This window comes from Paenibacillus sp. 3LSP (genome assembly GCF_032465655.1).
Lineage (GTDB): Bacteria > Bacillota > Bacilli > Paenibacillales > Paenibacillaceae > Fontibacillus > Fontibacillus barengoltzii.
Genome location: NZ_JAWDJI010000107.1, coordinates 1 through 40724, shown reverse-complemented (window position 1 = coordinate 40724; position 40724 = coordinate 1). Strand labels below are relative to the sequence as shown.

The following is a 40724-nucleotide window of genomic DNA, read 5'->3' as shown; positions in this document are numbered from 1 at the left end:
GCAGCGTGCCGACCGTCGCTCGCATTTTTGCTCTCGCGCCACGTGCTCAGGCAGATTTAAAACCGAGGGCTTGACAAAAACGTTCATAGCAACGGACACCAGGGGCGTTATTTATTAGCTTAGCCCATTTCCCTGATTCTTACGGACAGAGAAGACCTTATTTCAGACCAAACCAGTGTAATCCTCGCCAAAAGAGCCCAATAAGAGCCCTGTAGTCCGTTACAACGGGAAATATCCGGGAAATGAACAAATAACGTCGTTACGGTCCGTTACATCACGAGCACGTTAAGATCACATACAGATCGCTTGCACATCGAATGCAGATCGCACGTAGATCACATGCAGATCGCTTGCACATCGAATGCAGATCACACGTAGATCGCATGCAGATCACACGTAGATCGCATGCAGATCACACGCATATCACATGCAGACCACGTCCAGATCACATTTGCACGCAGACCATGTCCAGGTCACGTTCACTCCACATCCAGACCACGACGCGAACGATTCACGTTCCCCCGCCTCCGCGCATTTTCCCCGGTTCAATCGGGCAAATTAACACCGGGCAAGTCACATATTTCAAGGAGGGAAACTACGTGCCATCCATTACACTCGACCTGCGTCAAGCGATTATGCACAAAATTCACGGCAAAGACGAGCAAGGGCTGCGGGAGATGATCGAGGGATCGATCGACGCTCAGGAAGCCGCACTGCCGGGTCTTGGCGTCGTCTTCGAAACGATCTGGAAGCATATCGATACGTCCAAACAGAATGAACTGGTATCCGTGCTCAAGCAGCAAGTGGATCAGGCTAGCCTCAAACCATTGAAATAGAACTGCCCGCTACAACCCAAAAAGACCGCCCTATCCCAGGGCGGTCTTTCCTCTGTCCGAAAGGCGGCGAACCTTCACATCTTAAGGTGCGGTCTCCAGGAACTTCGCATCCGGATTTTTCTCCATCGCCGTCCGCATCGCGTATTCATTTTCGAACAGCGCGACATAGTTGCCTTTCTTATCCTTCACCAGCGTGGAATTGATCCGGAACTTGGAAGGGTCGATTTTGTCGCCCACAATCCAGCGTGCGAACTGATACGGCATCCGTTGCAGTTGAACTTCCACACCATATTCATTTTTCATCCGGTACTCGAACACTTCGAACTGCAGCTGCCCAACCACGCCGAGCAGTGTATCTTCGAATCCAACCGTGGTGAATACCTGAATGGTGCCCTCCTCGGTCAGTTGGTCAATCCCCTTCTGGTATTGCTTATGCTTCAGCGCGTTCTTGACCGTCACCTTGGCGAAAATCTCCGGCGAGAACGTCGGCAGCTCGTCAAATACGATTTCGCTGCCTTGGCTTAGCGAATCCCCAATCCGGAAAATCCCCGGGTCAAACAACCCAACAATATCCCCAGGGTACGCTTCGCTGACGATATCCCGATCTTGAGCCAGGAATTGCTGCGGTTGAGACAGCTTGATCTCCTTGCCCGCCCGCACATGCTTCACGGTCATGCCGCGTTCGAACTTGCCTGAAACAATACGCAGGAAGGCGATCCGGTCGCGGTGCGCCGGGTTCATGTTCGCCTGAATTTTGAACACGTACCCCGAGAACTTCTCGTTCGTAGGTTCAACTAGACCTTCGGTACTGCGCCGCGGCGTTGGCTTAGGAGCCAGCTGCAGGAAGTTCTCCAGGAACGTCTGCACGCCAAAATTATTAACCGCACTGCCAAAAAACACTGGCGTTAATTCACCGTTGCGAACCTTCTCATAATCAAACGGGTCCCCGGCGACGTCCAACAGCTCCAGGTCCTGGCACAGCTGGTCATGGAGATATTCACCAGCGATTTCGCGGATCACCGGATCCGTATACCCCTCCACCTTCTTCACCTGAATCGTGGAGTGGTCGTCTCCTTGGAACAGCTCCACTTGATTCTTCATCCGGTCATAGACCCCTGACAGTTCGCGGCCCATCCCAATCGGCCAGTTCATCGGCACGGAGCGGATGCCCAGCACCTGCTCGATTTCCTCCATCAATTCAAACGGGTTCCGACCTTCCCGGTCGAGCTTGTTAATGAAGGTGAATATCGGAATCCCCCGTTTCGCGCAGACCTGGAACAGCTTGATCGTCTGTGCCTCCACGCCCTTCGCCACGTCGATCAACATGACGGCGCTGTCTGCAGCAGTCAGCGTCCGGTACGTATCCTCCGAGAAGTCTTGGTGGCCCGGTGTATCCAAAATGTTCACTCGATGCCCGTTATAATCAAACTGCATGACGGAAGAAGTAACGGAAATCCCCCGCTGCTTCTCGATTTCCATCCAGTCACTTGTCGCGTGTTTGCTCGCTTTGCGCGCCTTGACCGATCCGGCGAGGCGAATTGCGCCGCCGAACAGCAGCAGTTTTTCGGTCAGCGTCGTCTTCCCGGCGTCCGGGTGGGAAATGATTGCAAACGTACGCCGTTTGTCCACTTCCTGCTGCAGCACTTGGTCCAATGCTTTGCTCATGCTCACTTTCCTCTCGTCCACAAATTCACGTTCTCTATTGTAACATATTTTGTCCTTCCGTTAAGCAAAAACACCTTACGCCCTGACAGGACATGAAGGTGTTTCCAGGTCAACCTATTCTATTCGCCCATAGGCCGGATCGTTCACGGTCAACACAGCATTAATTCGGGTTGATCCAAATGACATTGTCTTCCTCTTGGCCGTTCACCGGCCACCAGTGGAAGCCGTCTTTCGCCAGCAGCTCGTCCGCTTCCTTCGGCCCCCAAGAGCCGGCAGGATACGTACTGATGTCGGACGGATTTTGCTGCCAAGCCGCAGCAATTCGATCCACAAAGGCCCACGCCGCCGCTACTTCGTCCCAACGGGTGAAATACGTCGAATCCCCTTGAGCTGCATCGTAGATCAAGCGCTCGTAAGCTTCCGGCGAGTTGATCCCCACCAGACAGCTTTGGCAAAAGTCCATCGCAAGCGGCTGGATTTGCGATTCCGAACCCGGCTTCTTGGCATTAATCTTGATGTAAATGCCCTCCATCGGATTGACGCGAATCACGAGCAGGTTCGGCTCCAGCGTGTGCTTTTGACCGAGGTAGACATTCGTTGGCATCGCCTTAAATTCCACCACGACTTCCGTCGTTTTGACTGGAAGCCGCTTCCCGGTGCGAATATAGAACGGTACGCCGGCCCAACGGAAGTTGTCGACGAACACTTTGGCTGCAAAATACGTCTCGGTATTGGAGTTCGGATCAACCTTGTCCTCCTCACGATAACCCGGCAGCTTCTTGCCTCTCGCTTCCCCAGCGATATATTGCCCGCGTACCACGTTCTCCTTCACTTCTTGCACCGACTCATACGGACGCAACGAGCGCAGCACCTTCACCTTCTCGTCGCGGATATCCTCCGCATACAAGCGGCTAGGCGGCTCCATGGCGATCATCGTGAGCATTTGCAGCATATGGTTCTGCCCCATGTCACGCAATGCACCGGCATGATCGTAATATCCGCCGCGTTCTTCCACGCCAACCGTCTCGCTGAGCGTAATTTGCACATTGGCAATGTGCTTGTTGTTCCAGAGCGGTTCGAAGAACGCATTCGCAAAGCGAATCACTTCAATGTTCTGCACCATTTCCTTGCCGAGATAGTGATCGATCCGGTAAATTTCCTCTTCTTTAAACACCTGGCTCAGCTCTTCATTCAGCTTCTGAGCAGACTGCAGATCATAGCCAAACGGCTTCTCGATTACCAACCGGTGCCAGCCGCTCGTATCTAACATGCCGCCCTTCTGCAGGTTAAAAGAAACGCTGCCGAACAGCTCCGGTGCCAATGCCAAGTAGAACAGACGGTTTCCGGGAATCCCAAACCGTGCTTCCACAGACTCGGTCAGTTCTCTCAGCTCGTGATAACCGTCAACGTTATTGATGTCGAGCGATTTATAGGAGAAATGCTGCGCGAAGCGCCCCCAATGCTCCTGGTCGTCGATCTTGTACCGGCAAAATTCCTCAATTGACCGATACAGATCCTCCTTAAATTCTTCGTCCGTACGCGGACGACGGGCTACACCGATGACGGCGAAATCCTCGGCCAGTTTCCCTTCACGATACAAGGAATAGATAGCCGGGAAGAGCTTACGGCGCGCTAAATCTCCGGTAGCTCCGAAAATAAAAAATACCGCCCCTGGGGGCTGAACTGTGGGTTGTGAGAAATTGTCAGCCATAGCTCCTCATTCTTTCTATGTAAGATTGGTAATTTTTAAACTTCATTCCCGATCAATGACATCTCTTTACAAGGCATCACGGGATGTGATGCCATTTTAGCACATTCGCCAGACGGATTCCATCATCTATCTATAATGAGACAGGGTCATAAATGATATACCCCGCTGGAGGCTCGACCTCTACAAATCCGGCCATGCCGTGGGCTTGATACTGGATCGGCTTACGGCTGCCCGCGAGCAGCATATTCCGGGGTTCGTGAGGCTCCGTTGCCGGCAGCGTAAACACCCGGACATCCTCCATCACTTCTCGTAACGTGGCAGTAAGCGCCGCAATCCAAGCGTCCTCAGCCCCGCGTCCGAATAGATTGAGCAGCAGGATCCCTTCCTCATCCAGTCTTTCCGCCGCCAGCTGAAAAAAACCAAGCGACGTCAAATGGCTCGGCGTTCCCTGTTCGGAGAACGCATCCACGATAATGCCGTCGAGGGATTTGGGCTTCTCTTGTTCAAGCAAAGTCCGCCCGTCCCCGATGCGCACCGAATCCCCCGTATAGCCGAAAAAGCGGCGGCTAATTTCCGCCACCAGCGGATCAATCTCCGCTATAATCACGTCGCAACCGCTCAAATGGCTGGCGATCGTTCCTGTGCCTTGACCGATGATGAACACCCGTCCGGGATCGGAAACATGGCGCTGAAGCAAATACAACATCGCCCGCGGATATTCTAGTATGATCCGTTCGGGTCGGATCATATCCATCGCGCCTTGTACCGCCTCGCTGGCAAACTGAAGGACGCGAAACGTCCCTCGTTCGCCATATAGCTCGTCCGTTTCATAGACGAAGATTTCCGAGCAGCTTTGCTGATGCAGCAACAGACGTTGCACGAATCTCCGTTCCTCCTTTACGATCTCTCTAATATTCTACGGTGAGCAGCGGCATACCGATCGTAATCTCATCCATCCCGGTGTCGCTGTTACGATGGACCGCCATTTGCAATGCCACTTGATGCTCGCCGCTGAGGACGGTGATCGGCAAGGCATCCACCCGATACGTGCGGCTGGCCGTTCCTTCGTCCCCAAACGTTTCCACTTGCTTCAACTTCAGTTTGGCGGAACGCTCAACTTGCGATTCCAAGCGGTCAAGCGTCGCGGCGAGCACAGTTTCACCGGAGCTCTCCCCCTCCTCTGTCACAGATGAAGGCCAGGCCATCCCCTGTATCGCTGCATTCCATCTTGGATCGACGCCTTCATCCGCCAGTGATTCCCCTGCCATCCGTTGGGCTTCCTGCAGTTGCTTCCATAGTGCCGAATCCTCGCCGGCTGCTTCAAGTCGAAGTATTGCGTAATGCTTACCCTCTTCCAGTGTAACTAGTTCCAGCTCAGCGTGAATCCCCTCGATCTGACCTTGAGATTCATAAACGGTCCGCCCTTGGACGACTCCTCTCTCCGGATGGGACAACCCCAGCCGGCTGGCTAGCACCCCAGCCGCTTCCTCTGAGGAGAGCAACGAGTCCCAATCCCCTTGCCATTTTAAGGTGATTCGAAACGGATCCGAAGTTACGGCCTTTCCTATCGCAACCAGCGCGTCCAACTGCTGCTCCGCTTCTTTCAGTGGATCTGAGACGTCCGCTTCTTGCTCGGTCATCTCGGTCATCTCGGTCATCTCGCTCGTCTCGATCGTTTGGATCCGTTGCAAGCCGACCAGCAGCATCGCGCAAACGAGGATCAACAACCCGATACTCCAAAACTTGCGGTTTTGCATGACACGCGCCTCCTCTGCGAATAATAACTCAATGAGTTGAGCCAGAATCTATCAGGATGGGAGAAGCTTCTGATCCGCTCGCTGATAGCTACAAATTTGCAGGCTATCATAACGTTAATGCTGGCCATCGGAATCACGAACCATGTCTTCATCATACCGGCCTTGCTGCAAATCGCCAAACGGAATGCCTGGTTTTCGTGATACTGTCCGCCGTACCATTTGCACTTGTGGTCTGCCTTATTCACTTCGCTTCGTCCCGGATTGGAACCCAACCTCTCCCCGAATGGATTCGCCATCAACTGGGCCGAATTCCTGCTTTTGGATTTCTATGGGTGATTCGGGCCAAAGTAAAGTGTTAAAAACAATAAAAAACGGTTTGGCGAGATGTTTACTCTGCCAAACCACTTTCATAATTCTGCATCATCTTCATTGTTTATTCCTTAATTTCTCCTTCTCATAAGCGATTTGGGTCTGATTCACAAGTTTCTCGAAGGTCTGGTCCGCCGATTGTTTTCCGTCAATGGCAAGTTGAAGCTCCTTCTCTAAGGTTCCATAAAATTCACCGATAAATGAAGACGATAAAACACTTGGCAATATCCCGGGATTGATATCCAGATTCTGTTGCCAGAATTCCTCCAAGCTCACTCCACTATATTGATTCATATGACTTTTGAGTGTCGACACACTTCTTGGAAATGAATTATATTCATCAGCTACTTGCTCATCCATCAGCATTTTTAATATTTGCCATGCCAATTCCTTATCTGCTGATTTTTCTGGAATAGATAATACTTGATCAAAAAAAACACTTCTACTTTCATCTCTTTTCTTGGAATTCACCGGCTCGGGTACAAATCCCCAAGAAAAATTAGCGTTACGATGTAATTCATCGATGAATTGAACACTTCCCTCTAATAATAGAGCTGCCTTTCCTTGAATAAACTGGTTATCTTTATTACTAAGAACTGTTTCCGTCTGATATAACTCAATGATTCTTTGAATAGCAGTGGTCCATTCTTCCTTTTGAAATGAGATACTGTCGCTTTTCGGATCAATGAAGTACGATTTATTCGTACTTGTTATCTTCATTAACCAACTAGACGCTGAGAATGTGCTTTCAATACCTATGGTGCTCCCCTCAAATCGCGAGGCGATATTTAATAACTCGTACCAATCCATCCCGCTAACTGGGTAATCAATATGGAGCTGATCAAACAGATCCTTGTTATAGAAAATTCCAAATATATTTACCCGAGGTGCAAGGCCATACAGTGAGCCCATTTCCGTACTCAATGCGTCTATCATACTGTCCGCATATTTGTCCAAATCGAGCTTGTCCTTTTCAACATAAGGGGCTAGGTCCATGAAATAGGATTGTTCGCTGAGCCTTTGGTATTCGTCAGTGTATAAGAACATCAAGTCCGGTGTAATTGTCTGGTGTTCATCAATCTTTGTTGCCCCACTCGAATTATCGGAAGGCATCATTAAATTGATCTCTATCCCTGGAAAATGATCAAGAATAAGGTTTCCGTAATTTTTATAAAATTGTTGCTCATTATTGAATGAAGTATAAATATTAATTATTGTATTGGAATAATCTTTTGGCTCCTTCTTTTGCAGTTGTACCCCGCATCCAAATAAGAAAATAGAAACAGACAATATGAGGACGAACACCTTAAATATTTTCATAAGTCACCTTTCATTTTATTCTTGGTATTTAAGGATGATGTTAGGAATCTCGGTATCCCAACTTTTCACGGTTTCATCAATGGATAGATCGCCAGATACGATTTTCTTAATATCCTGATCCAAATAACGTTTTACCTCAACCATTGCTTTATTAGGTAGCGATGTATCTTTGGAAATCTCAGGCTTCACTTGATAAAATGCCTGAACATTTTTTTGATCATCCTTAACAATTCCCTCAAAGACAGGTACAGTGAAGCGGAAATAACTCGTATAGAATCTTTTTTGCGCCATAGTACGACTATTTAGGTAAAGCCAAACCTCTTTAGCACTTGATATATCTTTCGCCTCTTGATTGATACCATTTAGATAATCAAAAGTTATCGCTGTACTCTTGTTCGGATCATAATGAGTCACGGGAGCTGTGACTAGATTCCAATCAAGATCTGGGTTGGATTGTTTAATGTTATCTTTCAATCTGTATGTATCTATTGCCATCGCTATATGTCCATCCTCGAAAGAACCTAATTCTTTATCTGAATTGACTTCCGACTTGTACTTATCAACAATAAGCGCTAATGCGGATTTCCATTCCTCGCTGGCAAAAAGGGCACGTTGATGTATCGGGTCATACCAGGTTAAGCCTTTTGACTTCCCTATCTGCAGAAACAACTCTACATTATCGTAATTTGCAGTTTGCAGCCCGACAATTCCATCTGAGCTCCCTATCTTTGAAATGGAGTTCCCCAGCTTCAGAACATCTTCCCAGTTCATTAAACTAACCGGTTCCGTCATTTCATACTTTTGAAATAGTTGCTTATTATAATACAAAGCTTGGGTTGCAATTAAATTCGAAATCGCATACAACTTCCCATCCCCCATTTCTCTAACCGTATCCAGTATTAAGGGATCGATACGTTGTATTTCAGGCTCATAACTAAAAGAGGAGATATCATACAGGATTCCCTCCTCCCGCAATCGAGAAAATAATAATCTAGGAAAGAAAATAATATCAGGTTTATCTTTCTTAATTAGGTTGATAAATGCATCTGCGTTCCAATCATCTCCTGACTGTGGAACTAACTCGAAATTGTCCCACATCCCCTTCCCTAATACGGACTCATACTCCACAACTTCAATTTCTATATTATTAAAATGTTGCTTCAAGCCATCAAAATCTCTTTCGAAATCAGGGATGGATTTATATAGAATAGTGACATGTTTTTTCGTTTCATTTGACGGAGATATCGAACAACCATTAACGATCATGATGCAAAATGAAATCGTACAAAATAATAGGAGTATATTTCTCGTGATCTTGGAAATCATTTAATCTATCGCTCCCTGCGAATAAGATCATAGAAAAGCATGATAATACATATATTACCATAAAAGCAGTTGGATTTCCTGTGAAAATGAGTGACAAGTAGTATAAGTCGCTTTATAAACACAAAACGGGTGGCAGAGATTTACTCCGCCAACCCGTTTTTGTATGCATAAATCGCCGCCTGCGTGCGGTCCTCGACGCCAAGCTTCGCTAAAATATTGGTGACGTGGAACTTCACTGTCTTGATCCCGATGATCAGCTCATCGGCGATATCTTGATTGGATTTCCCTTGAGCCAGCAAACGCAAAACGTCCATTTCACGCTCGGTCAGCTCTTCATGAGCTGGTGCCTCCACCTTCGGCTGGCGGAACCGGTTCATCATCTTGGAAGCGACCTGTGACTCCAATACCGATTGGCCGCGGGCCGCAGCGCGAATTGCCTCAGCGATCTCGGACGCGCGTGACGTTTTCAGTAAATAGCTGAACGCCCCGGCTTCGATCACAGGATACATCTTCTCGTCATCAAGATAGCTGGTGAGCACGATGACTTTACAGTCCGGATGCAACGCAAGCAGCTGACGAGTCGTTTCGATGCCGTCCATGCCTTCCATCACCAAGTCCATCAGCACAACATCGGGCCGGTACTCCTGCGCCAGGCGAATTCCTTCCTCGCCGCTGCTGGCCTCGCCAACGACCTCGATTCCTTCTTCCGTGCCCAGCACCGCCGCCAGACCAATTCTGACCATCTCATGATCATCCACAAGCAGTACTTTAATCTCCTTGTCTTCCATCTCCATGACTGCCCTCATCCCCGCTTTCTTCATGAATTAGTGGAACGGATATCTCAATGCGCGTCCCTTTGCCGGGCGCAGTGATAAACTGAATCGATCCGCCGATCTCGTGAATGCGTTCCTGCATCGTTGACAAGCCGTAGGATGCTTGCTTCTTGTCATCCAACTCGAAGCCGATCCCGTTGTCGCGCAGCGTCACCTTGACCGCCTCGCCTCGGCGGTGAATTCGTATCTCCATCTTGTCCGCCTTGGCGTGGCGCAGCGTATTGGACATCGCTTCCTGAATGATACGGAACAGATGGTTTTCAATTCCTTTGCCTAAATTCAAATCCTCGTCGATTTCCAAGGTTAAATCCATCGGCACCTTCGTCTTCAGCTCTTTAACCAAATCGCTTAAGCCCTGCGACAATTCCTTGCCTTCGAGATAGACCGGACGCAAATGCAACAGCAGCGCGCGCATTTCGGACTGTGCCACCGAAGCCATCTCCTCAATGAGCTCGACCTGGCGCTGTGCCTTATCAAAATCCTTCTCCAGCGTACGCCCCACAGCCGTAGCCGTCATCGAGATAGCGAACAGTTGCTGGGATACGGCGTCATGCAATTCCCGAGCCAGCCGCTGCCGCTCCTCCACAATCGCCGATACCCGGGCCTGCTCGGCCAACTGGGCGTTGTGCGTGGACAACCGCTGGAGCGAGGACACCTGCTCCTCCCAGCGTTTGCCGATCCGTTCCAGCTGCTCTGCCAGTCGGCCCAGTTCGTCTTCGCCAAGCTTAGGTACGCTCCCGGTCTGATTGCCCTTTTCCCATTGCAGCAAAGCTTCACGCAAACCGTCAATCTGTCGTTTGGGGCGATACCCTAGAAAGAACCCGTGAGCTGCGCCGATGATAAGAAGCAGTGAGAGCAGCATCGTGCCGGCTTTTATGGCCGTCGCCCAGGACGGTTGAGGCTGAAAATACCCATATGTATACATCACATAAATGGTGGCTGCCATCGTAATAATAGACAGGAGAATCCCTCCGCGCATGCTGCGGGAGACCATGTTGCTTGGCTTTTTCGATTTCATGCGGGACGTTTCCTCCTGTCTTAAAGTAATCGTATATCGACATCTCCTACAAGATAGGAAATGATGATTTTCACTTTTTGGTCACGGGTCTCGTAATTCGGCGACTTCCAATACAGCCGATTGAGCATGCCCGTCTCTTTATCGTGGCTGAAATCGATTTGCCCGAACAGGACGAACGCTTCGATCTCCACGCCGTAATCTTCCGGAATCACTAAATCCACGTCCCCGACAATCCCTTGAAACATGAGGACGTTTTGCCCGCCTTCCATCATCGCCAGCGATAAATCGATGTCAAGCTCGCCAAGCACATGCCACATGCTTGTGTTCCGCAAGTTCCACGGATCGCGATCCCAACGGACGCTGGAGGTGATGTTTTGCTTCTGCACGTAATTGCCTTGCGGTTGGGTTTTGCGAACTTTCGCGTAGTAGTACCCCAACGAGATCATCAGAATCGCCAGGATCAGCATGAAATGATCGAGCAGAATGAGTCCGCCGCCGATCGCCATTAAGATATAGCCGGTCTTGACCTGTTCGCCCTGCCGAATTTTATATATACCGAACCCGAGCAAAAAGAGGGCGACAATGGTAAAGAAACTCAGCCACTTCCCGAAAATCAACAGTAAGCCAAATCCGATTAAGCCGATGGCTAAGAACCTTTTCCTTGTATCCATGTGCCGCACCTCCCAGCAGGTTCATAGAGTTGTAAAAAGCCATAACGGCATGGCCTCCCATACCGTATGGCTTCACCAGTATTTAGAATATCACAATGTCCAGCGGACGTGTAGCTATTCCTTGTCTTCTTCGCGAGCTGCGGACGGGTTCAATTTTGCTTTCAGCGCTTCAAGCTGCGCATCCACTTTCAACTGCTTCTCGGCATCAGCCGGGCTGATGTAAGGGGAAGACGAGGATCCACGATAAACCATGCCCGCAACTTCGGCTTCTGCTTCCAGTTGCATGATCTTCTCTTCCATCCGGTGGAATCCGAGCGAAGCGTTGCCGCTTTCGATCGTATGCAGCGTGCTGATTTGCGACATTTGCTTTCTGGCTTTCGCCATTTGCGCACGGCTTACCAGCTCGTTCCGTTTGTTGCGCAGTTTATAGAACTCGTCTTTCATATCGTGCAGCTGCTGTTTGAGTTCGGCAGCATGTGCTTCAGCTTGCGCGTGCAGCTCGGCGAATTCCGTTTGCTTTTGGTCGTAATGGATTTTCTCCTCCAGCATTTTGCGGGCAACTTCCTCCTGCCCATTACGGAGTGCCAGCTCAGCTTGAGCCTCCCGTTGTGCAGCGATACGGATCGCTTCATCCAGACGTTGCTTCATCCGGCGCTCGTTGGCCATTTGCTTCGCAACAGTCACTTCGGCGTCGCGAATTTCAGCCTCCATATCGCGCAGGTATTGGTTCAGCATGACAATCGGGTCTTCCACCTTATCCAGCAAATCATTTACAGACGCTTTCGTAATATCTTTAATTCTTTTGAATACTCCCATCGTTTACACTTCTCCCTTCTCGTATTCGGAGAGCTTCTTGCGCAGCTCTTCCAACTCTTTTTTCAAGGCTTTCTTCTCAATATCTTCCATCATGGAATCCAGACTCGATGCACCCGGAGCGGACTGGAAGCCGGCTCCCGAAGCACCTGCGCCGTATTGCGGCGGCTGGGTTCCGTAAGTATTACCGGTTGGATTACCGTACGGTGGACGGGGACCAAAGCGTTGATCCTCGTAGAAGTCCCGGCGTTTACCGCCGTAACCCGGATGCGGGCCGCTGCCCGGCCATCCGCCATGATAGTACGGATCGTGGGGCTGATAGGGCTCCTTGGATATTACCAGGGTAGCGATGAAGTAGATGAAGATCGTTGTCCCGCCGGTAAAAAATATGCTGAGAAAAGCGATCAACCGGAGCACACCGACGTTAATTCCGAAATATTCTCCGAGCCCTCCGATCAAACCGCTGATCCAGCGATCTCGTCTGGATCGGTATAAGGGTCTTCCCATCGATTCTTACTCCTCTCGCTGGTTATTTAGCTTCTGCTTCAAGCGGGAGAGCTCCTGTTCCAGAGTTGATTGAACGGCGGAGCCGGCTTGGTTCAAGAAATCCGAACCCGCTCTCCGCAATTCGCGCAGGCTGCGGGCTTCCCATTCCATATCGGATACCCGGTCCTCCAAGCGATGGAACATCTTCGGCACATCCTGCATGCCGTAACCGTTCATCCGCTGGTTCATCCGCTGCTGTAAACGAAGCGTCTCCATTCTTGCGTAGTAGTACTGCCGTTTGTTGTATACGACTTGATATTCGGTCTTCAATTCGTTGAGTTGAGCTTCAAGCTCCTGCAGCGATTCCATGCTTTGCGTGTACAGCTCGGTGTATTGCTCAACCTTTTCCTCGTACAGCATCTTCTCCTGCAGGGCCAGCTTCGCCAAGTGCTCCTCGCCTGCTTTCAAAGCAAGCAGCGCTTGTTCCTCACGTTTGTCGCGCATCACCTTGGCTTGATCGACCTGCTGCTTCAATTGCTTCGCATGTCCGCTGTATTGATAATGAAGCTTCTCGGCTTCCGCAATTTCCTGACGCGTTTCTATCAGAAATTGGTCGATCAAGCGAACCGGATCCTGCGATTGTTCCAACTTCTCATTTAGAGTAGCTACCGTAATATCTCGTACTCGACGAAATACACTCATGACATCCTTCCCTCCTAACCTTTCGGTTCACATTCAAGTTCATCTGCATGTATTTAATCAATCAGTAACTCCGTTTGCCTCTTAAGGAAGAGATACCGTAAACGATTAATCCAATACCTAAGAGCGGAACGATCAGCCAGGCCAGCTTGGAGATCAAGGAAATGACCCCAAAAATCAACACCAGCCATCCGAAGAAGGCGTTCCCCCGTCGAATCCCGTAATAGCCGAGACCGATCATGACAATCGCAATCACCAGTCCGAACAGGCTGCCCAGGAAAGGAGTTAATTTGCCCAGCAGAATCAGTGCTCCGAGGGCAATCAGTACAAAAGCGAATACATTCGGTCGATTGGTTCTCATTGAAAATTTCACCGCCTCTCATTTGATCAACCTTATGTCTCTATTCTAGGATGATTACAGGTTATCCAAAACGGACTGGGGACGGTTTTTCAACCTAGACCTAAGTCGAGGATACGCTCAGCCTGAGGGTTTACAGGGGAAGGGAGAGTTTCTCTGCAAGTGCTTTACAATCCAAACAAGTCAGTCTATAATGAACTCAGCATGACTAAACAATAGAAAATGGAAGTTATCGGAGGAGCCTGTCAAATGACGGGCTCTTTTTGCCTTTTTTTGACCGATAATGGTACAATTCCACCCCTGCGCGCCAAGCTATCATGCCCTCAGGGACATCTAACTTGGAGAGGAGAGTTCATATGGAGCAACAAGCAATTTGGGCCATCGTCATTTTTCTACTAACTTATGCACTCATCATTTCGGAGAAAATCCATCGGACGCTGCTGGCTATGGTCGGTGCCGTTCTGATGATCATCCTCGGCATCGTGGATCAGGAGTCTGCGATTCATCACATCGATTTTAATACGCTAGGTCTCTTGATCGGTATGATGATCATCGTGAACACCACGGCAGAAACAGGGTTATTCAAATATATCGGGATCTGGACGGCTCGGATCGCCAAAGGGAACCCCGTAACCATCCTATGGCTCCTGGCGTTAATTACAGCGGTTGCTTCCGCATTTTTGGACAATGTAACCACAATTATTCTGATGGTACCGGTCGCCTTTAGCATTACCCGGCAGTTGAAGATCAAGGCATTTCCTTTCATCTTCTCGATGGTCATAGCCTCAAATATCGGAGGAACGGCCACATTAATCGGGGATCCACCTAATATTATGATCGGCAGCGCTGTCAAGGAATTGACCTTCATTGCTTTCCTGCAGCACTTGGCGCCCATCGTGATCGTGATCCTGGCCGCTACCCTGCCGCTTCTTGTGCTGATCTTCCGGAAGCAAATCCAGTCCACGCCGGAGAATCAGAAGAACATCATGAACATCAGCTTGGACGGCTTGATCACGGACAAGAAGCTGCTGATTAAATGTCTGATCATTTTGGGCTTGACGCTGCTTGGCTTCTTCCTGCATCAGACATTCCATCTGGAATCGGCGACCGTGGCGCTCGCTGGAGCCTTCCTGTTGTTGCTGCTCACAGGCGAGCACGTGATGGAGAGAGCGTTCCGTTCCGTCGAATGGCCAACCATCTTCTTCTTTATTGGATTGTTCGTCCTGGTCGGCGGTTTGATTGACACCGGTACGATCAAGCGGTTAGCGGAATGGTCCATCGACTTAACCGGAGGAGACCCGCTCACAACTTCCATGTTGATTCTCTGGCTAAGCGCGATCGCCTCTTCCTTCCTGGATAATATTCCGTTCGTCGCTACGATGATTCCAATGATTCAGGACATGGGCGCGATGGGAATCAGCAACTTGCAGCCGCTGTGGTGGAGTCTGGCCCTGGGTGCATGTCTTGGCGGCAACGGGACCCTGATCGGAGCCAGCGCCAATTTGATTGCTGCAGGCATGTCTGCCAAGGAAGGGGAGCCGATTACGTTTGTCCGCTACTTGAAATATGGCTTCCTGCTGATGATTCTGTCGATCATCTTCGCAAGCGCGTATATTCTGATTCGGTATTTCCTAATCTAATAGAGGTCCATCCAAGTCAACTCTTTCTTTGGAAAGAATGACGTCGATATGCTATCCTTAATAGTAAGTAAATAGATGTCGAGGGGAGGGATGACGCATGACAACGCAACAACTAAGGCTTCGTTGGTTAGCTGTGGTGGTATTGACGTTGGTCCTGGCGTTGTCCCTCCCTTCCTTTATTTCATCCCCCGTTCATGCAGAGTCTCGTGGGGAAGAGACGCTTGAGACCGATTATGGCCATGTGCAGAACAAGGTATCACTTCGCCTCAATAGTACACCGTCTTACGGCAAGCTGTTTATCGACAGAACCCCGCATCAACTGGATGCCGTCTCGGCCTTGATCAGCTTTATGCTGCTGGCGCCATGGGCGTGTTTCCGACCGTTATTCTGCCTGCTGTTAAAGCGGCGTCTGCTTATGCCCATCAAATTTACGAGCATGTTCGTGGCTTAACCGAAGTTGTATCGTTTTTTTGATCCAGTCTCCTGCAGGACTTTCACGTTTTTTCAAACGAAATCGCATGAGGCTTATTTTGTTATTACCCAAAATGGAAAAATGACTTTAAAAACTGGAGGCTTGACTCAAATGAATCTCAAAGAAACAGATCTGCCAGGAATCGGTAAACAATTCGTGGTCCAGGCCCGCAGCGGCGACAAACTCTCGATCGTTATTCATAATAATGGACGGCGCGAATTATCACATTTCGATGAAGACGATCCGGACAACAGCGTTTCCATGGTCACTTTGGATGACGATGAGGCGAGATATATCTCTGCCATTATTAGCGGTGCGACATATAAGCCAACAGCAATGGAGAACATTGAAGTGGCTTTAGGCGATCTGATCATTGAGTGGTATAAATTAGATTCAAACTATAAAGCGATTGGCAAAACCATCGGCGAGTTGAAAATTCGTCAGCGTTCTGGAGCGACGATCATCGCCGTAATCGAGAAGAACCACAAGAAACACATCAATCCCGGACCTGATCTGATGCTGACCTCCGAGGCGACGGTGGTCGTGCTTGGCGAACGTCTCCATCAACAACAAATCAGACAGATCCTATTGAGCGGAAAATAATTCATTGGATCATCTCATGCTGAAGGCGGTTTGTCCTTCACCCGGATCGCGGCGAGCAGATAGTCTACTGTCCGCGATCTATCCGTTGCTTGGTATAAGAACCGCCTGCCCTTGATGATGGGTTTATCCAGTTAGGAGGGGTCGGTTTGAAACACCAGTTAAGAATTCATTCCTCCCGGAAGACCCGCAGCGGCTTCAAGACACTAATTCCGACGTTTGGCCATGCTGCCGGCGTCATCGCTGGCGCATTGCTTGCATCGGTCGGCTTAGAGCTGTTCCTGATGCCCCACAGCATTGTCGTTGGAGGAATGACCGGATTATCCGCATTGCTGGCGTTAAAGACGGAAATGCGGCTTGGATTGTTCTTGTTCTTGTTGAATCTGCCCTTGCTCTTTCTATATCGTAAAAATATCCACTGGTCCTACGGGATCTTCACAGTGCTGGGCGTATTGGTATTTTCATTGGGGACGCTTGTGCTCCATCCTTATCCTTCCCTGATTGACGAACCGCTCCTGGCGGCGTTGATCGGGGGATTATCCTTGGGAATTGGACTGGGTTTAGCCCTGCGTTTTGGAGGGGCATTGGATATTGCGGAGAAAGCCGTGAACCAGCTCCAATATGGCAGATTGTCCCCCGAGCGGATTTTGCTGATGCTGAACTGCCTAATCCTGATTGGTGCGGGCTTTCATTTTGGCTTTCTCCAGGCCCTCTATTCGGTGATTGCCTACCTGTCCGCCTTTGAAGCCGTCAAGCTTCTGGTCCAAGGCGGGATCTTCACCCAAACGGTGCGAATTAAGAGCCGCCATTGTGCTGCGATCCAGAGGGAACTGTTGCGATATCTGAACCGTTCGGCCGTTTATCGGCTGGATCCCGAAGTAACTGGGGACGAGGAAGGGATGGGCATTTTGGAAATCCACTGCCATCGGCTGGAGCGGTCCCGCTTGATTTCCATCGTTCATCAATGTGACCGCGAGAGTGAAATTACGTTTCTTCCAAGGAAATAAACGAAATGAGCCGCAGGAATGTACTCCTGCGGCTCTTTATTTTCTATCGTGGGGCCCAATTTAAAATTCTTCGTAAACGGCAGGATCCTGGTTTCGAATCCGCCCGTCTGGACGGGACAAGCCGTTGATCTGCTTCATTTCTTCCTCGTCTAGCGCAAAGTCGAAGATCGAGAGGTTCTCGATTTGCCGAGCCGCAGAGGCCGATTTCGGGATGGATACAGCGCCCAGCTGGTGATGCCAACGCAAAATAATTTGAGACACCGACTTGTCATGCCGCTGCGCGATTTGCTGTAGTGTCTCATGCTGCAGCACCTCATTGCCATGGGCCAACGGACTCCAGGATTCCGTGACGATTCCATGCGCTTCATGATACTTACGCTGCTCGGCCTGATTATAGAACGGATGCAGCTCAATCTGGTTAACGCTTGGCGTCACGCCCGTTTGCTCGATGAGGCGGTCCAGATGGTCCGGCAAGAAATTGCTGACACCGATAGAACGGATCAGCCCCCATTTTTTAGCGTCGATGAGAGCTTGCCACGCTTCCACATAATGCCCTTGCTTTGGATTAGGCCAATGAATCAGATACAGATCGTAGTAGTCGAGCTGTGCCCGGTACAGCGATTCTTGAATCGCTTTGACCGCTTTATCGTAGGTGTGGTAACGCCCGGGCAGCTTGGATGTGATGATCAGCTCTTCCCTCGGCACGGCAGAACGCCTTACCGCCTCACCTACCGTTCCCTCGTTCTCATAGTTATACGCGGAGTCTAGCAAACGATAGCCGGAGCGGATCGCGTGTACAATCGACTGCACGCCTTCGCTGCCGCGGAGCGTGTAGGTTCCGAGCCCGACTACCGGCAGTTTCAAACCGTCATTTAGCGTAATTTCTGGAATGATATGACCCAAGCTGAACACTCCTTTCGGATAAGTACTCTCTCAGAATATCATAATTCAATTGATATGAAAAAACGAACAGAAATCGCCAAATGCGGCGATTTCTGCGGAATGTGTATGAAATTTCATATCAATTCAGATCTTACGCCCGATCCCATCCACGATCCTTCAATAGCTTGATGAACAAGCCGCCAACTACCGTCCGATGCTGGAAGCCGATCTGCCGCGCCGTCTTCGTGTCGTACCAATCCGTGAACGGTACGCGGTCCCGCGTCTCGTTCAGGAATACCCAGAGCGGCTCAACGATCCGCTGGAACTCTTCGCGCGTCTCCGCGAGCGTCCCAGCCCAGACGAGCCAATCGGCCTTCGTATAGGCTGCCCGATTATCCAGCGGTGTGCCATACCGTTCCTGTTTCTTCTGATACCATGCCACTTCACGGCGGATGATTTCCTGATTGAACAAGCCAGTTCCGAAGATGCCGTCCCAGACGAGGTTATATTTTAGACTCCAGGTCCCCGGCTGACCAAAGGCGAGCAGTGTATGGTTCTCATCGCTCGGATCGGCGGCGAGCACTTTCCACTGGCGCGCCATTTCGGCAGAGGCTTTGCGGTAACGCTCCGCTTGTTCCTGATCGCCCAGCAGTTCGCATAACAGCCCATAGCTGGCAACGCCCATCACGGCTTTCGCTGACAGGTTCGCATTGCGTGCCAGATGCCCTGCGAAATCGTCGGTACACAATTGATGCTCCGGATCCAACCCATGCTTCAACAAATAGTTGGCCCATTGGGCGAGCAACTCCCGATGTTCCTCGACGAAGCTCGTATTCCCGTCAGCCAGCGTAACTGCGGCTGCCATGACCAACATATTGCCGCACTCTTCCACCGGCATTTGCCCTTCGAGCTTGTTCTCGCCGTATACCTGACCGTTGGCCAGCGGATATTGACCTACGTCATGCGGGGCAAATTCAAATGTCCAGGCGTCGCTGGCAGCGTATTTGAAGATTGGGCGCATCATGCCGCGAACCAGCTCGGGCTGGTACAGCAAGAACAGTGGAATCGAAGGATAGCTCACGTCCACCGTCGCTATACAGCCGTTACTGAAGCATTCCTTCGACATGAACAGCACCTGTCCGTCAGGATCCAGAACCAGTTTGTGTGCTGCAATCGCCTGTCGGTAGGATAAGGACAGGATATCGGCATATTTCTCCCCGCCGGCACGGATTGCGTCCTCGCGAAGCTTGGCATCAAAAGAATCGCAGCGGGCAAGAACATCCGAATAATCCCGGAACGCTTCGTGGAGCAAAGTCGGGAAGGTTTTTCCGTCTTTTCTCCAATACGCCTCCAAAGGCTGACCAAAATACTCAATCGCATACACGTCATCATAAGCAAGAACGAGGAGATGCGTCTTCTCATCCGTTCCGCTGACTTCACCGGCATTCCATACCGAAGCCATCACAAGCTCAGCCTCGCGAACGGGCTGTGGTTGGGATAGCGGAGCCGCACCTTCCTGAAGGCGAACTTCACCTTCCCGAACGAATTGCTTGCGGATCTGTGCCCGATCCAGATAGGTTTCAACATCCGATGCCTGCTTGACGGCCAGCATGAAGGTGCCCCAATCGATGCGCTGGTCATCACCCGAGCGATGAAGCGGGTTCTGCTCAACATGGCGAACCTGCAGTACGTTGAGATCGCCTTGCACCTCTTGTTGCCAAGTAATCGCCTGATCGGTTTCATTCACGCACCATTCGCCGGTGACGTCGACATAGATCCGCACTTGGTGAGGCTTCCCATCGAGGGAACGCACGCGGAACGCGACATAGGAAGCCGGCCGCGACAGCAGCTCGAGGTCGTCCGGCAGCAGCGGACTCGTAAAAGTCACGTCCAGCCCAACGCCTCCGGCCTCGAACTGATAGCGGGTGGAGAGCGGTGTGACTTCAAGTCCAGTTTGGTTCATCGCCTCCGGCTCTGTATAATACCGTTCCGGGTTAGATTCAACGCGTCCGGCAAACCGCCAGGCTACGCCGTCGATATAAGCCAAGCCGGTGAACGCTTGCCGACGCCCGGTCCAATGGCGGGTGAAATCGTCGGTTAATGAATCCGCCATCGACCAGACGCTGAAAAAGGGATCAATGGTAACCAAAGGTACTGCCGGTGGACGCAATTTTGTACTCATTCGAAATCTGCCTCCTATCTGGATCATGCGATTTGTCCAATCGTTTTTATCTGTTCCATTTCGTTTCCTATTTTGTCACGGTGATGCGGGTTCCTCCATCTCCGTGCTCGTAATGAAGGAGCAGCGTGTGTGACTTCGCGTCCCATTCGAACGGCAGAGTGACGTTTGACGCCGAAGCCGAGCCGTCTTCCTGCTGCAGTCCCAACACATCTGCCGTCACCGCCGTTGGTTTCGCTTCACAGCGAATCCGCGCCACAGCTTGCAGCGGACGAGGCCCCTTAGCCGTAAACGTAATGGCATTCTCCTCCTCGCGATAATCCTCAATCCGGGAGGATGCGGCAATCACTCTAAAGCCAGGTTCAGAGTCGGGGCTGTGGCTGCCCGGCCCGGTGTAGGCTAAATCATAAAGCAAGGCCTGATGTCCGGGCTGTACGGAAACCCGTTCCAGAACAGGCAAACTGGGTTCAAGCAAGTCTACGAAAAGTCCTTCCAGCTCCAGCGGCTCATCGCTGACCGATTCGGTCATCACGGACGCGATAACATATGGACCGCGGCGAAGATGGAAATAGTTCACCGGCTCCCAGCGGAGCGCGTCCGCTGACGTTGGAACCAACACTCCTTCTGCGGAACCTCCAGCCACTGTCTGCGCTGCAGATGAATCCCCTGACGCGCCTGACGCCGCAGACGCTTCTCCGCGGCCGAGCAGCTCCATCGCTTCCCGTACGGCGGTACGATACCGTTCCGCTGCCTCCGCACTTTCCGCGATCCTGTTTGGGCGCAGCGGCAAATAACTGACCAGGCCGGCGCCAACTCGGGTGACACCTTCTGTCGCTGCTCCAGCTGCGCTTGGCAAGCCGAGACATTCGAACAGGTGGGCCCGGGGGGAATCGTAGCGCCGCCGTCCCTGATTCCACCATTCCCGCACCTGATGATACGGATCACTGTCATCGCCAACATATATCAGCGCTCCGCCTTCCCGCACCCATTGTGCCAAAGCGTTATGCAAATCCGGGTACTCCGGCTTCATAAATTCATAGCTTAGGACTAACACGCGGTAGTCATCCAAATATCCCGGGAACCGCCGAACGTTATCCAACTGCACTGGCCGTACCGGCAGTCCATGCTTTACGAGCGGCAGCGTCAGCCCGTAAAAAGGCGAGAAATTCAGCAGCTCCACCGCCGATTCATCGCTCAGCTCCACCTCGTTCGTCCCGTCGTATTTCTGCATAAAGCCGGACGTTTGCGTCCCAATTCGCTTCCGCTGGAACATGGCTGAATCGGCCAAAAGCACGCCGGTGACAGCGGTGTTGCCGTACACCTGGACATCTTCCTGATCCATATTGCCAAGCGTATGCATCACGTTCAGCAGCACGGTGGCGTAGTCGGTTGGAATCCCCTCTTTGCCGTTGCCATCAGCGGAAGGATATTGCCCCTTAAAGATCCGGCGGGGCCAAGGGGCGACCTCATAGCGGGAAACCGCCGGATGTAACAGCGAAGCGATCAACGTCTTCGTGTAGTTCTCGCGGTAATCGATCCACGTTCGCGTCGGATCATCCTCGATCGGATCGTGCAGGAACCACATGCGGCGGTGCGTCCCGCGCACCAGTTCCTGCATGATGCCATATTCCAGGAACGCCGTCTCGAATGTCCGCTCCGCCCGTTTCCCTTCGTATACGTTCGCCGTGCGGGACGTTCCCGTCCAAATTTGGGCGATATAACCGTCAATCGCCGGTAAATCGAGCAGCCGGGATTCCGGACTGACGATCCGCCATTGGGTATAGTTAATCAAGCTGTGGGTGGGTACAAAAAAACGCAGCGGTCGATTATACCGGACCAGCGAATATTCCTTCAACGCCGAACAGATGCGGTCCAGACAACGCGTGTACAGATAAGCCTTCAGCTTGGACGCGCGGTATTGCGCGTCCTCCGAAGTGTGGGGCGGTTGCCAAGGCTCGTTATAGTAATTACGCCATTCGCGTTTGAACGCCTCAGAGTATCCGCCTTCCACCCAGAATTCCGGTTCCTCCAGGTGAATGGCCTCCACACCGGCATCCACTGCCGGCCGAATTCGCTCGATGAGAAAATTCGCATAACTGATGGTTGGTACCATATAGGGAACATCCACCGAGGTTCCATGGATGATCGTCTCGCCATCTTGATACTTCTGGGCTTCATCCCAATGGGAGCGGTCGTCAACATGGCCGTTTAGATAGTCCTGGTAACCGCCCCAGGACACTCCGGTCATGAGATGCACATGGTAGCCCCGCTCCGCCCATTCGCGAATACGTTGGGGCATCGTTTCCCCAATGCCATACACCATCACAAAATCCGTCTGCAAATCGTAGGCCGCATGATAAGCACCGCTTTCCTGAAATCCGGTCCGTTCTTCCGCCCTTGCTCTTCCCGTCACTCCTAAGCCCTCCCTTTGTAACTTAGAGTTCGTTCACAGCCAACCTCATTCACAGCTATCTTAAAAACCTCTGCTGCACTCAATCCGTCATTAAGCTAACTGAATGCGAATCGATTTGATCTCAAACGGCGTAAATTGCAAGCGAATCCGATCCGTATTTTCGGCCATCAGCCCCATCGGCTCCTCCAGCAGATTTACTTCTTCAATGGTCCGGCAAGCCGGTCCAAAGCTTAGCTCGCCATCCGCTCCAGCTCCTGCCGTTTCGTACAGACGAACGATCAGATGATCGCTGTCCTCGGCCTTCTTCACCGCTTCAATCATCACGTTAGGATGATCAATCGCAAGGAAGGGCTTCCCGTGCAAGGAACTGCTGCGAGGCGTCCCGCCGCCTTGAGGCGGCACCGGGATGGCCGCAGCGGATGCAATCGGAACGTTCAGCTCATAACCTTTGCGGTATACGCCGGCTTGGATAAAGTCACCCGCATGCGGATACAGCGCATAAGTGAAGCGATGTTCCGCCCGATCGGCCTGCGGATCTGGATATCCCGGGCTGCGCAGCAAGTTCAAATCCAGCACGTTGCCTTCTGCACTATGCCCGTATTTGCAGTCATTCAGCAGCGCCACGCCGTAATCCGGCTGCGACAGATCGAGGTAATGGTGAGCGCAAATTTCATCGCGGGCAAATTCGATCGCATTATTGCGCGTTGTTGCCCGTTTTAACACCCCAAACTGAATTTCGCAGTTTACCTGATCGCTGACAACAGCCACCGGGAAAGCAACCCGGAGCATTTTACCGGTTTCCCGCCAATCGGCTTCCGTTTCGAAGCGCAGCACATCATCGCCTTGCAGCAAGCGGATCGTTTGCTTTAACGTTGATTCCCCGAAGCGGTAAACTTGCTCGACCACCGCCTGCGGCCCCGAGACGTAAGCGCGCCGGCTTTCCAGCGTCATCGTTCCGGCAATCGTATCGCGATAGTCGCGCGGGAAGTCCCAGGCATCGCCGTCATCATGGTAAACCGTAAATACGTTAGCCTCAGCGCCCGGCTGAATCGCTTCCCGCCCGGCGGCTTTATCGTACAGCGACACGATGCTGCCGTTCTCGGCAAACCGAACCGCAAGCCGTTCATTCTCCAGCCGGAAGTCCTCGGCAATGAATGCATGTTCCGAAGCCGCTGGTTCTACTGCAGCCTCCGTGAGCTTGCTCCAGCTCATCGCCGGTACCTGCACGTACTTCCAGCTTCCGCCGAGCTCAACCCATTCCTGACGGTCCCAAGGCAAGGAGTTGAACAGGACAAGTTCACCGGCGTCAGCCCCGGACAAGCCAGCGATTCGTCCATAAGCTTCCGCAATCATCGCTTGGACTTCCTCCAGCAGCTTGGCGTAGCGCTCTAACGACTCGTCGTACACCCGGGTGATCGAGGATCCTGGCAAAATATCATGGAATTGATATAAGAGTACTTCCTTCCAGATCTTCTCGAGCCGGGCCGACGGGTACTCTGCCGGGCTTGCGCCTAGGGCAATCTGCAGCGATGCCGCGAATTCAAGCTCACGCAGCGCCTTTTCCAACTTGCGGTTATACCACTTGTTGCGCGCTTGTGTCGTTAACGTCCCTTGGTGCTTCTCCAGATACAGTTCGCCGCGGTACGTTTGGAATCGCGAAGCCTCTTGTTCCAATCGCTTGAAGAAGTCGATCGCCGGCTCCTGAACGACCGGTGGAAGTCCCAGCAGGTTCACCTCTCGCTCAAGCCGCTCCAGGTGTTCTTCCCCTGGTCCGCCGCCGCCGTCGCCGATCCCGAACAGCATCAAGGCATGCTCCGAGACGTTCCGATCGAGATAGTCCCGTTCGATCTTGGTCAGAGACCGCGGAGCCGCCGGGCTGTTATAAGTATCCTCCGGCGGCAGGTGCGTAAGCACCTTCGTCCCGTCGATGCCTTCCCACATGAAGCTGTGGTGCGGATGCGTATTATAGGTGCTCCAGGAAAGCTTCTGCGTCATCATGTAGTCGACACCAGACTTCTTCAGCAACTGCGGCAGACTGCCCGTATATCCAAACACGTCAGGCAACCACAACACCTTCATGTCCTTGCCGAACTCCTCCCGGAAGAACCGCTTGCCATACAGGATTTGCCGCACTAGCGCTTCGCCGCCGGAGATGTTCGTGTCCGGTTCAACCCACATCGCGCCTTGCGCTTCCCAGCGTCCTTCGCGGATCCGCTCCTTCACTTCGGCGTACAGCTGCGGATAGTACTCCTTCATCCACTGGTACAGCTGCGGCTGGCTCGCGCCAAACACGTAACTCGGATACTTCTCCATGTTCCGCAGCGCCGTAGCAAAAGTACGGGCTCCCTTGCGAATCGTCTCGCGAATCGGCCACAGCCAGGCCAGATCGATATGCGCGTGGCCAATAGCGCTGATCGTCAGGACAGGATCCCCGCCTTTCTTCGCCAGTTCGCGGGCCACATGCGCTTTCGCCAAGCGTACCGTTTCATCATTGATCTCCGACAGCTGAAGAGCTGCTTCATAGACAGATTGCAGCACCTGAGCTTTTCTGGCGCTGGAATCCGGCAGCTGCTCGACCAGCTCGATGAGCACTTCCAGATCGTAAGCCAATTGCCGAGCTTCCTCATGGCAAATGGCGATGTCCGCTTCCTTCAGCGTTCCGCTGCGATAATGTCCAAATAGGTCATTGCAGCCGCCGTCTCCCCACAGATTGATCGTTTCCCCGCCTCGGGCGGCGGTACTCACGTCCACCACCCGCTTACCCGGCCGACCTAGGCTGTAGTCGAATTCGGAGCTAACGTTCGTTAAGCCTTGCCGCGGGGTTCCCGCTTCATCTACGAGACATAATTCTCCATTAATATCGATCAACAGAACGACTTTTTGGCCAGCGGCCGTTCCCGGTACGGTTCCTTGAAAATGGAACCAGGCGCAATCCCACAGCTCTCCCCATTTATCACCGGGTTGAAGTCGTATGTGCCGGCCGCTCATTCGCTCGGCGTAAGGGACCGGCTCTTTCGTCACCCAAGCTTCAACCTCCAACCTGGCAATCGGGCGGTAAATGAATTCCTGTAGTTTGGCAAGCCTTTGCTTTGCCTTTTGGATCATAATGTGGTTCGTTTCATACGGCATGCTGCATCACTCTTTCAATTTAAATTTACTTTTTGGTATAGGCCTCCGCTTTCTTCTGTGCATCATCCAGAATCGACTGAATATCCTCCTTGGTCATTAACGCTTTCGTCACCGATTCACCAAAGATTTGCCATACCTTGGAGTCTGCATTCGCAAACGTTGGCAACCCTTGCACATTGCCGGCCATCGCCAGATAGTGCTGGTACATTTCCGGATGCGCCTCTTTATATGCATCGGTTTCAGCCACCGATTTCAACACCGGAGACCGGACACCCGTATCGGCGATCAGCTGTTGAATCTCCTCGCTGTACATTGCGCGAATATACTCAAATGCAGCTTCCTTGTTCTTTGCATCCTTCGGTACGGCATGGAACGCAGCGCCGATGGTGATATTGCCGGCTTTGCCGTCCGGGGACAGCGGGATTTGCGACATGCCGTACTCGATACCGATTTGCGCGCTCTCGATCGCACGCCACGGACCGTCGATCAGGTAAGCGATCTGTCCTTTCTTAAACGCATCGAAATACGTTCCCTCATTGGTGTTGACCATCAATCCAGCTGGATGGTTGGCGTTCAGCTCTTTTAAGAACTGTACCGTTTCTACGTTAGCATCGGAGTTAAAGACAGGTTGACCTTGATCATCCGCAAATCCTCCGCCATTGATGACAAGCAAAGTCCCATACCGCAAATACCCCCCGGCATTCGGTCCAGCATAGACCCCGCCGCCGTAGAACTTGCCTTTTCCTGCTTCTGTGACCTTCTTCACGTTCGCCAGCAGCTCATCCCACGTTTCCGGCGCTTTGTCCGGGTCCAGACCTGCTTCCTGCACCAGCTTCTTGTTCCAGAACAAGCTGCTTACGCCAGGTTGCGAAGCAAAACCGTAAATCTTGCCGTCATACTCCATCGGCTTCCAGGCAGCCGGTGCTACTTTTTCACGAATTTCTTGAGCCATGTCATCTGGGAACGGTTCAAGCAATCCCTGTTGGGCAAACCCAGGCATTTGCGTTTCCCCAACGATGATATCAGGCATGTTCTTCGCCAGGAATCCCGCCGTTTGCTTCTGGATCAGCGGCTCCCCCCAGCCCCAGTCCTCGGTTTTCACCGTAATGTTCTTGCTTTGCATTTTCTCATTGATGATCGATTGATAATAGTACGGGAAGACGCCCGCTTTCTTCAGCGGCTGACCCGGGGTATAGTTGAAATCCTCTGCTGTAATCCGGGGATTCAGCGTCTCGTCAGCGATTTGTCTTTCTTTGTGTTTCTCCAGCAGTTCGCTCAGCACCCCGACGCCAACCGCTACGGCTCCTTCATTTAATACGGTAATGGTAGCGCCTTCAGAAGAGGACGAACCTTGATTCCCTGATGCTCCATTAGTCCCTGGGTCGTTCGCAGCCTGGTTGCCTCCAGTGTTACCCCCTCCAGATCCGCAAGCCGCTAGTAAGGTGATGAGTAACAGCGATAGAAACATGACGTGGAACTTTTTCAACAACATGCTTGAACCCCTCCAAAAGTCATTTTATTCAGCGTGAGTGTCCATTAAGTCAAGTTTTCAATACGGGTGTTGAACTGTTTTCATCGATTCGATCCATAACGGACCGGTAGTGCAACTTCGACATAAAAAAATGAGTTCCCGGCCTTCCTAACCTTTGATCCCTGTGTTCGCCAAGCCCTGCACAATATACTTCTGGAAGAAGGCAAAGATCAGCAGCGCTGGAATCGTAATGCCAAGGCTCAGGGTAATAATCATTGGATAGTTGATGACGGCGCCAGGGCTTGCCCCAACGGAGGAAATCCGCGTGATCGCCGCAGGAAGCGTTTGCAAACTGTCGTCTGTTGTATAGAAGAACGGGGTAATAAAATCGTTCCACGTTCCGAGCGCTGTCGTAATCGCGATAAACGCCATAATCGGCAACTGCAGCGGGAAGAGGATCTGGAAGATCAGTCGTAACGTCCCGGCCCCATCCACAATTGCAGCTTCGTCGATTTCCAGCGGTACTTTTTCCAGCGACTGCTTCACCAGAAACGTCCCCATAATGTTGATGCTAGGTCCGCCGATCAAGTAAACCCACCAGGAGTTCAGAATCCCGGTCCCGCCGGTAAAGATATCGTTTCCTCCGGCAAACGGGAAGCGGGCAAATTCAAGGTAAGTCGGAATGATCGCGAGCGTCCCGGGAATCATCTGCGTAGCAAGCATGATCAAGAAGATCGTATCCCGTCCTTTAAACCGCAACCGTGCGAACACGTATCCCGCCAAAAATGAAGTCAAAATCGCCCAAAACGTGTTGTAAGCGGTACGAATCAGCGAGTTCTTCATATAAGTGGCTACGGCGGCATCCGTGGAACCGACGATCAGCGCCTTGAAGTTCTCCAGCGTGGGCGCTTTCGGAATGGGGAAGATGCCTAACACCGTTGAGGAGAATTCCGTCTTGTTGAAAAAACCAGCAAGCACCATGAAGATCAACGGGTAAAGCAAAATGAGCCCAACGCCAAGCAGGATAAGATGTCCCAGTAAATGAACGGGCTTAAACTGTTTGCTAACTTTAGCGTTCAAAGGACTGGGCATGCGGGAGCGCCTCCTTTTTCGCAGATTTGACGGGCTTGATCGGAATGGTTGTCCGACGATCGGATTTCGTTGACCAGTTGTAATACAGCACCGTCACGACGATCACGATCATGGCCATGATGAGCGAGGAGGCGCCAGCCATCCCCAAATTAAAGTCCCAGAAGCCGTCCCGGTAGATCCGGAACACCAGCACTTCGGTTTGCCCGTAAGGCCCGCCGTTCGTAATGAATAAGACCTGCTCGTAAATCTGGATCGCTGCGATCAAGTTCGTAATCACGATATACGTCGCGATAGGTTTTAACCCTGGCAACGTAACATACCGCAGCTTATGCCACCGTCCTGCACCATCCATTTCCGCCGCCTCGTACAAGGACAAATCTACGGATTGCAGACCGGCCAACCAGATTAAAGCGGCACCGCCAACCCCTTTCCAGACCGAATAGACCACAATCCAGAAGATGCCCCATCCGACAGAGTACTGCCATACGATAGGTTCCTTCCCCATCGCTTTCAGCAGGTTGTTGATGACCCCATTGTTTGAATCGAGAAAAATGTTGAATACTTGCGTGGTCGCTACCGTTGCCGTGATGGCGGGGATGTACCAAATGGAACGATAAAATCCTTTGCCGAACAGCGGCAGGTTCATCAGCAGAGCAGCAAAAAAGCCTGCTCCCAGCGTAATGACCGTGACCAGTCCACCCAGCCAGATCGACCTCCACAATGCATCCGTGTATACCGGGTTGTTAAAGAAGCTAACGAAGTTATCAAACCAGATGAAATTAGGTGTATCTGCCAATCCCACCCATTCGAAGAACCCTAGCACGAACCCGAACAAAGTGGGGAAACCCGAAACCACCAACCATGCCAAAAACATCGGCACGAGGATAACGGCGGCGATCAAAGCATCTTTACGCTTCCCTAACCTGCGCTGCATTGCCTTTCGCTTCTGTAATCCCGCGGTTTCCATCGTCCAAGCAACCCTCCTTACTGTGAAGTGCACTGTTAAAGCTTTTTTGTTCTAAGTTGTATTATCTATTTGCAATATTAAATATATTTCACTATATCATTTATGTCAAGTATTAGATATATCATTTAATGCTAATTTGCTATAAAAAAGACACCTAGCTTGCAAGGGCAAGCAGGTGCCCTGTCAATCTATTTACTTTACTCGTTTCGCAAGTGGGCCCGTAGATTGACTTTCAATTAATTTTGGCTCGAGGATCACTTTCGTGTACCCCGCATCTTTCTGCTCAGGCTTCTCGAGAATGTCCCGCAATATCCGAGCTGCGGCTTCTCCCATCTCAATTTCCGATTGCGAAATATGCGAGAAGAATCCCCATTCATGCAGCCCCGGCGAAGGATCGTCAAACGTCAAGATCGAGATGTCCTCCGGTACCCGAAGCCCTAGTTCTTTACAAATTGAATAGATGTGCAGGCCAAGCCGTCCGTTCAGTGTGATATAAGCGGTAGCGATCTGGTTCTTGATAAACCGGTACAAAGGGTGCTTCTTGTCAATCTCGCTGTAATCCACATTGAAATCCGTGAGGATCAGTGCCGGATTAATCATCGCGCCCTTCTGTTTGAGCGCCTCCATATATCCGTTAATCCGTTCCTCTACCGTAATGGTGGGCAACGGGGAATCGGAGCAGATGGCGATATCGCGATGCCCCAGACCCCACAGATAATCAACAGCAAGCTGTCCGCCGATTAATCCGTCGCTGCGCGACAAGTTCGTCGCCACTCCCGGCAAATACCGATCGAGCAGCACAAACGGGTAACCCCGCATCTTCAGGGCTAAAATTTCCTCGTTGTACGTTTCCGCATCACTTGGGAAAATAATCAGACCAGCGGCTCCTTTGCGAATCAGATCGTTGATCGCTTCCTTCTCTCTTTCAATGGAATTGTACGTCAAGACGATTTGCAGGCTGTAAGGACTGTCTTCAAGAATGTTCGTAATTCCTTGAAGCAGGCGGATGGCAAAATAGTCTACCATCATTGGCATAATGAGCCCGATCGTGGTGCGCCCCGGAATATGGGATGCTGCTTCAATCGCTCCCAGCGAAGGATCCGTTCCCCCTCCGTTTAACGCTCCGGGGTGGACTTGTGCCCCCGAATTTCCGTCCAGCACAGGCCATAATCCGCCCCCCTCTGCCAGAGAGCCTTGATGGCGTTGCAATAGCTCGCCAATCCCCTCGCTGACGAAGCTTCCACGTCCAGGGATCCGGTAGATCCACCCGTCCTTCGCCAGCTGCATCAAGGCATTGGCTACCGTTATTCGGCTGACGTCGAACTGTTCCATTAACTCTTTTTCTGATGGGATCTTATCGTTCTCCCGCAGCTTCCCCTGCAGGATCATTTCTTTGAAGTGCTGTTGAATCTGCATATACAACGGTTTACGTTCGTTTTGCATAAGGCTTCTCCTATCTTATTTCTCTCCATATATTCACATTATATCATTTATAGCATTTCGTCAATCTATTTCAAGTCATTCGCTCCCTTGACATTCACTATTGGATATATTAAACATATTATACAGGTGCTATCGTTTTCTTTACATATTTCATTAAAAAAGGAGGGAATTTGTGAATCCAGCGTTTCAGAGCACCTTTCTATGAGCGATAGCCCTAATATGAGGATACGAGGTGAACGCATTTGTTTCGCAAAATAATGATGACTTGTCTCATTTTATTCTGCATCATGTCCTTATCCTTAGGTACCACCTCTGCATCGGCAACATCCTCAGTGGAAACTGCGTCAAAGAATACGATCAGCTGGCCTAAATCGCAAGCGCTTCCAAGTTTCGGGAAAGTGAAACGGCTGGATGTGGCCGACGTCGCCAAAGCGCCGGGTGACATTCGCATCATGCTGGCTACGCTGCAAGGTGTGGTCAACCGTTCGGAGCCGCGCATTTATTTGCTGGAGAATGAAGAAGAAGGCAAGCTGACTTGGCTTAATGATCTCAAGGTTCCTTATCAACTGCATAATGAGGCTTGGGATCTTGTGAAGAAGTACAAAAATGAAGTGAAAGGTATCATCATCTACGATCCGGAGGTTCCCGATTCGATTAATGTCGCGACCACCTTAGCCGGGCTTAAAAACGGGATGGTCGTCAGTCCGGACCTCGCTCCGCAACTCCAAGCTGCTCCTTATCGCTTGAAGGTGCTTGAGGATTTGCGCGGCCGGTTCGAGGATCGGATGGATGCTTATACATGGCAATATGAACATCTGTGGAAAGAAACGACGCATCGTATGCTGATCGGGCTTAGTCCCAGCGTCTCCATCAAAATCCCTCCGGGACTCCCCGAATCGTTTGAGGTGATCGCCGAAGAGACCCGGCAGATTCGTGATGCCAGCAACAAAGGCACCTACGAGCTAGATTTGACGTCGTTTCTAGGGGGAGATGCCGTCTATTTGCGGTTTGATGATGCGTTTACCCAAGACGGCTGGGGCTCCGCCGTACATGAAGTCGTGATCAAGGCCGATGGACAAACGATCGCTCAGTTCATTCCGGGTACACCGGAGGAAGAAGAATTTTTATACGATCGGCAGGATTCGCAAATTTCTGCGGGTGACGGCGGGCACCGGTTTGCCGACAACGGGCGCTATTTCGTCTATCGCTTCGTTCCTCCTGCAGGTACGCAAGAGCTGACAGCCTCTGTGGTTATGTGGAACCAGTTCAAGGTCTCTGCCGGCAACGTTCAACCGCTCTCCTCCGAACAGAAGGAGCCTTACGGTTACCTGCGGGATTATGCCGTCGCGAACAAAGCGATGGTGTTCTGGTTGGAAGTTAATGATCCGGAGCAAAGAGAACTGTTTGAGAAAATCTTATCGGACGTCGAGCCCGGAACCCCTTATCTCGGATGGTTCAGCAACGACGTTGCAGGTGAGTTCAGCTCTGTCGAAGTGACCTCGAACCATGGTGTTTACGTCTTGGCTGCCGATTGGTTCAGCAACTTGACCGTTTTCTCCGGCACCCAAGCGAAGCAGGTTAAAACCAAAGCCCCTGCTGCTCCGCCATTAGAAAATAAAATCTATGTCACGTACACCTTCAGCGAGGGCGACAACTTCCAATATAACCAGCACCGGATGCGGATTCTGTGGGATGATCCGGCCCGCGGTCAGGTGCCAATCAACTGGACGTCCAGCCCGCTGCTGTACGATGCCGCTCCAGCAATGCTGAACTATTATCGCCAGTCGGCCACCGATAACGATCTGATCATTGCCGGACCGTCCGGTGCCGGATACTTCTATCCGGAGGCTTGGCCGGAAGCGACGTTTGCTGAATTCTTGAAGAAGTCCTATAAATACTTACAGAAATCCGGCATGACTCTCACCTATGTCTTGAACCGGATTGACAGCAATAACGTGCCACTGGGTTCCTCTTATGCGGACGCCTATGAGCGCTACTACAAAGCCCCTGGCTTGTTCCTGAGTTGGGAGGATCGCCACGGCGTGGAAATCGTTAACGGTTCTCTGCCGGTATCCACGATTCAAGGCATCAGTACCGTCCAAGACGGCCTGCGCGTCCTGGAACAAGCGAAAGCGAATTGGGACGGTAAGTCCCCGCTGTTCGTATCGCTGGGGCTGCTGGCTTGGAGCCTGACGCCTTCGGATGTGGTCGCCATGACGGAAGCCCTCGGACCGGAATTTGAAGTGGTACGAGGCGATCATTACTTCACCCTCATTCGTCAGTCTAACGGGTTGTCCGTGAAGCCGCATTCGCTGGAAATGGACGAAGAGCCAGCTGCGGTACAATAATTTTTAAACCTCAAAAAGGTCTGCATAGCCAGCTGATGTCAGCTGATATGCAGACCTTTTGATTTTCTCCAAATTATTAAATCGCAACCTTCTTGCCTTCCGTTGGCAAAGCCACCCAGTGCCCCTTGGACACTTCGACCAGTTGGGAGTTCTCCAGATCATACTTGTCCACTTCCGTGGATTCTTCCACGATAGTCCGCCTCTTCTGCGACTCAACCTTCGGATCTGGAACCGGAACCGCAGCGAGCAGCGATTTGGTGTACTCATGCTGCGGATTGGCGTACAGTTCTTCGCTTTCGGCAAGCTCAACGATTTTCCCCATGTACATGACGGCAACACGATCGCTAATATGCTTTACCATCGATAGATCATGCGCAATAAACAAATAAGTCAGTCCTAATCGCTGCTGAAGCTCTTCTAGCAATTGAACCACCTGGGCCTGAATCGATACATCTAAAGCAGAAAGTGGCTCATCACATACAATAAACTTCGGGTCCACCGCAAGCGCCCGGGCAATGCCGATTCGTTGACGCTGACCTCCGGAGAACTCATGAGGATATCGTTCCGCGAAAGCCGGTTCTAGCCCCACCATATCGAGCAACTCTTCGATCCGCTTCTTCCTTTCCGTCCCGCTGCTGACCAAACGGTGCACATCCAGGGCTTCCCCGATAATATCTGCGACTCGAAGGCGTGGATTCAGAGAGGCATAAGGATCTTGAAAGATCATTTGCATGTACCGGCGCATCGTTTTCATTTCTTGTGCAGATAATCGATTAACCGCAATCCCTTGATAAAGGACGTCCCCTCCCGTTGGTTGATGAAGGCGCAGGATGGCGCGGCCGGTTGTGGATTTACCGCTTCCCGATTCTCCTACTAACCCCAAGGTCTCCCCTTCGCGAATGTGAAAGCTGATATCGTTGACAGCTTTCAAAATATTTCCCTTCCCCAAATCAAAATACTGTTTCAAAGACTTCACTTCGATCAGCGGACGCTCTAAATTCGAGTTTTTCAGAATTAATGATGCGGGTTTTGCCCTTTTGGGTTCATCCAAACGCGGTAAGGCGTTTAGCAACTTGAGGGTATATGGATGCTGCGGATTCGCAAAGATCTCTTCCGTTGTCCCGCTCTCCACAATGGCGCCTTCCTTCATCACCACAACCCGATCACACATCCCGGCAACCACTCCTAAGTCATGGGTGATCAGAATGATGGAAGTGCCAAAACGCTCCTGCATTTGTTTCATCAAGCTAAGAATTTGCGCTTGAATGGTGACATCGAGTGCTGTCGTAGGTTCATCGGCAATGAGTAAAGCAGGCCGACAAGCCAAGGCAATAGCGATCATCACGCGCTGGCGCATCCCTCCGGAGAACTCATGGGGATATTGGTTATACCGCAGCTCGCTGTTTCGAATTCCAACCAACTTCAACATTTCAAGCGCTTGAAATTTAGCCTCTTTCTTGGACAGCTTCTGATGTTTGATCAGCCCTTCGGCAATTTGTTCCCCGATCTTCATCGTGGGGTTCAGTGAAGTCATTGGATCCTGGAAGATCATCCCGATATCCCGGCCGCGGATGCTCTCCATCTCTTTCTCCGAATAATTTGCTATCTTATTCCCTAGAAAAAAGATTTCGCCCTCTTTAATATCCGCAGGTGGAGTAGGCAACAGACGCATGATTGCGCGGGCTGTTACGCTCTTCCCGCTGCCGGATTCGCCGACGATGCCAAGCGTCTCCCCTTTTCTAACCTCGAAACTAACCCCCTTAACAGCTTCAACTTCCTGGTCCCGTGTCCGAAAGGATACGGATAAATTGCCTACCCGCAGTATCGTCTCCATCTTTACAACTTCCTCCCGTCCATCTCTGTGAAATCTACCGTTGACATCAAATAACTCCTAAAATAATATATACTATAACGATCGGAATAATGCAATTTGTGAATAAGAAAGGTGGATCATCCATGGAAGCCGCACCCGCGGCGAGAGCCGCTAATGCTGACCCAGTGAATGCAAAGCCCCGTTTCAATCGGAGAGTCGGGTCCATTTATGCCAAAATGATGCTAGATTCCTCCTATAAATATTTCTTGCTTCTCTTAGGAGCTCCGGTAAATCTCTTCGTCTTCTTCGTGTACTGGCTCCGGAAGCGTAATGATTCTTACCGGCTGCTGCTAGCGGATACGAGAAAGGAACTGCTTGCTTCCGGGTACAAGGATGAGCTGAAAGCGGAAATTCTGGAGCAACTGCGTCAGAAGCAGCGTTTCTTCGGGGCAGCCGTATCACCGGAAAAAACAGAGCTGCTCGCAGTGAAAGAAGCAGAGGGTAAATTTCAGGAAGCCGTTCATGATGCCGCAGAGCAAAAAAGAATCCAACTGCAGCTGGTACGAACCGATTTCGTTGGGACGTTTCAGGACTTGGCCGAACGCTCCTGGTTTCTTGCCCTTTCGTTTATTCCCGGCATCCTGATGTATTTGTTGATGTTTTTCTATAGCAGTCCTTATCTGAAATACATATTTGAGCGATGTGTCATGGCCCTGTTCGTTATTGTGGGCGTATCCATCGTGGTCTTCACGATCCTTTATTTGTCGCCGATGAATCCTGCCGCCAATATTCTTGGAGAGACGGCAACGGAAGAGCAGATTGCACAGTTCAACAAAATCTATGGACTCGACCAATCCTACCTCGTGCAATTATGGAACACGATCAAAGGGATCGCGACCTTTGACCTTGGCAAATCGTTCGCCGGCAATGAACAGGTGACGGAGACGATTGCCCGTAAATTTCCGATTACACTGACGTTAACTACAATCTCGTTGTCGCTGGCCATTCTGATCGCCATTCCTGCGGGGATCCTGTCCGCCGTCAAACGCAATTCACTGTGGGACTATATATTGATGTTCATCGCGCTAATTGGCTTATCGATTCCGAGCTTTTGGCAAGGGTTGATCTTCATCTTGAATTTCTCGATCAAGCTCCACTGGTTGCCGGCGACCTTCAACCCGCAAAACGCGTTGTCGATCATCATGCCCACCCTTGTCTTAGGTACCGGACTCACAGCGGCCATCGCCAGGATGACGAGGTCCTCTACACTCGAAGTCATTGGCGAGGACTATATCCTTACCGCCAGAGCTAAGGGATTAAACAAGCGGCAGGTGTTGCTCAAACATGCAGTGCGTAATGCCCTCATTCCGATCGTAACCGTAATCGGCTTGCAATTTGGCGGAATGTTAGGCGGATCGGCCGTGACGGAGAAGGTGTTTAATATCAGCGGCATCGGCAGTTACATCGTAGATAAGCAGTTTGTTCCGGATATCCCCAGCATCATGGGCGGCGTGGTCTATACTGCGATAACGATCTCGATCATCAACGTAATTGTTGACGTTCTGTACGCTTTCTTCGATCCGCGAATTCGGACGAAAATGAAACAATACTGAAGCAGGTGCAAATGAGATATGGCCAAAGCCCTTTTTTCCTCAACCCGAAAATTTAACACCGAAGTGAAGCTCGCAGTGTACACCCTGTTCACAGGTGTGTTTGTAATTGCGCTGTCCGCCTTGAACTTGTTCAAACCCTATGTTTCAAACACTTTCCTTCCATCAATGTTTGTGCTAATGCTCATCGCGTTGTTTCACTTGATTGCACTTGTGCTCGTAGCCCGGTATACCGATGACCGTAGCGCAGCTCCTGGATTAGTCTGGATCGCGGTCTTATTGATTTTAACCTCTGTGACAGGCAATCTATTTGCTTTACTGCTTGGGGTGAATCTGCTGATCAAACTACGGAATCATGGCAATCCAGGGACCTACAAGTGGGAGGAAGTTTGGAGCAAGCTGACCCGGAGCACGCCGTCTATGCTTGGACTGTTCTTTATCATCCTTTTGTTTTCGCTCTCGGTATGCAGCTTTTTTACCTTTGATTACGCGATGGCCACCGAAAACAACTACAGCGCCATCCTGCAACGCCCAAGTTTAGCCTATCCGCTTGGTACGGATAATTTCGGTCGATGTCTGTTTTCACGAATCGTGTTTGGCGCTCGGATATCATTAGTTGTTGGCTTCCTTTCGACCGTTCTGCCATTCATAGTCGGCGGTGCTCTGGGAGCGATATCCGGATACTACGGGCGGCATACCGACAATATCATCATGCGGTTCTTGGACATTCTTTACGCTATACCGGGGATTTTGCTGGCGATTGCCATCATCGCGGCCTTTGGTGCTAATACGGTAAATCTCATCTTAGCGCTAAGCGTTGGTGCCATTCCGACCTATGCAAGAACGATGCGGGCTAACGTACTGCTCGTATCCACTTACGAATTTGTTGAGGCGGCCCGGGCTTTGGGAACTTCCAATGCCGCAATTATTTTCAAGCATATCGTGCCGGGGGCGCTGGCGCCGATGATCGTCAAGTCAACCTTAACGATTGGCACCGCCGTCATTTCTACCAGCAGTCTCAGCTTTCTTGGACTTGGCGTAGAGCCGCATATTCCGGAATGGGGCAATATTTTGAAGCTGGGCAGCACGTATCTGGAATCCCATTCCTACTTAGCCGTTTATCCTGGACTTGCCATCATTGCGCTTGTTCTGTCCTTTAACTTCTTGGGCGACGGGCTCAGGGATGCGTTAGATCCTAAACTTGGCTAACGTCATTTACACTTTTCTGGAGTGGTTATTCTTTCGTTTTTCGTCTGCGGAAAATGAATGAACATATTATTTTTTTACTTAATTGAGGGAGGAATTATAGAATGAAGAGAAAACCACTACTTATCTTGCTGATCGCTTTGATTTTGGTGGCCAGCGGATGCTCTGTGAAGACCAAGTCGGACGTAGCCGGCAACCAAAGTACCCCCAATGCAGAAGCGGAAAACACGGTAGATCAAACTCCTGTAGAAATAGAGCTGCTCGCCTCCAGCTCCAACGAATCCGATGTTAACATCATCCGAGACCAGTTGACCAAAAACGGCTTTAACGTGAAGTTGAATCTCCAACCGGATTACGGCAGCTTTAAAGCCCAACAAGACGCGGGTAACTTTGACATCGCTTTGTCCAGCTGGACGACTGTAACTGGCAACCCTGATTACGCCGTGAGATCGCTGTTCAAGACCGGCGGTGATTACAGCATCTTAGCCGATCCGGAAATCGATCAATTGATCGACAAAGCTGCAACTGAGACACCGGAGCAATACAAGGAGACTTATAAGCAATTTGAACAACGGCTGGTCTTTGACAAAGCCTATATCGCACCACTTTACATTTCTTTGAAGAGCCAAGCCATTAACAAAAACATTCTGAATCCAGCTAGCGTTAGATTGTCTAAATCCCGTGCCCTGGCCTGGGAGAGCATCGACTTCAACGATACGTCCAAACGCGATAAAGAACCGCTGCTGCTTACGCAAGCGGCTTCCGTGTTAACATCCCTGGATCCCATCAAGGGCAACGACGGTTCCATTAACCAACTGAACACCAATATGTACGTTCGCCTGATCAACTTAACGGATGATGACCAAATTACTTCCGAAGGTTCCCTCTCCCATAACCACACCATCGCCGAAGGGAACTCGGAATACTATTTCCTGCTTCGGGATGATATCAATTTTGCAAAGATCGAAGACAAAAAAGCAGTCGACACAGGCGAGCGTGTAGGTGCTGACGACGTCGTCTTCTCCTTGCTGCGAGCAAAGGACAAAAATTCGGTACCCGATCATCGCACTTACAGCTTACATGAACATATCAAGAACGTAGAGATCGTCACGGACTTGTCTTCCCTAGATAAGATCCAACGAGCCGGCGGCGGCGGAAGTGTCAGAGAAGCGCTCGAGGCCGGATTGGAAACGAAAATTAAAGAGCTCGTTGCTGATAAGAACCAAGCTGACAATAAAGCTGGCAAATACCAGGTCGTCAAACTGACCACCACAGAGCCATTCCCGCAAGTTCTGAACTACTTGGGTCACCAGTCGGCAGGGATCGTGTCCAAGAAACAAGTCGAGAGCATCAATACGTATGACGTAGCTACCTTCGACGTGAACAAGGACGTTCCATACGGAGATCAGAACACTGTGACGGAAGGCCCTCAATACAACAACACATTGTATGCCAGCGGACCGTACATTTTATCATCCAAGAACGACTACGAGGCCACCTTCTATAAAAATCCGGGATATCGGAAAGGCAGCGAATATGAGCCAAAAATCTCTACGGTAAAAGTTCGCTTTATCGCCGATGCCGACAGCGCTCTGTCCGCACTGCGCAACAGCGAAATCCACCTGTATTACGGCGTACCGGAAACGAAGTATGACATTGTTAAAGGCGACAGTAAGCTGCAACTGCAAACTATCGAAAGTAACGGTGTGACTTACCTGCTCTTTAATACCAAAGGACGTCCTGTTGCCGAAAGCGAGGATTTGCGTAAGGCCGTGCTTTATTCCATCAACCAGGATGAAATTCTAGCCTTCTACAATGGCAATAAGATCAAAGCGGCCTCTACGGTTAGCCCGTTGGTGAAGACCGGCAACGAGTTGGTCGCGGATCCAGCGAAAGTGCAGGAGTTCTTAAACAAGTATCGGAGTGCTTCAAAATAAACCGTAGTAAGTAATGAATCAGCCCATCACACGATTTCTGAACAAGGACGTGTGATGGGCTTTTTTTCAAAGCTAAGGCTGAACCACCGTTAGCTCCAAATTTGTTGATTCTGCCTCTAGGCTGTCAAGGAAGAGGATTACAAGTGCAAAATAAAAACAGTTCACTAGATCTTGGATCTAATGAACTGTTCTGTTAATTGTAATGCCGGTGAAGGGACTCGAACCCCCACGGTTTCCCTCACGATTTTGAGTCGCGCGCGTCTGCCAATTCCGCCACACCGGCACATATAAAATGAATTAAAAGTGCGGAAGACCAGACTTGAACTGGTACGGTAGTCACCTACCGCAGGATTTTAAGTCCTGTGCGTCTGCCGATTCCGCCACTCCCGCGAATTATCAATGGAGGCGCCACCCAGATTCGAACTGGGGATAAAGCTTTTGCAGAGCTGTGCCTTACCACTTGGCTATGGCGCCATAATATAGAATGGAGCGGACGACGGGAATCGAACCCGCGACCCTCGCCTTGGCAAGGCGATGCTCTACCGCTGAGCCACGTCCGCTTAAACAAATATGAAACTGGTGAGCCATGAAGGACTCGAACCTTCGACACCCTGATTAAAAGTCAGGTGCTCTACCAACTGAGCTAATGGCTC

The 40724-nt window shown here is 50.9% G+C and carries 30 protein-coding genes, 5 tRNA genes and 1 pseudogene; 9 read left to right on the top strand and 27 right to left on the bottom strand.

The features are described from left to right. Nucleotides 1-599: 599 nt before the first annotated feature. Nucleotides 600-836, top strand: a complete 237-nt coding sequence (sspI, locus tag RW092_RS08915; protein WP_009224726.1) for a small acid-soluble spore protein SspI — start codon at nucleotides 600-602, stop codon at nucleotides 834-836. Nucleotides 837-917: 81 nt separating this feature from the next. Here sspI and RW092_RS08910 read toward each other — a convergent pair whose 3' ends face one another. The 13 genes from RW092_RS08910 to RW092_RS08850 all read right to left on the bottom strand — a co-directional run bounded on the left by RW092_RS08910 (nucleotide 918) and on the right by RW092_RS08850 (nucleotide 13865). Continuing rightward, nucleotides 918-2501, bottom strand: a complete 1584-nt coding sequence (locus tag RW092_RS08910; RefSeq protein ID WP_085170628.1) for a peptide chain release factor 3 — start codon at nucleotides 2499-2501, stop codon at nucleotides 918-920. 160 nt (nucleotides 2502-2661) lie between these two features. Next, complete coding sequence (gene zwf, locus RW092_RS08905) at nucleotides 2662-4212, bottom strand: glucose-6-phosphate dehydrogenase (protein ID WP_085170629.1); 1551 nt, start codon at nucleotides 4210-4212, stop codon at nucleotides 2662-2664. A gap of 130 nt (nucleotides 4213-4342) precedes the next feature. After that, on the bottom strand, nucleotides 4343-5092 hold the full coding sequence (locus RW092_RS08900) for a spermidine synthase (RefSeq protein WP_028538806.1): 750 nt from the start codon (nucleotides 5090-5092) through the stop codon (nucleotides 4343-4345). A gap of 28 nt (nucleotides 5093-5120) precedes the next feature. Continuing rightward, nucleotides 5121-5969 carry a hypothetical protein gene (locus RW092_RS08895; protein ID WP_316010015.1) on the bottom strand — a complete coding sequence of 283 codons (849 nt, stop codon included), beginning with the start codon at nucleotides 5967-5969 and terminating at the stop codon, nucleotides 5121-5123. 426 nt (nucleotides 5970-6395) lie between these two features. Then, on the bottom strand, nucleotides 6396-7628 hold the full coding sequence (locus RW092_RS08890; RefSeq protein ID WP_316010014.1) for an ABC transporter substrate-binding protein: 1233 nt from the start codon (nucleotides 7626-7628) through the stop codon (nucleotides 6396-6398). Between the two features lie 45 nt (nucleotides 7629-7673). Next, complete coding sequence (locus RW092_RS08885) at nucleotides 7674-8924, bottom strand: ABC transporter substrate-binding protein (RefSeq protein ID WP_316010013.1); 1251 nt, start codon at nucleotides 8922-8924, stop codon at nucleotides 7674-7676. Nucleotides 8925-9124: 200 nt separating this feature from the next. Continuing rightward, nucleotides 9125-9778, bottom strand: a complete 654-nt coding sequence (locus RW092_RS08880; RefSeq protein WP_016310896.1) for a response regulator — start codon at nucleotides 9776-9778, stop codon at nucleotides 9125-9127. After that, entirely contained in the window at nucleotides 9753-10835 is a 1083-nt protein-coding gene (locus RW092_RS08875) for a sensor histidine kinase (protein ID WP_016310895.1), read from the bottom strand. Before RW092_RS08875 ends, RW092_RS08880 begins: the two co-directional genes overlap by 26 nt. A 20-nt stretch (nucleotides 10836-10855) precedes the next feature. Beyond that, a complete protein-coding gene (liaF, locus tag RW092_RS08870) occupies nucleotides 10856-11506 on the bottom strand; it encodes a cell wall-active antibiotics response protein LiaF (protein WP_016310894.1) in 651 nt (216 codons plus the stop codon). A 114-nt stretch (nucleotides 11507-11620) separates the two neighbouring features. Next, nucleotides 11621-12322 (bottom strand): PspA/IM30 family protein, encoded by a 702-nt coding sequence (locus RW092_RS08865; RefSeq protein ID WP_085170631.1) that lies wholly within the window; start codon nucleotides 12320-12322, stop codon nucleotides 11621-11623. A 3-nt stretch (nucleotides 12323-12325) separates the two neighbouring features. Continuing rightward, on the bottom strand, nucleotides 12326-12826 hold the full coding sequence (locus RW092_RS08860; RefSeq protein WP_016310892.1) for a PspC domain-containing protein: 501 nt from the start codon (nucleotides 12824-12826) through the stop codon (nucleotides 12326-12328). Nucleotides 12827-12832: 6 nt separating this feature from the next. After that, complete coding sequence (locus RW092_RS08855) at nucleotides 12833-13507, bottom strand: PspA/IM30 family protein (protein ID WP_009224714.1); 675 nt, start codon at nucleotides 13505-13507, stop codon at nucleotides 12833-12835. A 61-nt stretch (nucleotides 13508-13568) separates the two neighbouring features. Further along, entirely contained in the window at nucleotides 13569-13865 is a 297-nt protein-coding gene (locus RW092_RS08850; protein WP_016310891.1) for a hypothetical protein, read from the bottom strand. A gap of 353 nt (nucleotides 13866-14218) precedes the next feature. Here RW092_RS08850 and RW092_RS08845 point away from each other — a divergent pair, with 353 nt between their 5' ends. From RW092_RS08845 to RW092_RS08830, 4 genes are all read left to right on the top strand, one after another. Further along, nucleotides 14219-15502, top strand: a complete 1284-nt coding sequence (locus tag RW092_RS08845) for an ArsB/NhaD family transporter (protein WP_016310890.1) — start codon at nucleotides 14219-14221, stop codon at nucleotides 15500-15502. 97 nt (nucleotides 15503-15599) lie between these two features. After that, nucleotides 15600-15953, top strand: a complete 354-nt coding sequence (locus tag RW092_RS08840) for a hypothetical protein (RefSeq protein WP_009224702.1) — start codon at nucleotides 15600-15602, stop codon at nucleotides 15951-15953. A 132-nt stretch (nucleotides 15954-16085) separates the two neighbouring features. Continuing rightward, on the top strand, nucleotides 16086-16577 hold the full coding sequence (locus RW092_RS08835) for a cation:proton antiporter regulatory subunit (protein ID WP_016310889.1): 492 nt from the start codon (nucleotides 16086-16088) through the stop codon (nucleotides 16575-16577). Nucleotides 16578-16723: 146 nt separating this feature from the next. Further along, nucleotides 16724-17581: a YitT family protein gene (locus RW092_RS08830; protein ID WP_016310888.1), complete on the top strand. Its 858-nt coding sequence runs from the start codon at nucleotides 16724-16726 to the stop codon at nucleotides 17579-17581. 60 nt (nucleotides 17582-17641) lie between these two features. Here RW092_RS08830 and RW092_RS08825 read toward each other — a convergent pair whose 3' ends face one another. The 8 genes from RW092_RS08825 to RW092_RS08790 all read right to left on the bottom strand — a co-directional run bounded on the left by RW092_RS08825 (nucleotide 17642) and on the right by RW092_RS08790 (nucleotide 31157). Then, nucleotides 17642-18484, bottom strand: a complete 843-nt coding sequence (locus RW092_RS08825) for an aldo/keto reductase (RefSeq protein ID WP_316010012.1) — start codon at nucleotides 18482-18484, stop codon at nucleotides 17642-17644. A gap of 130 nt (nucleotides 18485-18614) precedes the next feature. After that, nucleotides 18615-20645 (bottom strand): glutaminase family protein, encoded by a 2031-nt coding sequence (locus RW092_RS08820; RefSeq protein ID WP_316010011.1) that lies wholly within the window; start codon nucleotides 20643-20645, stop codon nucleotides 18615-18617. Between the two features lie 67 nt (nucleotides 20646-20712). Next, nucleotides 20713-23055 carry a hypothetical protein gene (locus RW092_RS08815; protein ID WP_316010010.1) on the bottom strand — a complete coding sequence of 781 codons (2343 nt, stop codon included), beginning with the start codon at nucleotides 23053-23055 and terminating at the stop codon, nucleotides 20713-20715. Nucleotides 23056-23145: 90 nt separating this feature from the next. Further along, nucleotides 23146-26160 carry an alpha-mannosidase gene (locus RW092_RS08810; RefSeq protein ID WP_316010009.1) on the bottom strand — a complete coding sequence of 1005 codons (3015 nt, stop codon included), beginning with the start codon at nucleotides 26158-26160 and terminating at the stop codon, nucleotides 23146-23148. A gap of 49 nt (nucleotides 26161-26209) precedes the next feature. After that, entirely contained in the window at nucleotides 26210-27676 is a 1467-nt protein-coding gene (locus RW092_RS08805) for an extracellular solute-binding protein (protein ID WP_028538819.1), read from the bottom strand. Between the two features lie 147 nt (nucleotides 27677-27823). After that, nucleotides 27824-28747 carry a carbohydrate ABC transporter permease gene (locus tag RW092_RS08800; RefSeq protein ID WP_009224694.1) on the bottom strand — a complete coding sequence of 308 codons (924 nt, stop codon included), beginning with the start codon at nucleotides 28745-28747 and terminating at the stop codon, nucleotides 27824-27826. Further along, nucleotides 28725-29714, bottom strand: coding sequence for a carbohydrate ABC transporter permease (locus RW092_RS08795; RefSeq protein ID WP_009224693.1), 990 nt, complete (start codon nucleotides 29712-29714; stop codon nucleotides 28725-28727). Before RW092_RS08795 ends, RW092_RS08800 begins: the two co-directional genes overlap by 23 nt. Nucleotides 29715-29906: 192 nt before the next feature. Next, complete coding sequence (locus RW092_RS08790) at nucleotides 29907-31157, bottom strand: GntR family transcriptional regulator (RefSeq protein ID WP_009224692.1); 1251 nt, start codon at nucleotides 31155-31157, stop codon at nucleotides 29907-29909. Between the two features lie 332 nt (nucleotides 31158-31489). Between RW092_RS08790 and RW092_RS08785 the strand changes: the two genes are divergently transcribed. Next, complete coding sequence (locus RW092_RS08785) at nucleotides 31490-33505, top strand: GxGYxYP domain-containing protein (protein ID WP_316010008.1); 2016 nt, start codon at nucleotides 31490-31492, stop codon at nucleotides 33503-33505. 76 nt (nucleotides 33506-33581) lie between these two features. On the opposite strand, the pseudogene RW092_RS08780 reads toward RW092_RS08785, so the two are convergent. Then, nucleotides 33582-35342 (bottom strand): annotated as a pseudogene (locus tag RW092_RS08780) (ABC transporter ATP-binding protein); the annotation flags it as partial. Nucleotides 35343-35461: 119 nt separating this feature from the next. Between RW092_RS08780 and RW092_RS08775 the strand changes: the two are divergent. The 3 genes from RW092_RS08775 to RW092_RS08765 all read left to right on the top strand — a co-directional run bounded on the left by RW092_RS08775 (nucleotide 35462) and on the right by RW092_RS08765 (nucleotide 40071). Continuing rightward, complete coding sequence (locus RW092_RS08775) at nucleotides 35462-36931, top strand: ABC transporter permease (protein WP_410055526.1); 1470 nt, start codon at nucleotides 35462-35464, stop codon at nucleotides 36929-36931. Between the two features lie 18 nt (nucleotides 36932-36949). Further along, nucleotides 36950-38137, top strand: a complete 1188-nt coding sequence (locus tag RW092_RS08770) for an ABC transporter permease (protein WP_316010007.1) — start codon at nucleotides 36950-36952, stop codon at nucleotides 38135-38137. Nucleotides 38138-38238: 101 nt separating this feature from the next. Beyond that, the gene (locus RW092_RS08765; protein WP_316010006.1) at nucleotides 38239-40071 is read left to right on the top strand and encodes an ABC transporter substrate-binding protein; all 1833 of its coding nucleotides are present in this window, start codon (nucleotides 38239-38241) and stop codon (nucleotides 40069-40071) included. Between the two features lie 203 nt (nucleotides 40072-40274). On the opposite strand, the gene RW092_RS08760 is transcribed toward RW092_RS08765, so the two are convergent. The 5 genes from RW092_RS08760 to RW092_RS08740 form a co-directional block, all read right to left on the bottom strand. Continuing rightward, nucleotides 40275-40354: transfer RNA gene (locus RW092_RS08760), tRNA-Leu, on the bottom strand. A 21-nt stretch (nucleotides 40355-40375) separates the two neighbouring features. Further along, nucleotides 40376-40461 (bottom strand) — tRNA-Leu (locus RW092_RS08755). A 10-nt stretch (nucleotides 40462-40471) separates the two neighbouring features. Next, nucleotides 40472-40545: transfer RNA gene (locus RW092_RS08750), tRNA-Cys, on the bottom strand. Nucleotides 40546-40556: 11 nt separating this feature from the next. Next, nucleotides 40557-40631 (bottom strand) — tRNA-Gly (locus tag RW092_RS08745). Nucleotides 40632-40648: 17 nt separating this feature from the next. Further along, nucleotides 40649-40724, bottom strand: a tRNA-Lys gene (locus RW092_RS08740).

What these genes read in the sequence shown, in the direction of transcription:
- RW092_RS08910 (WP_085170628.1), bottom strand. Translation starts at nt 2,501, where the DNA reads ATGAGCAAAGCATTGGACCAAGTGCTGCAGCAGGAAGTGGACAAACGG.
- zwf (WP_085170629.1), bottom strand. Translation starts at nt 4,212, where the DNA reads ATGGCTGACAATTTCTCACAACCCACAGTTCAGCCCCCAGGGGCGGTA.
- RW092_RS08895 (WP_316010015.1), bottom strand. Translation starts at nt 5,969, where the DNA reads ATGCAAAACCGCAAGTTTTGGAGTATCGGGTTGTTGATCCTCGTTTGC.
- RW092_RS08885 (WP_316010013.1), bottom strand. Translation starts at nt 8,924, where the DNA reads ATGATCGTTAATGGTTGTTCGATATCTCCGTCAAATGAAACGAAAAAA.
- RW092_RS08880 (WP_016310896.1), bottom strand. Translation starts at nt 9,778, where the DNA reads ATGGAGATGGAAGACAAGGAGATTAAAGTACTGCTTGTGGATGATCAT.
- RW092_RS08875 (WP_016310895.1), bottom strand. Translation starts at nt 10,835, where the DNA reads ATGAAATCGAAAAAGCCAAGCAACATGGTCTCCCGCAGCATGCGCGGA.
- liaF (WP_016310894.1), bottom strand. Translation starts at nt 11,506, where the DNA reads ATGGATACAAGGAAAAGGTTCTTAGCCATCGGCTTAATCGGATTTGGC.
- RW092_RS08865 (WP_085170631.1), bottom strand. Translation starts at nt 12,322, where the DNA reads ATGGGAGTATTCAAAAGAATTAAAGATATTACGAAAGCGTCTGTAAAT.
- RW092_RS08860 (WP_016310892.1), bottom strand. Translation starts at nt 12,826, where the DNA reads ATGGGAAGACCCTTATACCGATCCAGACGAGATCGCTGGATCAGCGGT.
- RW092_RS08855 (WP_009224714.1), bottom strand. Translation starts at nt 13,507, where the DNA reads ATGAGTGTATTTCGTCGAGTACGAGATATTACGGTAGCTACTCTAAAT.
- RW092_RS08850 (WP_016310891.1), bottom strand. Translation starts at nt 13,865, where the DNA reads ATGAGAACCAATCGACCGAATGTATTCGCTTTTGTACTGATTGCCCTC.
- RW092_RS08845 (WP_016310890.1), top strand. Translation starts at nt 14,219, where the DNA reads ATGGAGCAACAAGCAATTTGGGCCATCGTCATTTTTCTACTAACTTAT.
- RW092_RS08840 (WP_009224702.1), top strand. Translation starts at nt 15,600, where the DNA reads ATGACAACGCAACAACTAAGGCTTCGTTGGTTAGCTGTGGTGGTATTG.
- RW092_RS08835 (WP_016310889.1), top strand. Translation starts at nt 16,086, where the DNA reads ATGAATCTCAAAGAAACAGATCTGCCAGGAATCGGTAAACAATTCGTG.
- RW092_RS08820 (WP_316010011.1), bottom strand. Translation starts at nt 20,645, where the DNA reads ATGAGTACAAAATTGCGTCCACCGGCAGTACCTTTGGTTACCATTGAT.
- RW092_RS08810 (WP_316010009.1), bottom strand. Translation starts at nt 26,160, where the DNA reads ATGATCCAAAAGGCAAAGCAAAGGCTTGCCAAACTACAGGAATTCATT.
- RW092_RS08805 (WP_028538819.1), bottom strand. Translation starts at nt 27,676, where the DNA reads ATGTTGTTGAAAAAGTTCCACGTCATGTTTCTATCGCTGTTACTCATC.
- RW092_RS08800 (WP_009224694.1), bottom strand. Translation starts at nt 28,747, where the DNA reads ATGCCCAGTCCTTTGAACGCTAAAGTTAGCAAACAGTTTAAGCCCGTT.
- RW092_RS08795 (WP_009224693.1), bottom strand. Translation starts at nt 29,714, where the DNA reads ATGGAAACCGCGGGATTACAGAAGCGAAAGGCAATGCAGCGCAGGTTA.
- RW092_RS08790 (WP_009224692.1), bottom strand. Translation starts at nt 31,157, where the DNA reads ATGCAAAACGAACGTAAACCGTTGTATATGCAGATTCAACAGCACTTC.
- RW092_RS08775 (WP_410055526.1), top strand. Translation starts at nt 35,462, where the DNA reads ATGGAAGCCGCACCCGCGGCGAGAGCCGCTAATGCTGACCCAGTGAAT.
- RW092_RS08770 (WP_316010007.1), top strand. Translation starts at nt 36,950, where the DNA reads ATGGCCAAAGCCCTTTTTTCCTCAACCCGAAAATTTAACACCGAAGTG.
- RW092_RS08765 (WP_316010006.1), top strand. Translation starts at nt 38,239, where the DNA reads ATGAAGAGAAAACCACTACTTATCTTGCTGATCGCTTTGATTTTGGTG.